The organism is Veillonella sp. CHU740, assembly GCF_003992055.1.
GTDB lineage: Bacteria > Bacillota > Negativicutes > Veillonellales > Veillonellaceae > F0422.
Genome location: NZ_RQVD01000010.1, coordinates 1 through 57,671, shown reverse-complemented (window position 1 = coordinate 57,671; position 57,671 = coordinate 1). Strand labels below are relative to the sequence as shown.

Annotated in this window: 46 protein-coding genes (1 of these 46 running past the window's edge); 6 read left to right on the top strand and 40 right to left on the bottom strand. The window is 40.4% G+C overall.

From position 1 onward, the window contains the following. From aroB to EO115_RS06460, 5 genes are all read left to right on the top strand, one after another. Window positions 1-574: the 3' portion of a 3-dehydroquinate synthase gene (gene aroB, locus EO115_RS06480; protein ID WP_126938147.1), read on the top strand. Its footprint begins 482 nt before the window's first position; the window shows 574 of its 1,056 coding nt (coding positions 483-1,056); the start codon falls outside the window, past its left edge; the stop codon is at window positions 572-574. 169 nt (window positions 575-743) lie between these two features. Continuing rightward, a complete protein-coding gene (gene aroA, locus EO115_RS06475; protein WP_126938146.1) occupies window positions 744-2,009 on the top strand; it encodes a 3-phosphoshikimate 1-carboxyvinyltransferase in 1,266 nt (421 codons plus the stop codon). A 121-nt stretch (window positions 2,010-2,130) separates the two neighbouring features. After that, complete coding sequence (gene aroC / locus EO115_RS06470) at window positions 2,131-3,255, top strand: chorismate synthase (RefSeq protein ID WP_126938145.1); 1,125 nt, start codon at window positions 2,131-2,133, stop codon at window positions 3,253-3,255. Beyond that, window positions 3,256-4,491, top strand: coding sequence for a shikimate kinase (locus tag EO115_RS06465; protein ID WP_126938144.1), 1,236 nt, complete (start codon window positions 3,256-3,258; stop codon window positions 4,489-4,491). A 266-nt stretch (window positions 4,492-4,757) separates the two neighbouring features. Continuing rightward, a complete protein-coding gene (locus EO115_RS06460; protein WP_126938143.1) occupies window positions 4,758-6,131 on the top strand; it encodes an amino acid permease in 1,374 nt (457 codons plus the stop codon). A gap of 994 nt (window positions 6,132-7,125) precedes the next feature. On the opposite strand, the gene uvrC is transcribed toward EO115_RS06460, so the two are convergent. The 38 genes from uvrC to EO115_RS06270 all read right to left on the bottom strand — a co-directional run bounded on the left by uvrC (window position 7,126) and on the right by EO115_RS06270 (window position 54,741). Next, on the bottom strand, window positions 7,126-8,943 hold the full coding sequence (gene uvrC, locus EO115_RS06455; protein WP_126938164.1) for an excinuclease ABC subunit UvrC: 1,818 nt from the start codon (window positions 8,941-8,943) through the stop codon (window positions 7,126-7,128). Between the two features lie 68 nt (window positions 8,944-9,011). After that, window positions 9,012-11,876, bottom strand: coding sequence for an excinuclease ABC subunit UvrA (uvrA, locus tag EO115_RS06450; RefSeq protein ID WP_126938142.1), 2,865 nt, complete (start codon window positions 11,874-11,876; stop codon window positions 9,012-9,014). 8 nt (window positions 11,877-11,884) lie between these two features. Then, window positions 11,885-13,993: an excinuclease ABC subunit UvrB gene (uvrB, locus tag EO115_RS06445; RefSeq protein WP_126938141.1), complete on the bottom strand. Its 2,109-nt coding sequence runs from the start codon at window positions 13,991-13,993 to the stop codon at window positions 11,885-11,887. Window positions 13,994-14,199: 206 nt separating this feature from the next. After that, the gene (locus EO115_RS06440) at window positions 14,200-14,598 is read right to left on the bottom strand and encodes a hypothetical protein (RefSeq protein WP_126938140.1); all 399 of its coding nucleotides are present in this window, start codon (window positions 14,596-14,598) and stop codon (window positions 14,200-14,202) included. Between the two features lie 6 nt (window positions 14,599-14,604). Then, window positions 14,605-15,525, bottom strand: coding sequence for a signal recognition particle-docking protein FtsY (gene ftsY / locus EO115_RS06435; RefSeq protein WP_126938139.1), 921 nt, complete (start codon window positions 15,523-15,525; stop codon window positions 14,605-14,607). Beyond that, complete coding sequence (gene smc, locus EO115_RS06430) at window positions 15,515-19,078, bottom strand: chromosome segregation protein SMC (protein ID WP_126938138.1); 3,564 nt, start codon at window positions 19,076-19,078, stop codon at window positions 15,515-15,517. Before smc ends, ftsY begins: the two co-directional genes overlap by 11 nt. A 162-nt stretch (window positions 19,079-19,240) precedes the next feature. Then, window positions 19,241-20,308 carry an elongator complex protein 3 gene (locus EO115_RS06425; protein ID WP_126938137.1) on the bottom strand — a complete coding sequence of 356 codons (1,068 nt, stop codon included), beginning with the start codon at window positions 20,306-20,308 and terminating at the stop codon, window positions 19,241-19,243. A gap of 119 nt (window positions 20,309-20,427) precedes the next feature. Next, window positions 20,428-21,162, bottom strand: coding sequence for a ribonuclease III (gene rnc, locus EO115_RS06420; RefSeq protein WP_371413263.1), 735 nt, complete (start codon window positions 21,160-21,162; stop codon window positions 20,428-20,430). Continuing rightward, the gene (gene fabF, locus EO115_RS06415; protein ID WP_126938162.1) at window positions 21,162-22,406 is read right to left on the bottom strand and encodes a beta-ketoacyl-ACP synthase II; all 1,245 of its coding nucleotides are present in this window, start codon (window positions 22,404-22,406) and stop codon (window positions 21,162-21,164) included. Before fabF ends, rnc begins: the two co-directional genes overlap by 1 nt. A gap of 24 nt (window positions 22,407-22,430) precedes the next feature. Then, window positions 22,431-23,387 carry a nitronate monooxygenase family protein gene (locus EO115_RS06410; protein ID WP_126938136.1) on the bottom strand — a complete coding sequence of 319 codons (957 nt, stop codon included), beginning with the start codon at window positions 23,385-23,387 and terminating at the stop codon, window positions 22,431-22,433. Window positions 23,388-23,457: 70 nt separating this feature from the next. Beyond that, window positions 23,458-23,688, bottom strand: coding sequence for an acyl carrier protein (locus tag EO115_RS06405; protein WP_009353552.1), 231 nt, complete (start codon window positions 23,686-23,688; stop codon window positions 23,458-23,460). Between the two features lie 44 nt (window positions 23,689-23,732). Next, window positions 23,733-24,476, bottom strand: coding sequence for a 3-oxoacyl-[acyl-carrier-protein] reductase (fabG, locus tag EO115_RS06400; RefSeq protein ID WP_126938135.1), 744 nt, complete (start codon window positions 24,474-24,476; stop codon window positions 23,733-23,735). 1 nt (window position 24,477) lies between these two features. Then, window positions 24,478-25,416: an ACP S-malonyltransferase gene (gene fabD / locus EO115_RS06395; protein ID WP_126938134.1), complete on the bottom strand. Its 939-nt coding sequence runs from the start codon at window positions 25,414-25,416 to the stop codon at window positions 24,478-24,480. 15 nt (window positions 25,417-25,431) lie between these two features. Next, window positions 25,432-26,376: an enoyl-[acyl-carrier-protein] reductase FabK gene (gene fabK, locus EO115_RS06390; protein ID WP_126938133.1), complete on the bottom strand. Its 945-nt coding sequence runs from the start codon at window positions 26,374-26,376 to the stop codon at window positions 25,432-25,434. 10 nt (window positions 26,377-26,386) lie between these two features. Continuing rightward, complete coding sequence (locus tag EO115_RS06385) at window positions 26,387-27,382, bottom strand: beta-ketoacyl-ACP synthase III (protein ID WP_126938132.1); 996 nt, start codon at window positions 27,380-27,382, stop codon at window positions 26,387-26,389. Then, complete coding sequence (plsX, locus tag EO115_RS06380; RefSeq protein ID WP_126938131.1) at window positions 27,366-28,394, bottom strand: phosphate acyltransferase PlsX; 1,029 nt, start codon at window positions 28,392-28,394, stop codon at window positions 27,366-27,368. The genes EO115_RS06385 and plsX overlap by 17 nt, the downstream gene beginning before the upstream one ends. 9 nt (window positions 28,395-28,403) lie before the next feature. After that, window positions 28,404-28,958 carry a transcription factor FapR gene (fapR, locus tag EO115_RS06375; RefSeq protein ID WP_126938130.1) on the bottom strand — a complete coding sequence of 185 codons (555 nt, stop codon included), beginning with the start codon at window positions 28,956-28,958 and terminating at the stop codon, window positions 28,404-28,406. A gap of 103 nt (window positions 28,959-29,061) precedes the next feature. Further along, window positions 29,062-30,210, bottom strand: a complete 1,149-nt coding sequence (locus EO115_RS06370) for a hypothetical protein (RefSeq protein ID WP_126938129.1) — start codon at window positions 30,208-30,210, stop codon at window positions 29,062-29,064. 183 nt (window positions 30,211-30,393) lie between these two features. Continuing rightward, on the bottom strand, window positions 30,394-32,640 hold the full coding sequence (locus EO115_RS06365) for a TonB-dependent receptor (RefSeq protein ID WP_126938128.1): 2,247 nt from the start codon (window positions 32,638-32,640) through the stop codon (window positions 30,394-30,396). A 225-nt stretch (window positions 32,641-32,865) separates the two neighbouring features. Beyond that, the gene (locus tag EO115_RS06360) at window positions 32,866-35,157 is read right to left on the bottom strand and encodes a TonB-dependent receptor (protein ID WP_240628980.1); all 2,292 of its coding nucleotides are present in this window, start codon (window positions 35,155-35,157) and stop codon (window positions 32,866-32,868) included. A gap of 312 nt (window positions 35,158-35,469) precedes the next feature. Continuing rightward, on the bottom strand, window positions 35,470-35,736 hold the full coding sequence (gene rpsO / locus EO115_RS06355) for a 30S ribosomal protein S15 (protein ID WP_009353572.1): 267 nt from the start codon (window positions 35,734-35,736) through the stop codon (window positions 35,470-35,472). Between the two features lie 126 nt (window positions 35,737-35,862). Continuing rightward, a complete protein-coding gene (locus EO115_RS06350; RefSeq protein ID WP_126938127.1) occupies window positions 35,863-36,654 on the bottom strand; it encodes an ABC transporter ATP-binding protein in 792 nt (263 codons plus the stop codon). A 14-nt stretch (window positions 36,655-36,668) separates the two neighbouring features. Next, window positions 36,669-37,568, bottom strand: coding sequence for an ABC transporter permease (locus EO115_RS06345; protein WP_126938126.1), 900 nt, complete (start codon window positions 37,566-37,568; stop codon window positions 36,669-36,671). Window positions 37,569-37,603: 35 nt separating this feature from the next. Next, window positions 37,604-38,569 carry an ABC transporter substrate-binding protein gene (locus EO115_RS06340; RefSeq protein ID WP_126938125.1) on the bottom strand — a complete coding sequence of 322 codons (966 nt, stop codon included), beginning with the start codon at window positions 38,567-38,569 and terminating at the stop codon, window positions 37,604-37,606. Window positions 38,570-38,809: 240 nt separating this feature from the next. Further along, window positions 38,810-40,177 carry a branched-chain amino acid transport system II carrier protein gene (brnQ, locus tag EO115_RS06335; protein WP_126938124.1) on the bottom strand — a complete coding sequence of 456 codons (1,368 nt, stop codon included), beginning with the start codon at window positions 40,175-40,177 and terminating at the stop codon, window positions 38,810-38,812. A 13-nt stretch (window positions 40,178-40,190) separates the two neighbouring features. Next, complete coding sequence (locus EO115_RS06330) at window positions 40,191-41,819, bottom strand: phosphoenolpyruvate carboxykinase (ATP) (protein WP_126938123.1); 1,629 nt, start codon at window positions 41,817-41,819, stop codon at window positions 40,191-40,193. A 230-nt stretch (window positions 41,820-42,049) separates the two neighbouring features. Further along, window positions 42,050-42,937: a UTP--glucose-1-phosphate uridylyltransferase GalU gene (galU, locus tag EO115_RS06325; RefSeq protein ID WP_126938122.1), complete on the bottom strand. Its 888-nt coding sequence runs from the start codon at window positions 42,935-42,937 to the stop codon at window positions 42,050-42,052. A gap of 13 nt (window positions 42,938-42,950) precedes the next feature. Beyond that, a complete protein-coding gene (locus EO115_RS06320) occupies window positions 42,951-44,513 on the bottom strand; it encodes an LPS-assembly protein LptD (protein WP_126938121.1) in 1,563 nt (520 codons plus the stop codon). Window positions 44,514-44,521: 8 nt separating this feature from the next. After that, window positions 44,522-45,637 carry a hypothetical protein gene (locus EO115_RS06315; RefSeq protein ID WP_126938120.1) on the bottom strand — a complete coding sequence of 372 codons (1,116 nt, stop codon included), beginning with the start codon at window positions 45,635-45,637 and terminating at the stop codon, window positions 44,522-44,524. Window positions 45,638-45,694: 57 nt separating this feature from the next. Beyond that, complete coding sequence (locus EO115_RS06310; RefSeq protein ID WP_126938119.1) at window positions 45,695-46,141, bottom strand: hypothetical protein; 447 nt, start codon at window positions 46,139-46,141, stop codon at window positions 45,695-45,697. A 117-nt stretch (window positions 46,142-46,258) separates the two neighbouring features. Next, window positions 46,259-47,266 carry a hydrogenase expression/formation protein HypE gene (gene hypE / locus EO115_RS06305; RefSeq protein ID WP_126938118.1) on the bottom strand — a complete coding sequence of 336 codons (1,008 nt, stop codon included), beginning with the start codon at window positions 47,264-47,266 and terminating at the stop codon, window positions 46,259-46,261. Next, window positions 47,267-48,385, bottom strand: a complete 1,119-nt coding sequence (gene hypD / locus EO115_RS06300) for a hydrogenase formation protein HypD (protein ID WP_126938117.1) — start codon at window positions 48,383-48,385, stop codon at window positions 47,267-47,269. Further along, window positions 48,342-48,596 (bottom strand): HypC/HybG/HupF family hydrogenase formation chaperone, encoded by a 255-nt coding sequence (locus tag EO115_RS06295; protein ID WP_126938116.1) that lies wholly within the window; start codon window positions 48,594-48,596, stop codon window positions 48,342-48,344. The genes hypD and EO115_RS06295 overlap by 44 nt, the downstream gene beginning before the upstream one ends. An 8-nt stretch (window positions 48,597-48,604) precedes the next feature. Continuing rightward, the gene (locus tag EO115_RS06290; protein WP_126938115.1) at window positions 48,605-51,019 is read right to left on the bottom strand and encodes a carbamoyltransferase HypF; all 2,415 of its coding nucleotides are present in this window, start codon (window positions 51,017-51,019) and stop codon (window positions 48,605-48,607) included. Between the two features lie 29 nt (window positions 51,020-51,048). Beyond that, entirely contained in the window at window positions 51,049-52,443 is a 1,395-nt protein-coding gene (gene scfB, locus EO115_RS06285) for a thioether cross-link-forming SCIFF peptide maturase (RefSeq protein WP_126938114.1), read from the bottom strand. Between the two features lie 295 nt (window positions 52,444-52,738). Continuing rightward, window positions 52,739-52,882 carry a six-cysteine ranthipeptide SCIFF gene (scfA, locus tag EO115_RS06280; protein WP_009353042.1) on the bottom strand — a complete coding sequence of 48 codons (144 nt, stop codon included), beginning with the start codon at window positions 52,880-52,882 and terminating at the stop codon, window positions 52,739-52,741. Between the two features lie 89 nt (window positions 52,883-52,971). Beyond that, window positions 52,972-54,012, bottom strand: a complete 1,041-nt coding sequence (locus EO115_RS06275; RefSeq protein ID WP_126938113.1) for a metal ABC transporter solute-binding protein, Zn/Mn family — start codon at window positions 54,010-54,012, stop codon at window positions 52,972-52,974. Window positions 54,013-54,138: 126 nt separating this feature from the next. Next, complete coding sequence (locus EO115_RS06270) at window positions 54,139-54,741, bottom strand: ECF transporter S component (protein WP_126938112.1); 603 nt, start codon at window positions 54,739-54,741, stop codon at window positions 54,139-54,141. Window positions 54,742-55,254: 513 nt separating this feature from the next. On the opposite strand from EO115_RS06270, the gene EO115_RS06265 reads away from it, so the two are divergent. After that, window positions 55,255-56,427: a class I SAM-dependent methyltransferase gene (locus EO115_RS06265; protein WP_126938111.1), complete on the top strand. Its 1,173-nt coding sequence runs from the start codon at window positions 55,255-55,257 to the stop codon at window positions 56,425-56,427. 111 nt (window positions 56,428-56,538) lie between these two features. On the opposite strand, the gene EO115_RS08485 is transcribed toward EO115_RS06265, so the two are convergent. After that, window positions 56,539-57,099: a site-specific integrase gene (locus tag EO115_RS08485; protein WP_240628978.1), complete on the bottom strand. Its 561-nt coding sequence runs from the start codon at window positions 57,097-57,099 to the stop codon at window positions 56,539-56,541. A gap of 11 nt (window positions 57,100-57,110) precedes the next feature. Further along, on the bottom strand, window positions 57,111-57,464 hold the full coding sequence (locus EO115_RS08480) for a hypothetical protein (RefSeq protein WP_240628976.1): 354 nt from the start codon (window positions 57,462-57,464) through the stop codon (window positions 57,111-57,113). Between the last annotated feature and the right edge of the window lie 207 nt (window positions 57,465-57,671).

The window sequence follows — 57,671 nt, the reverse complement described above, 5'->3', positions numbered from 1 at the left end:
CCTCGTTCTCTGCGATCCTGAAACACTTTCTACCTTACCTAAAGAGGAATGGATTAACGGATGTGGAGAAATCATCAAATATGGTTTCTTAGGTCATCCAGAGTTACTAGATCAACTTCAAGAACGCCCTCTCTTACAACATCCGGAAGATGTAGATACTATCATCGCTCAATGTGTACGCATCAAAGCTCATGTAGTGGAAGTAGATGAAAAAGAAAGCAGCCTTCGTGCGACGTTGAACTTAGGTCATACCTTTGGACATGGTATCGAGCACGGTAGTGCTTTCACCATTCCTCATGGCAATGCCGTTGCTTTGGGACTCCTCATCATGGCAAAAGGCGCTGTAGCCAACGAAGAGCTAGATCCTACCATCATTTCTTGTATTAAACAACTACTAATAGCCCATGAATTACCCACCACAACGACGATTTCAAAAGATCTTATCTTAGAAGAAGCTAGTCATGACAAAAAAGCCTCTGGCTCTTCCATTACCATCGTGGTTCCTACAGGGTATGGCACGTCGGTACTAAAACAAGTTACCTTCCAAGAACTTGCTACCTACTGCCATATGTAAGTATAGTACTCAATGTTTTATTATTAGAATACATAATTAAACTATTTTGATATACTCCCATTCTAGAATTACTATGTATGATATATCAAACAAATTATACTTACCTTTTATCGTTATCTTGTAATCATCACCTCAAGGTGACAGCACAACCATAACAGAAAGGATTCCTATGCAACATGTTTCTAATGTGCCCTTATGTGGCACAATCCCATCCATACCAGCTAAGGCCCACGCCCATCGGGCACTTATCTCAGCGGCCCTTGCCACGAGTCCTAGCTCAATTTTAATCTCCCACTCTTCCAAGGACATTGATGCTACCATGGATTCCTTGCGAGCCCTTGGTGCAACAATTACCTATGAAAATGGTGTGGCCCATGTCACTCCGGGCCCTTCCCCTTCTATAGGACAAGTATTACCTCACGAATCAGGTACAACCTTGCGTTTACTCTTGCCTGTGTCCGCTTCTATTTGTGACACTGTGGAGGTCGATGCCAAAGGGCGTCTACCAGAACGACCTTTAGAACCATTGCTCAGTGAAATGAAAGACCATGGCGTATCCTTTTCGCAAGAGGTCCCACCTTTCACTATGACAGGACGATTACAAGGTGGCATCTTCTCCATGACGGGGTCCGTAAGTTCTCAATTCTTCTCTAGTCTTCTTCTGGCAGCACCACAACTAGGACATACCACCGTGAATTGCACGAGTCCCTTACAATCGAAAGACTATGTGACATTAACGATAGAAACGATGAAAGACTTTGGTGTGCATGTTACAGAAACATTAACTGAAGACGGCCATCCAAGTTTCACTATCGAAGAGAACCAACACTTTCACGGCAATGAGCACTACCCGATTGAGGGAGATTGGTCTAATGGCGCCATTTGGTTGGTAGCAGCCGCTATGACAGGTCAATCTATCTCTGTCACTGGTTTACGTCCTGATTCTGTACAAGCAGATAAACGGATTCTTTCCATTTTAGAAAGTGCTGGTGTCACTTACACGTGGAATGATTCTACAGTCACAATTACGGGCAAAGCGCATCAACCAATCCATGTAAATTTAGAACAAATGCCAGATTTATTACCTATCCTATCTAGCTTAGCTTGCTCCATAAAAGGCGAATCATCTTTCATCAATGGGGCTCGACTTCGATTAAAAGAATCAGATCGTTTAGAAGCGGTGGCACAATTAGTCCGTGATTCTGGTGGTACAGTTCGCATCGAGGGAGATAATCTGCACATCAGAGGAACAGGTACTCTTACAGGGGGCACCGTAGACTGTGTGAACGACCATCGCCTCGTCATGGCTGGTGCATTAAACGCCCTCATCGCTACATCCCCTATGATTCTAAAAGATAGCGAAGCCATCAGTAAATCGTATCCCCATTTCTTTACAGATTGGAAACAATTGGGCGGAGACACACATAGCGTATAAGGGTCGTAGATGAGTTGCTATCCTATAACAAACGATGTATCTTCTAACAGTAGTATTCGTATCTATTAGTATGTAAAGGTTAATCATTACACTATATCTATCACACAAGTAAGGAGTAATTATGGCATCCTATTTCGGTCGTACTGTAAAAGTTTCCACCTTTGGAGCTTCTCACGGTCAAGCTATTGGCGGAGTTGTGGACGGACTTCCTTGCGGATTTCCTGTCAACCTAGAAGCCTTGCAAACATTCCTAAAACGACGGGCTCCCGGTCAACATCAATTACAAACTCAACGAAAAGAAGCAGATATCCCTCAGTTTCAAGCGGGTATCGTACAAGGCAGACTGAGTGGATCTCCTTTGGCTTTCACCATTCAAAATACATCACAACAAAGTGGTGATTACGATAATTTGCGAGATGTGCCACGCCCTTCCCATGCAGATTACACAGCGCGCATGCGCTATGGCGAATATGTAGATATGCGTGGGGGCGGCCATTTTTCTGCTCGCATTACAGCCCCTGTATGTGTAGCTGGTGGCATTGCTATACAACTATTAGAATCCATTGGCATTCACGTACGAGCTCACTTAGCACAAGTGGGCACTGTCCAAGATATACCTATCGATTATGCCAATCCCCCTATGGATAAACTCGCTAGTATCAGCACAGAAGTCATTCCTATGCTAGATCGTGTACAACGCCATGCAGCAGAGCAACTTGTATTGGAGTTAAAAACATCTGGCGATTCCACTGGCGGTATCGTTGAAGTATTTGCTACCGGTTTACCTGTTGGCATGGGGAATCCTAATTATGACGGCATAGAAAATCGCTTAGGGGCTACACTCTTTGGTATGCCCGCAGTGAAAGGCATCTCCTTCGGGTCTGGTTTCCCTGGTTGCACCTCTCGTGGCAGTGAGCAAAATGATCCGTTTATCATCACTGACGACGGGATTCGTACAGAGAAAAATAACAGCGGTGGTATCCAAGGTGGTATTACTAATGGTATGCCTCTCGTCATGCAGGTTGGTATTAAACCTACGCCATCCATCTACCATGAGCAATCTTCCGTCTCACTAAGTACGCATAGCCCTGAAGTGTTGCAGATTAAAGGCCGTCATGATCCTTGCGTAGCGCTACGTGCCGTACCTGTGGTAGAAGCCTTAACGTCTCTTGTACTCTTAGATTTTGTAATAGAGCATGATCCACATGCATTCCGTCATTTCAGTCATCGTACATTGGAGGTGTAAATGTTTGGATTATTAGGTCGTACCCTTGTCCATACCTACTCCCCCATGATTCATAAAGCCTTAGGAAATACATCCTATGACATATTTGAAATGGAACCAGACCAACTACAAGATTTTTTTAATCGTTCTGACTTACAAGGCTTAAATATTACTATTCCCTATAAAATCAATGCCTTACAGGCTTGTCATCACATCAGTGATATCGCAGAAGCAATTGGTTGTGTCAACACTATGGTGCGCCAAGCAGATGGTTCTTGGTATGGGACCAATACGGACTATGATGGCTTCCTAGCTACCTTAGATTGGTCTGGTATAGAAGTAATACATAAACATTGTTTAATTTTAGGTGATGGAGCCTCGTCCAATACAGTGCATGTGGCATTGGAAAGATTAGGCGCTGCCTCTATTACCCATATCAGCCGTCATCGGTTTCCTACATATGAACACATTGCACAATTTTATGAACGGGCACAGATAATTATCAACTGTACTCCAGTTGGTATGTATCCTCAGTGTCCTGACCAAAGCATTCGATTAGCTCCTTTCACTCACTTAGAAGGCGTTATCGACTTGGTGTACAATCCCCATCGCACAGGGATTGTATTAGAAGCAGAAACATTGGGTATCCCCCATGTGAATGGCCTCATCTTCTTATTAGCCCAAGCCATTGCGGCTAGCGCTCTATTTTTAGGTCGTACCTATGATGAAAGTATCCTTGTAGATCTATACAAACAGTTTCGACAAGCTCAAGAAAACATCGTCTTAATCGGTATGCCTGGAGCTGGTAAGAGTACCATTGGCGAAGCTTTAGCAAAGCTAACAGGGCGAACACTAGTAGACATAGACAATCGTATTACAGAGGAAGTCGGTTCCATAAGCGATTATATTTTGACTCACGGTGAGCCTGCATTCCGCACTATAGAAGCAAAGATTATTTCCGATGTAGGCAAACAAACAGGTCTCCTCATCTCTACAGGTGGCGGTGCTGTTACCATACCAGAAAACTTTGCTCCTCTACGGCAAAATGGACGTATCTACGAAATTTATCGTCCCTTAGAAGAACTGGATACAACAGGCCGCGTTCTCTCTTCTGGTGGCATAGAACGATTACAACAATTGTACAATGAACGAGCAGCACTGTATGCAACATTCCGACAAGTACAAGTTTTAAATAATGGAACCCCAGAAACGGTGGCGCAATGCATCCTAGATGACTTATATAAAAACTTAGTGTAACTTAGCATCTATACTTTATATATACCTTACGTGCATGTAAATATGTATTAGCCGCTAATTTTTATTCCTATATTGACATACATATAGAAAAGTAACATACAAAAGAACGACATCTATCGTATTAACCACTAATCTAGTAAGTGCATACATTTTGTCGTTCTTTTTTATCTAACCATAGTAATTCACTAGTATTAATTGACATTCTATAGAAAATAGTTTACTATTATCAAATATAAAAGTTTATATTGTATTAAGGAGGTTTTACTATGACGGACTCGCAACAAGAGTTAAAGCGTGGTCTTAAAAATCGCCACGTTCAATTATTAGCCATTGGTGGTGCCATCGGTACCGGTTTATTCCTTGGCTCTGGGCGATCTATTAGTTTAGCGGGCCCTTCCATCCTCCTCACGTATATGATTACAGGTATTATTTGCTTCTTCATCATGCGTGCATTGGGCGAGTTATTGCTTTCCAACTTAAATCACCATTCTTTCATCGACTTTGTAGAAGAATATTTAGGTGATCGGGCTGCCTTTATTACTGGTTGGACCTATTGGTTCTGTTGGCTTTCACTGGCCATGGCGGATTTAACAGCCGTCGGCTTGTACATGCAATACTGGATACCTTGGATGCCACAGTGGATACCGGCCCTCGTTGTGCTAGCAGTATTACTAGTTATGAATTTAACTGCCGTGAAGCACTTCGGTGAAATGGAGTTCTGGTTTGCTTTAATAAAAGTAATTGCCATTGTATCACTCATCATTATTGGTCTTATAATGATCCTCACAGGATTCACTACCAATGCAGGAGCAGCTGCCTTTGATAACCTTTGGAATTACGGTGGTTGGTTCCCAAATGGGACGATGGGCTTCATCTTATCTTTCCAAATGGTAGTATTTGCTTTCACAGGCATTGAATTGGTGGGCCTCACTGCTGGAGAAACGGAGAATCCAGAAAAAGTTATCCCTATGGCGATCAACAACATTCCATTGCGCATTATTTTATTCTATATTGGCTCTCTTGCAATTATTATGAGTATCTATCCATGGATTGCAGTAGACCCAAATTCTAGCCCATTTGTGGCTGTATTTAATGCGGTGGGAATTCTCGCTGCTGCTAGTATCGTGAACTTCGTTGTTCTAACATCCGCTGCGTCTGCTACGAACTCTGGCATCTTCTCCACGAGCCGTATGATCTACGCATTATCCAAACGTGGACATGCACCGAGTCGAATGCGCCGATTGACAAACCATGCCGTGCCGTATCAGGCAACACTATTCTCTGCTGCAGCCTTATTATTTACTGTAGTTTTGAACTATGTTATGCCTGAAAGTGTATTTATTATGATTACGTCCATCTCTACATTCTGTTTTATTTATATTTGGGCCATCATCGTTATATGCCACCTCAAATATCGTAAAACGAATCCAGAATTGGCAAAACAATCCACCTTTAGAATGCCACTGTACCCGTTCATGAATTACTTGATCCTAGCATTCTTTGTATTCATCTTGGTAGTGCTAGCATTACAAAGCGATACACGTATCGCCCTCATGTTTACACCGTTCTGGTTTATTCTACTATGGGCCTTCTACTCCATGTTAGGGCCTAACGAAGACGACGAAACAACAACAAAATAAACAATAAAGGTGTGACCAACCGTCACACCTTTATCTTTTCCACAAAATGTGGTATACTATACGTAACAAAAAGAAGGGCCACCAACGTGTCGAAGGCGTTAGGCTCATCTCTAAACACAAAAATAGATGCGCCTAACGTATTAAGGTCTAGGAAACCTTATGTCGTTAGGCGTTGTCATTACTTATATAAAGCAATGATATTAACTACTAATGTTAAAATAGAAACAATTAAGCTAATTTTTTCATATTTTTTCATAGTATCACCTCCTCCTATAATTAGGAAGAGATGAGCCCAACTCACGTTGGTAATCCTTCTATATTTTCATTATAGCATAATATATGCAAATCGTTATCTTTTAAAAGATATTTTTATAGAAATCAGACAATCTATCCATAAGGAACACAGCACTATCGTAGAACATCTTGTGGCGATTTCATTGCCAAAATAGCATATAACTAAAAGAGCACGACATATTCCGAAGCAAACCTAACCACTGTATCAGTTCGGGTCGGAATGTGTCGTGCTCTTCCCTTTGCACATTCTAGATAAATCACCACAAGATTTCATAACAAAACAAGTAACGCTCTTTTCCTCGGCGCCCCACCTGTGGATGAGTTCTTTCCGTGAGGCATCAAAATTAATCTATACAAGAAACGAGCAACAATTCCTTAAAATATACTACCAATGATAGCGCCTTTGTGGCGTTTCTTTATTACCTAAATACAACAAACACAAGAAGAGCACGGTGTGCCCAGAACAAACATTATGAAATACCGTTTGTGAGGGGTATACCGTGCTCTTCCCTTTACTAGCTTACATCCCAAACGCCAAAGACTTCATCGAGAAACAATCACCCTTTCCCTCGGCACCCCACACTGTGGATGAGTTATTTCCGTGGGGCATCAAAATTAAACTAAACAAGAAACGAGCAACATATTCCGGAGCAAACCTACCGTAGGATCAGTTTGTGGAGGAATGTGTTGCTCGTTTCCCCTAGCGTGAGTTTCGCCGAAAGAACTCATACACAGCAAGCGCCGCTTTTTTGTTCATTCCTTCAACGCTTTCCAATTCTTCCAACTCCGCTACTCGCATAGCATCTAAGTTTCCAAAATGCTTATACAGCGCTTTTCTTCGTTTTGGTCCTATACCCTCTACATGATCCAGAACAGATTCTAAGTTTCGCTTTCCACGCAATCTACGATGGTAGGTAATAGCAAAGCGATGGGCTTCGTCACGAATTTGCTGTAGTAGTTGTAATTCTGGCGTATGGTGTTCTAGAATAATACTTTCCGATTCTCCTTCTACGAATACTTCTTCGATTCGCTTCGCCAAGGATATGACCGGCACATCGGTAACACCCATAGCACGGATGACTGGCAAAGCCGCATTCAACTGACCTTTACCACCATCGATGATAATCAAATCTGGCATAGGCCAATCTTTTTCATTACCGTAGCGCCGTTCCATAATTTCTGCCATAGAGGCAAAATCATCAGGTTTTCCTTGTACTGTTTTCAGTTTGAATCGGCGATACTCTCGTTTCGCCGGCTTTCCACCTTCAAAGACAACCATGGATGCCACCGTTTCTGCCCCTTGCATATGAGAAATATCGTAACATTCCATACGCTCTGGCAATCGTGGCAAGTCGAGCACTTCTGCTAATTTTTTCACGGCCCCACCAGATTTATCGATAGTGTATTGCCATTGACGGCGACGTTCTGCTAAAAAGTTCTGCGCATTTTCCTCAGCCATCTTGATAAGGTCTTTTTTATAACCCCGTTGAGGTACAGATACATCCACCTGTTGCCCTTTCATAGAGGAGAACCATTCACTAAACAATTCACGATCCACACTATCCATAGGCAATAGCAATTCTTTAGGTATGAACGTAGACCCTCCATAATACTGTTTAATGAACTCCGTCATCACTAGCTCTGGACTATCCCCTTCATGTTGGACAAAGTAATTTTCTCGCCCCAATAAACGGCCACTGCGAATAAAAAACAATTGAATACATGCCATAGGTCCGTCAATGGCCATACCTAGTACATCCATATCGCCTCGCTGTGTGACCATGCGTTGCTTTTCTTGTACCTTTTGGATGCTCAATAGGTCATCTCGATACTTAGCAGCTAATTCAAACTCCAAGTCCTCTGAAGCTTGCTCCATCTTGGACGTAATCTCTTCGATGACTTGCACTTGTTTTCCTTCAAAAAGGGCTACAATATCATCGATATATTTACGATAGGATTCTACCGTTACATAGTTCATGCAAGGACCTTCGCAATAATGCATATGATATTGCAAACAAGGTCGTTCTACTTTCATACTTTTACAGGTGCGCAGTGGATAATAGGAGCGCAAGATGCGCAATACATGATGTACCGCTGTCACATCCGTGAAAGGTCCAAAATACTTCGCTCCGTCACGTTCTAAACGACGAGTCATAAAGAGACGTGGAAAGTCCTCTTGCACAGTTACTTTCACATAAGGATATGTTTTATCATCACGAAGCATAATATTATATTTCGGATGATGCTCCTTAATCAAAGTTGCCTCGAGAATAAGAGCTTCCATTTCTGTTTTCGTTTGGATCGTTTCCACATCCCAAGCACGGCGCATCATAGCCGTCACTTTCACAGATCGATTCACATCTTGCTGCACATAGGACCGCACTCGATTGCGCAAGTTGATAGCCTTTCCCACATAGATGATGCGTTGGTACTTGTCACGCCACAAGTAGACCCCTGGTGTAGTAGGCAGATGGCTTACCTTTTCCAAAATATAGGCTTGCTGTTCCGCATCCCCCATCATCATATCTTTCTGACTAGAAGGATTAAAGTTCACTTCTTCTGCTTGCAATTGTCTATCGATAGGATTCATGGTGTATCCTCAATAGTCAACGGATGTTGTTCCATATAGTTCCTAGTTTTCTCTAGCACAGGACCTAAGAATTTGCCCGTGTAGCTTTCAGGTAACGCGGCAATCTCCTCAGGTGTGCCTGTGCCTACAATAGTACCGCCACGGAAACCACCTTCTGGACCTAAATCGATAATATGGTCCGCCGTTTTGATCACATCCAAATTATGCTCGATTACTACCACTGTATCGCCACCATCGGTAAGCTTTTGCAATACTTCTAACAATTTCCGGATATCTTCTACATGTAATCCAGTAGTCGGCTCATCCAGGATATATAAGGTTTTCCCTGTACTACGACGAGCCAGCTCAGTGGCTAGTTTAACCCGTTGTGCTTCCCCACCAGACAAGGTAGTTGCCGCTTGTCCTAATCGAATATAGCCTAAGCCTACCTCTTGCAAAGTTACCAATTTACGGTGAATTTTAGGGATAGCACTAAAGAAATCTACCGCTTCATCAACGACCATGTCTAATACATCGGCAATGCTTTTACCTTTGTACTTCACTTCCATAGTCTCTCGATTGTATCGAGCCCCTTTACATACCTCACACGGTACATACACATCTGGCAAGAAATGCATTTCTATTTTGATGATACCATCACCACGACACGCTTCACAGCGACCGCCTTTGACGTTAAAGCTGAACCGCCCTGCTTTATAGCCACGAATCTTTGCTTCATTGGTTTGGCTGTATAACTCACGAATGGCATCGAAGACGCCTGTATAAGTGGCAGGATTAGAACGTGGTGTTCGTCCGATCGGGTTTTGGTCAATATTGATGATTTTATCTACGTATTCTAAGCCACGAATCTCCTTATGGGCTCCTACCTTATGATGACTTCTGTAGAGTGCATTGGCTACGCCTTTATATAAAATTTCGTTAATCAATGTAGATTTACCGGATCCACTCACACCGGTCACAACAGTAAATAAACCGATAGGGAATTTCACATTCACTTGTTGTAGGTTGTTCTCTTTAGCCCCACGAATCTCTAAACAAGCTTTTGTTGGTTTTCTCCGTTCTTTTGGTAATGGAATATACTTTTGACCACTTAAATATTGACCAGTAATGGATTCTTTCACAGCCATTACCTCTGGTACTGTACCTTGCGCCACGATTTGACCACCATGTTCACCTGCCGCAGGTCCAATATCTACCAAATAATCCGCCGCTAACATCGTATCTTCATCGTGTTCTACCACGAGTAATGTATTGCCTAAATCACGTAGGCCTTTCAATGTTTCAATTAACCGATCATTATCACGCTGATGTAGACCGATGGATGGTTCATCTAAGATGTATAAGACTCCAACGAGGCCCGAACCAATTTGTGTAGCTAATCGAATGCGTTGCGCTTCCCCACCAGATAAGGTACCGGCACTACGGTTCATCGTCAAATAATCTAAGCCCACATTGTTCAGGAATCCTAAACGAGCATTAATTTCCTTCAAAATTTGAGCACCAATGAAAGCCTCTCGTTCCGTCAACTGTAGATTACCAAAATAGTCCACCGCTTCACTAATTGTTAGCTGTGTCACTTCATCTATATTTTTTTCACCTACACGGATGGCAAGAGATTCCGGTTTTAAACGGGCTCCCTTACAAGCTGTACATGGTTTAATAGACATATAGGATTCAAACTCTTCCCGCATGCTATCTGTCGTAGCCTCTGCATGACGTCGTTTCACCATCGGCAAAATACCTTCATATTCGGTGTGGAATGTTTTGACCTCACCACGCATATTTTCATAATCGAAGATCACTTTCTCAGTGCTACCGTACATCACTTCTTTTTGTAAGGCTGTAGGTAGTTCCGAAAAATTAGCATCTAATGTATATCCATGAACTTTTAACAAGCCCTCTAACTGGCGCATGAACCACGCATTTGGGTTGGAGCTTAAAGGAGCTACTGCACCATCTGCAAAGGATACAGTCGGATCAGGAATCACCCGATCCTCATCTACCTCCATCGTGCTACCTAAACCCAAACAGGATGGGCAAGCCCCAAAGGGACTGTTGAAAGAAAACATACGAGGTTCAATTTCCGGCAATGAGATATGACCATTCGGACAGGAAAAATGAACACTAAATTGGTAGGCTGGGCCATCTACCTCTTGGATAATGACAAAGCCTTCCCCATGATGAATGGCCGTTTCTAAGGAGTCCGTCAAACGACTTTCTAAACCTTCTTTGATAACAAGACGGTCTACGACGATCTCAATGGTATGCTTTTTATTTTTATCTAAGGCAATGTCATCTTCAAAGGTATGTATCTCTCCATTGATGCGAACGCGAGCAAATCCATTTTTACGAATTTGTTCCAATACTTTTTCATGGCGACCTTTTTTACCCCGCACCACTGGTGCCATCACCATAATCTTAGTACGTTCCGGCAATTTCATGACTAAGTCTGTTATTTGCTCAATAGTCTGTTGGGCAATCTCTTCTCCACAAGTAGGGCAGTAAGCTCGACCAATACGAGCAAATAATAATCGCAAATAGTCATAAATTTCTGTCACCGTTCCCACCGTAGACCGAGGATTACGGCTCGTCGTTTTTTGGTCGATGGATATAGCCGGTGAAAGCCCCTCAATGTAATCTACATCAGGTTTATCCATTTGCCCCAAAAACTGGCGAGCATAGGCAGATAAGGACTCCACATATCTGCGCTGTCCTTCTGCATAAATCGTATCAAAGGCTAGGGATGATTTACCAGATCCACTTAATCCTGTTAATACGATGAATTGATTTCTTGGTAAAGCCACGTCAATGTTCTTCAAATTATGTTGACGGGCTCCTTTTATAATTAATTGATCTTTCAAAATAACTCCTATTCCTCATTCATATCTGACCAAATTTGGCGCAATCTACCTAGTTCATCACGCAACTCTGCAGCTCGTTCAAATTCTAATTGTTTTGCTGCTGCCTTCATGAGGCGTGTGGTCTCTTCAATGGCATTGAACACATCTTCTTTCGTTTCGTATTGCGAATTCGTTGAAAGTGACTGCACTGTTTCTGCCACCACTTCTGTCGGTGCTGTACTATCATACACCACAGAGCTATCTGTTCTTGGTTTGCGACCTTTTTTAGGTGCAGCAACTTCCCCTTCTACTTTGGTCAACTCAATTAAGTCTTTCACTTCCTTGCGCACTGTGCGTGGTGTAATACCATGCTCTGTGTTGTAGGACTCTTGCAAAGCACGACGACGTTCTGTTTCATCCATGGCACGTTGCATAGATCCCGTAATGCGGTCCGCATACATAATAACTTTCCCTTTTTCATTACGAGCCGCACGGCCTATGGTCTGAATCAAGGACGTATCACTGCGCAAGAAACCTTCCTTATCTGCATCTAAAATAGCCACTAAGGATACTTCTGGCATATCTAAGCCTTCCCGCAATAAGTTAATTCCCACGAGGACATCAAAGACACCAGCTCTCAAGTCACGAATAATATCAGCCCGCTCAATGGTCGCAATGTCTGAATGTAAATAGCGCACTCGAATGCCCATCTCTTTTAGGTAACTCGTTAAATCCTCTGCCATTTTCTTCGTTAATGTTGTTACCAACACCCGTTCATCCGACTTCGCACGTTCTTTGATTTCTCCTAAAAGATCATCCATCTGTCCTTTAATAGGTCGGATTTCGATGATTGGGTCTAATAAACCAGTAGGTCGAATGATCTGTTCTGCCACATTGGTCTGTACTTCCATTTCATAAGGACCTGGCGTAGCCGATACATAGACGATTTGATTAATTCTCTCCACAAATTCTTCAAATTTTAGCGGTCGGTTATCTGCCGCCGATGGCAAGCGGAATCCGTAGTCGATCAAATTATGCTTTCTAGCTTGGTCACCATTATACATGGCACGAATTTGTGGCAAGGTCACATGGGACTCATCGATAATAATTAGGAAATCATCTGTGAAATAGTCGATCAGAGTCATTGGAGCTTCTCCTGGTTGCCGGTTGGACAACAGACGGGAGTAGTTTTCAATGCCTGAGCAATAACCCATTTCCTGCATCATTTCAATGTCATATCGTGTTCGTTGCTCCAATCGTTGCGCTTCTAAGAGACGACCATTTTCATTAAAGTATGCCAAACGTTCAGCCAATTCTGTCTCGATGCGCCCAATGGCAAGGTCTAACTTTTCCTTCGTCGTTACATAGTGAGAAGCTGGATAAATAGCCACGTGTTTCCGTTCTACAATCACATCACCTGTAAGCACATCGATTTCCACTAAACGATCGATTTCATCGCCGAACATTTCTACACGAATGGCTCTTTCACTGGTGCCAGCTGGGAAAATTTCCAACGTATCCCCTTGTACCCGGAAAGTACCTCGTACAAAGTTCATATCATTACGTGTATATTGGATAGACACCAATTTACGTAGAATATCATCACGACTATATTCCTGACCTTGTCGCAAGGATACACAGAGGGTACTGTAGTCCTCTGGATCCCCTAAGCCGTATATACAGCTGACGGATGCGACGATGATTACATCTTTCCGCTCAAATAAGTTCATTGTCGCCGAGTGGCGCAACTTATCGATTTCTTCATTGATAGATGCATCTTTTTCAATGTATGTATCAGTAGAGGCAATGTACGCCTCTGGTTGGTAATAATCGTAATAGGACACGAAGTATTCCACTGCATTCTTAGGGAAAAAGCTTTTGAACTCACTAGCCAATTGAGCTGCTAATGTTTTATTGTGGGCAATGATCAAGGTCGGCTTTTGCACGGCCTCGATGAGTTTCGCCATCGTATATGTTTTTCCCGTGCCAGTAGCACCTAATAATACCTGTGCCCATTCCCCTCGTTCGATGCCCTCTGCCAAGGACTGGATGGCCTTTGGTTGGTCACCCATCGGTGAATAGGGGGCCTCTACTTGAAAAGGAATCCCTTCCTCAGGAAAATGATGCAATCCGCTCATAGTCACTCCTTATATTCTCTATCTGTAAACAAGTAACATTCACTTGTATCTATATCTAGTAACTTCTATATTATATCATGAATAGACTGAGTATTGTACTATATGTTCGATACAAATCAGATACAACAATCACTCTGTGAGACTATACTATATACAAAAAGAAAAGCTGAACCTAAGGTCCAACTTTTCACTATTGCTTATATAGTTTACCCTTTACCTCGAATGCGACGCAATTCTTCTTCTGTGATAGGCGTATCTCCTTGCAATATTTGTGTAGTAGTATCTTCGCCTTCTAACATCTCCAAAAAGATCGCGATGCCTTGGTCTGATAAATGATGACTTTCATCACTATGCTCAGATTCTAATGTATGTTGGATATTAGCTGCAATGGAATGTACATAGTCCCATTTCTCTTGGGTATACTGTTCAATACGTTGCGCAATTTCCTTCCAATTACTCAACAGTAATCTTGTAAGCGGTCGGTATAAATCACCGCCTACAAATTCCATAATATCTACAGCACATTCAATGCCATCTGCATCGACACCATAGCCATTCATCTCATTTTGATCAACCACATACTCATACAACTTCTTTCTTGTCATGGTCATTTATTCTCCCTTATCGAATAGGGCATTGGCAAATTCTTTTGCATTGAAAGGACGTAAATCATCCATTTTTTCACCTACACCAATCCAACGCACTGGAACACCTAACTCTTCTTTGATAGAGATAACGACACCACCTTTGGCTGTGCCATCTAATTTTGTCACCACAATACCCGTTACAGGAACTGCTTCACCAAATAGCTTCGCTTGGTTCACAGCATTTTGTCCTGTTGTGCCATCTAAGACTAATAACGTTTGATGTGGGGCACCAGGAATTTGTTTGTCCGCTACACGCCCAATTTTTTTCAATTCTTCCATCAGGTTAATTTTCGTATGCAAGCGACCAGCTGTGTCTACAATCACTAAATCAGCTTCTTTTGCAATAGCCGATGCACAGGCATCGAACACAACAGCTGCTGGGTCCGCACCTTCTTTATGCTTGACGATAGATACGCCCACGCGATCTGCCCAGATCGATAATTGTTCAGATGCAGCAGCACGGAATGTATCGCCTGCTGCAATAATCACTTTTTTTCCTTGCTCAGCATAATAATGAGCTAGCTTTGCGATTGTCGTCGTTTTACCAACACCATTCACACCTACTACCAAAATCACTTCAGGCTTATGTAGTTCTAAAGCTTCTTCTTGAGCACCTAGCATTTCCGTAATACGTTCTTCCATGAAAGGCATAACTTCCTTAGTGTTGTTAATAATCCCTTCTGTGACACCTCGACGAATTTCTTTCATCAAATATGTTGTCGTTTTAGGTCCCAAGTCACCAGTCAACATAGTAGCTTCTAAATCATCTAAAAAGTCATCATCAATTTCAGCATATCCAATGACGATAGTTTCCACTTTTTTTACAAAGTTATTTTTTGTCTTTTCTAAGCCTGCTTTCACACGGTCAAAAAAACTAAATGCCATAATCGTTATTCTCCTTTACATCATCAAATGCTACTGTTAATAAACGAGATACACCTCGCTCTACCATAGTTACCCCTTGTAAGACATGAGCCGATTCCATCGTCCGTTTTCGATGGGTTACTACGATGAACTGCGTAGCATCTCCTAAATTTTGCAAATACTGACTAAATCGTTCCACATTCGCATCATCTAGTGCGGCATCTACTTCGTCTAGCACACAGAATGGAGCTGGTCGATAATCTAGCAATGCAAATAGCAAGGCTATCACTGTCAATGCTCGTTCACCGCCAGACAATAAGCTCAATTGTTGCCGCTTCTTTCCTGGTGGCTGGATATAAAAGTCAATGCCACTTTCTAAAATTGACTCTGGATTCGATACTACAATTTGTGCAGTACCACCACCAAATAATTGAGAGAACACATGTTGGAATTTCTCACGAATGTCTGCAAGTACACCTTGCAATTGTTCAGACATAGCCCCATCAATTTCAGCAATAACTCCTTCTAATTGTTCTTTCGCAGTCACTAAATCATCTTTTTGCGCATGGTAGAACGTTAACTTTTCTACCGCTTCTTCATATTCGATAATAGCGTTTGGATTGACAGCTCCTAAGCTATCTATCCGCTGCAATAAGGTTATCTGCTGTTGTTTCCATTCATTGACAGATCCAGAAACATCTAATGTTTGCGCCTCTTGTTTAGTATACCCTAAAGCTCCCAATTGTTCCAATGCTTGTTCGCCTTGTAATTGGTATTTTGTTAAACCTTCTTGTAAGTCTACTAATTTCTTTTGCACAATTCGTTGACGTTGCTCTTTTTGATTTCGCTCATCTTGTAATTTAGATAATTGTAATTCCCATGCACGCACTTTTTCTTGTCCACCTTTACGAGATTCTGTAATAGTGGCTACTCGTTTTTCTAAGGCTTGTTTCTCTGCCTCTAATTCTAAGGCAGGGCCACCGCCTAATTGCACTACGTCTTCTTTTAATTGTGTAAGGCGTCGTTCCAAGCCGACAATAACTTGTAACTTCTCCTGTATATGTTGATCTAATAGAGCTAGTTCTTTTCTACTTTGTTCTAAAACCAATCTAGCTTGTTCCCATCGCAATCGTAACCCTTGTACTACTTCACTTTGGGAGCGATCTCGTTCTTCCAAGCTTTTCTCTTGTGCAACTAAAGCATTGACTTGTTCTTGATATCCTTCACGATTCTCCAACTGTAAAAGCTCATCGGATAATACATTTATATTCTCCGTTAATGTAGCCTGTGTTTCTTTAGCTTCCTGTAGTTCCTTTTTATAGGTCTGGACCATTCCATTCAAGCTAAGTTGTTCACCTTCTGTACGCTGTTGCTCCTGTTGTAAACTGCGCAATTGTAGAGCTTCCTGTTCATAGGTTTCTCGCAACTCTTTACCTATCGTAGTCAGTGCTTCACTCTCTTGTTCAAACGTTTCCAATTGTGAACTTAATTCTTGAAGTGTTTGCCGCAATGTATGAATATCTTTTTCTAGGGTCTCTTGCTCTTCTTTGCGAGATAAAATAGAAGCTTTTTTACGTTTAGTCGCACCACCCGTTAAAGCACCACCTGGCTGTAATTGCTCTCCTGTTAGAGTTACAATACGCAATTGTTGATGGTATTCTTTTTGTAATGCTAATCCGTGCTCCAAGGTATCTACAATTAAAGTACGACCTAGTAGTTGATTAAATACACCCGTAAATTGTGCATCAAAGTGAATACAATCAACACCTAATCCTAATACATGTGGAGATTGTAACGCCTTATGATCAAGGCGCTTTCCTTTCACCATATCCATAGGCAAAAACGTAACACGACCGCCTTGAGTACGTTTTAAATGTTGTACTGCTTCAGAAGCAATCTTCGCTGTATCCGTAATGACTTGATGAATGGCCCCCCCTAAGGCTGTTTCAATAGCCACTAAAAACTTTTCTTCCACTGTGAATACATCGCCTATAGCTCCACGAATGTGAAAAGACCATTGCTCTTTTGCCTGTAGAACATGTTTTGTTCCCTCTAAATAGCCTTCGTGTAGTTCTTCCCAACTATGAAGTAGTTCCAAGCGACCTTCTTTAGATTGCAATACTCGTTGCGTTTCCACTAACTTTTGATTTGTCTGGCGGCGACTAGTTTCCAAGTCCAGTAAAGATTGTCGAGTGTTTTCTAATTGCTCTTGTGCTTTCTGTACAATCGTTTCTTGGTCTTTCATAGCACTTTGTGCTACTTCTAGCCCCTGTGCTATATCTTGTAAGGTCTCCTGTAAACGCTGTGTATCTGCTTGTTTTTGTTGCTCTCTATCTTGTGCTCTTGTCAGCTGATGACGAGCTTCCTCTACTTCACGAACAATAGCAATGTGTCGTTCATGAGCATGCTGCTCTGCAGAACGCATAGTATCTAAATTGGCTTTTACTTCGCCCAGAGACTCTCGTATAGTTTGTAGGTTAGATTCGGCACTAGTTAGATCTAGACCAATCGCTTCTAGTTCACCTTCCTGTTCTTTCACAGATACTAGATCCCGTTCACGATGTTCCTCTTTCTCTGCAACTTCTTCTTTCCAAGCGCTCAGTTGAGCTTCTCCCTCCTGCAATTCAGCAGTCATATTTGCCTCTTTGAGTCGTGCGACCTCAATTTGACCCGTTAATTCTCCTAACTTACCTTGTAAGGTAGCATATTCCTCGTCCATACCTTGTTGGGTGTCGCGGAATTTTTGCAATTCCTCCTGTGTTACAGAATAACTACTTTGGATAGATTCTACACTAGCCTCTAACTCCTCTTGCTCACGTAGATAGGATAGGTTTTCATTCTCTTGCCTAGTAAATAACCGATCTGCCGTTTTATACTCATGAAAAGCAATAGCTCCATCATACTTACGTTTCTCTTGCGATAGTTGATTATACTTCCGTGTTGTATTGGCTTTTACTTCTAAATCTACTAATTGATCTCCCAGGGTACTCATCACATCATCCAAACGTTCCATATTACGTTCTGTACTATGGATACGGCGGATAGCATCTTCTTTATTCATTTTAAAGCGAGATATGCCAGCGACATCTTCAAATATGAGGCGCCGTTCTTCTGGCTTACTGTTTAAAATAGCATCAATGCGATTCTGACCTATAATAGCCATAGAATCTTTTCCTAAGCCTGTATCTGCCAATAGTAAATGTATATCTTTTAAACGGCAATTTCTTTTATTGATTTGAAATTCACTTTCACCATTGCGATACATACGACGGGTAATAACAATTTCTGCTAACTCTTGACCTAATGTGCCATCGCTATTATCAAAAATTAAGTTTACCTCTGCTGTATTATGAGGTCGTCTAGCTTCAGTTCCTGAGAAGATAATATCTTCTGCTTTTTGGCCACGCAAATGACGTACATTCGATTCGCCTAATACCCACCGAATCGCATCAGTGATATTACTTTTACCACTGCCATTAGGTCCCACAATCCCAGTCATGCCCGGAGAAAATGACACTACAGTTTTATCCGCAAAGGATTTAAATCCCTTCATCTCTAATCGTATTAATTGCATGACTGCTTCCTTTCTATGTATACATAGGTATGCTTTAAATTTATACAATAGAATATATTGTCCATACTATATCCTAAGCTGATACCTATTTCCCACCTCTCATCACATACTCTTTCTACAGAGTACTAGTCAATCCATTGTTATATGCCCGGTATCCTCTATTTAAAGAGGCAAGCTATATAGTATATGATCTATCATGACATGCAATACATTAGCAACAATATCTTCTTGCTTTTGTTTCCAAGTCCATTCTATCTGTTTATATTCCTGTCCAAAGTACTCTATATTTCTATTCTTCAACCCTCGTACTTTCGATGTGAAAGCCCGTGGATACTCCACTGTGATTCGATGTGCCACACCGAATATTTCTAGATGTTCTTCTATGGTTTGCTGGATAGCTTGAAGCCATTCATAATTGACTACCAATTCTCCAAAGGCAGGAGCATAAGGACCACCTACAATACCACGCCCAGCATCAAAATCTTCTGTACTTTGTAATCCCACACGTATAATCTGTACACCTTTACCTTCTAAATAGGATTTTAAAAAAGCACTATACGCCACCGCTTGTTCTATTGTTAATGGTACATAACTGCCTTGACGAACGCGATCAGCTAGTTCGGTATCTTCAATAACAATCACAGGATAAATGCGACATAAGTCAGCCTGCAATTGACCGGCTTTCACCGCCGTATTAACTAGTGTCATCCATGTTTCGCCAGGTAAACCTGGAAGTAATTGTATACCCAAGGTTATCTCTTGTTCACGTATCATCTTACACGCTTGTTCAACATCTTCTACCGTATGCCCTCGTTTAGATTCTACAAGCATAGACTCCTCTAATGTTTGTACCCCTAATTCAATGGTCCGTACACCACTCGCATAGAGTTCTTTCAATCGGTCTTCTCTGATAGCATCAGGCCGAGTAGACAAGCGTATTCCTTGAATTAATCCCTGTTGAAATGCTTCTTTAGCAGGTTCCAATAATGTATCTTGTACTTCTTGTGGTATAGCCGTAAAGCTTCCACCAAAGTAGGCCACTTCCCATTGTCCACTATATCCTTGTTCTGATACAGCTCTTTGTATGGAAGAACGAATGATTGCAGGCGTTACCATCTCTTGATGTCCAGATATACGTGGTTGATTACAAAATACACAAATATAGGGGCATCCAATATGAGGGATAAAAAATGGAAGTAATCTAGTTTTCTCTTTATTTACTTTCCTCATACATGCCTCCTCTACCAAGTGTAGTATCTATATATATACCTATCTATTGTACCATGAGAATACATTCTATCCTACCAGTAGAATAGAAAAAGGAGTGGTTTCCCACCCCTCAATCCTTATTATTGTATACGTTTTTCATAGGCTTCACGCGCTGCTGCTTGAGCCGCTGTTTTCTTATTGCGTCCAGAACCTATGCCGGATGGAACTCCATCGATAACAACTTCCATAGTAAAGAATTTATCGTGGTCTGGTCCCGTTTCCTCAATCACTCGGTACTGGATGACAGATTCACCCTTTTGTTGCACCAGCTCTTGAAGCATCGTTTTAAAATCTTTACCTACTTTTCCTGAAAGCGCCATTTGGATATATCCATGCAAATGACTCAATACGAACTGTTTTCCCACTTCATATCCACACTCTAAATAGATAGCCCCCAAGACTGCCTCAAAGGTATCCGCTAAGATAGAGTCACGATTCGCACCTCCACAGTGAAATTCTCCTTTACCTAAGCGTAAATAGGAGCCTAGTTGCAAGGTACGACTGCAACCTGCTAGTGATCCCTCACATACGGTGCAAGCTTTTAAACGGGTCAGTTCACCCTCAGTCATTTCTGGATATGTAACAAATAAATACTCTCCAATGATAAGATCTAATACAGCATCCCCTAAAAACTCTAATCGTTCATTATGATGCTCATGAGATAGCTTATGCTCATTGGCATACGAAGAATGTGTCAATGCTCGATTTAACACATCCATATTTTGTAATGGTAAATGTAAACTCGCAACAAACTCGTGAAGTAATCCTTCACGAGCCTGGCGAGATACTTTGTTATGCATAGAAGCTTTCACAATTATGCCTCATAACGACGAACAACGATAGTACCGTTGTGACCACCAAAGCCAAAGGAGTTAGAAAGTGCTACATCCACTTTCATATCACGTGCTCCATCAGATACATAATCTAAGTCTAATTCTGGATCTGGAGTGTCCAAGTTAATTGTTGGATGTACTTTACCAGTTTCAATAGCCATTGCCATAACAATTGCTTCGATGGCACCAGCAGCCCCTAATAAGTGACCTGTCATAGATTTTGTAGAGTTGACAGCTAATTTTTTAGCATGGTCCCCAAATAATTGTTTAATCGCCAATGTTTCATTCGCATCATTAATGGATGTAGATGTACCATGAGCATTGATATAATCTACTTGCTCAGGAGCAATACCTGCATCGTTCAATGCTAATTCCATACATTTACGAGCTTGTGTACCACCTGGTGCTGGAGAAGAAATATGATATGCATCACCATTCGTTCCATAACCAACTACTTCTGCGTAGATATGGGCACCGCGTGCTTTTGCATGTTCTAGCTCTTCTAATACAATGATACCAGAACCTTCACCCATTACAAATCCATCACGATCTGCTGCAAATGGACGAGACGCTTTTGTTGGCTCATCATTACGAGTAGACATAGCTTTCATAGATGCAAAGCCAGCTACTGCGGCAGGAGATACAGCTGCTTCTGTACCACCAGCAAACATCACATCTGCTTGACCATGAGCAATCATACGGAATGCTTCACCGATTGCATTAGTACCAGATGTACATGCAGTCACGACTGTTTCAACTGGTCCACGTAATCCCAATTGAATAGATACACGACCAGATACCATGTTAGCAATCATCATTGGTACTGCAAATGGACTCACACGACCTGGGCCTTTTTCAAATAATGTAACATATACATCGTGAATAGAGTCAATACCGCCAATACCAGTACCAACTACTGTTCCACAACGATCTAAATCTTCTTTGTCTAAATCTAAATCTGCATCTTTTTGTGCTAAGAATGCTGCTGCAATAGCAAATGCAGAAGAACGGTCCATACGGCGAGCTTCTTTTTTATCGATACCAAATTGTGTAGGGTCGAAATCTTTGATTTCACCTGCAATTCGAGTTGCATAATCACTTGCATCGAATCGAGTGATAGACCCGATACCAGATTCTCCACGTAATAAAGCATTGTAAAAGTCATCTTTACCGATTCCCACAGGTGTTACTGCACCTAAACCAGTAATAACAACACGTCTTTCCATCATTACACCTCTTTATAATCTCGTTTAATCAATGGATGCCGCTTCAGAAATGAGGCGCGCAAAAATGTCTTTAACAGGTAATATGGAATCTACTTTACGCATATTATTACCTGAGAATACCAAACCTGTTTCTACGTCACCTTGTTGGGCACGTGAAAGGGCTTTTATAATACAGAATTTGTGTGAACAATGCTTAAGGCATCGATGACATTCTGTTGGTGGCGGCACTGTGCCGTCTAATACTGTTTCTGCAAACTTATTGCGCAAGGCTTGTCCTGGAAGTCCTACTGGACTTTGGATTAAAACGATATCTTCTGGCGCGTCTGCACGGACGTACATTTTTTTCAACTCATCCGAAGCATTACACTCTACACTAGCTGCAAAACGGCTTCCCATTTGTACTCCGCTAGCACCTAATTTAATCATTTCAACAATATCTGCTCCATCAAGAACACCACCAGCTCCAATGACTGGAATATTCTTAACAGCCGCTACCACCTCTGGTACTAATTCACGAGAAGATCGATCTGTACCTAGATGGCCACCTGCTTCACAGCCTTCTACAATGACTGCAGAAGCTCCCAATCCTTCAGAAATACGCGCTAATTTAGGCGTAGATACGATAGGTACAATCGGCGTACCTGATTCGCGACCTAAGGCAAACATATCTCTGGAGAATCCAGCGCCAGCTACTACGAGGTCAATCCCCTCTTCAATGGCCGTTTTTACAAGGCCTAAAAACTCTGTAGCGGCTACCATTGCATTTATACCAATAATGCCCGTAGGCGATAATTTTCTTGCTAATTGTATTTCGTATCGTAATTCATCAAAAGGCATGCCAGATGCTGCAATCAGGCCGATACCACCTTCATTTGCAACGGCTGCAGCCAAGCGAGCTGTAGACAATCGGATTGCCATTCCACCTTGAATTACTGGTACTTTGGCTACCAATTTCCCTATTCTAAGTTCAGGGAGTTTCACTATAATTCCTCCTATGTGCAAAGCCACCAAGGGGGCGTAGCCCCCTAGAGTGGTGCATAAGTGCTAAGACTTATTTTGTAGAATCGATGTAATCAACTGTATCTTTTACAGTTTTGATTTTTTCAGCAACATCATCAGGGATTTCAATATTGAATTCCTCTTCAAATGCCATGATCAATTCAACGATGTCAAGAGAGTCAGCGCCCAAATCATCGATGAAAGTGGAATCGATAGCCACTTCGGATTCGTCAACGCCCAATTGTTCAACAACAATAGCTTTTACTTTGTCAAATGTGCTCATTACGTACACCTCCTTTCACGTAATCTATGTATAGAATCTTGCTTTTACATCACCATTCCGCCGTCTACATTGAGAACTTGGCCAGTAATATAACTTGCAAAGTCGGACGCTAAAAATGTTACCACACCAGCAATTTCTTCTGGTTGACCCATACGGCCTAGTGGCACAGTTGCTGCAATACCTTCTTTGATTTTTTCAGGTAATACATCTGTCATAGCTGTTTCAATAAATCCTGGTGCTATTGCATTCACAGTAATACCACGAGCAGCTAATTCTTTAGCACATGTTTTAGTGAAGCCAATCACCCCTGCTTTGGCAGCGGCGTAATTGGCCTGACCCACATTACCTGTCACACCAGATACAGATGTCATATTGATAATGCGACCAGCACGTTGTTTTACCATTAATTTAGCCACAGCTTTAGTCACTAAGTACACACCTTTTAAGTTGATGTTAAGCACTTCATCCCAATCAGAATCTTTCATGCGAATTAAAAGACCATCACGAGTGATACCTGCATTGTTTACGAGGATATCGATATGACCGAATGTAGCATGTGCTTCATCTACCATAGCTTGTACATCATCTGCATCGCCTACATTCGCTTTGATTTTAATCGCTTTACGGCCTAATGCTTCAATGGCTTCCACAGTTTCTTGTGCCACTGCTTCATTTCCAATAAAGTTAACGATAATATCAGCGCCAGCTTTTGCTAGTTCAATAGCAGCCGCTTGACCAATACCACGAGATGCGCCTGTTACTAAGGCTACTTTACCTGTTAAATTCATCTTATTCTCCTTGTAAGAATGCAATCGCCGCTGCTAAGGATGCTTCATCTTCAACATTTGCCAATTCCATTGCTTTGTTAATTTTTTTAGTGAAACCTGTCAATACTTTGCCAGGGCCTACTTCTACAAATCGAGTTACACCAAAGTCTACCATTGTAGCTACACAATCTTCCCAAAGTACTGGTGCTGCAGCCTGTGTTACTAATGCTTCTTTAATAGTAGCACCATCTTTTAGGATTTCTCCAGAAATATTTGCTACTACCGGAATTTGTGCATCTTTCACTTCAATCTTATCTAACTCTTCTTGTAAGCGTTTTGCAGCTGGTTCCATCAAACGACTATGGAAAGGCGCACTAACTGGTAACATAACAGCACGCTTAGCACCTGCTTCTTTCATTTTTTCAGCTGCCACTTCTACGGCTTTTGTAGCACCAGCAATTACAATTTGCCCTGGGCAGTTAAAGTTAACTGCTTGTACAGATCCTACCGTATCGTTCACTTCTCCGCAGATACGAACTACTTCTTCACGAGGTAATGCTAGAATCGCAGCCATTGCGCCTTCACCCAATGGCACAGCTTCTTGCATGTATTCACCACGTTTATGTACTACGTAGACAGCATCTTTAAAATCAAGAACACCTGCTGCTACTAAAGCACTATATTCACCAAGACTATGACCACCTACGATATCCGGTGTAAAGCCTTTTTCTTTTAAAATTTCATAACATGCTACACTAGCTGTTAAAATAGCCGGTTGTGTATTTGCTGTTTTTACTAATTCCGTATCTGGACCTTCAAAACATAATTGTGAAATGGAATACCCCAATGCTTCATCTGCTTGAGCAAAACGTTCTCTAACAATAGGGTATGCTTCATATAAATCTTTTAACATACCAACTTTTTGAGACCCTTGTCCAGGGAATACAAATGCTGTTTTCATAAGGTTTCCTCCTACTTATCGGATAACAGATTTAAGATTTAACATAACCTCTTCTGCTTCACGAACGATATCTTGAATGATTGTAGCGCAAGGTTTAATATCAGTTAACATACCTGCGATTTGTCCAATCATAACGGAACCATTTTTAGTTTCCCCTTCAATAGCCGCTTTTCTAAGTGTACCAGCACCTAGGTTTTCAAGAGCTTCTTTTGGTGCTCCGCTGAACTCAAGGGATTGATATTTACGAGCTAATAAGTTCTCAATAATACGAACTGGGTGACCTGTTGTCAAGCCTGTCATCACTGTAGAACGATCTTTTGCTTTCAATACAGCTTCTTTATAATTCTCATGGGCAATACATTCTTCAGATACTACGAAACGAGAACCCATTTGAACTGCACTAGCACCCAATGCTAAGGCTGCCGCCATACCGCGACCATCAGCAATACCACCAGCGGCAATAACAGGTACGTCCACTGCATCAACGATTTGAGGAATTAAACACATAGTCGTAATATCCCCTACGTGGCCACCAGATTCAGTACCTTCTGCAATGACTGCATCAATACCACCACGAAGCAAACGTTTTGCTAATAATACAGATGCCACTACAGGAATTACTTTTGTACCGATTTCTTTGAAAGCCGGTACCCATGTAGATGGATTACCTGCCCCAGTTGTAATCACCGGTACACGTTCTTCTAAAGCAACTTCCATAACTTCATTCACAAATGGAGACATCAACATAATGTTACATCCATATGGTTTGCTTGTGCGCTCTTTCAACTTATGGATTTCTGCACGGAATACATCTGGAGGCATATGACCTGCCCCAATAATTCCCAACCCGCCTGCTTCAGATACAGCAGCTGCTAATTCAGCTGTACCCAACCAAGCCATACCACCTTGAAGAACGGGATACTCTATCCCTAATAAATCACAAATATCAGTCTTAATCATCTTGTCCTCCTTAGCACCATTTCATTACTAGACTTGCCCAAGTTAATCCTGCACCAAATCCAGCAACGGCAAGATTATCACCCTTTTGTAATTTTCCTGCACGCACTGCTTCATCTAAAGCTATGGCAATGGATGCTGCTGATGTGTTTCCATACTTAGGTAAATTAATAAATACTTTATCTTCTGTCAAGCGCAAACGATCCGCTGCAGATGAAATAATACGAGTATTCGCTTGATGAGGGATAAAGAAATCTAACTCATCTAATTCCATATTTGCCATTTCTAGGGCTTTCAACACTGTTTTTCCCATTGTTTTCACAGCAAATTTATATACCTCTTGTCCATTCATGTGGACAAATGTCAAGCCTTCTTCACGACGCTCGTTTGTAGCTGGCAATGCAGTACCACCAGATGGAATGCATAAATGCATACCGCCTGTGCCATCCGCACCCATATCCATACCGAGCATACCATAGCCTTCTTCTACAGAAGACACGATGCATGCCCCTGCGCCATCACCAAATAGTACACAAGTATTGCGGTCTTCCCAGTTTACAACGCGAGATAATACCTCTACACCTACTACAAGGACATTCTTAAATAACCCTGCATTGATGTACGTGCTAGCTGTAATCATAGAGTATACATACCCAGAGCAAGCTGCGGACAAATCAAAGGCTGCCGCATTTTTGGCACCTAGGTTAGCCTGTACTAAGCACGCTGTAGAAGGGATTGCCATGTCACCTGTTAAGGTTGCCACGATGATACAATCCAAATCTTCTGCCGTCAAATTTGCCGCTTCTAAGGCTTTTTTTGCCGCTTCTGTAGCCATATCCGATGCATTTACACCTTCAGGAGCAATACGGCGTTCTTTAATACCTGTACGTTCTTGAATCCAAGCATCGCTGGTATCCACCATTTTTTCTAAATCGGCATTTGTTAATACTTTTTCTGGCACATAACTACCGGTACCAATAATTCCGACTGGCTTATTCAGCATTGTCATAAGTTAGGGTCCCTTCTTCTTGAATACTTGAGGAAATATGATCAATTAATTTCCGTTCCACTAAATCACCAGCAATTTTAATAGCTGTCATAATTTCTTTTGACTTTGAACTGCCGTGGCAAATAATAAATACACCATTTACCCCTAATAGTGGCGCTCCACCATTTTCTGTGTGATCTAGACGTTTTTTTATCTTTTTAAACACTGGAACAATTAATAGTGCCCCCAGTTTAGATATAATACTGCTTTGCTTGATACCTGCTTTCAGGATTTCTTGTACTACAGACACAAGTCCCTCTGCAAATTTAAGCACTACATTGCCTACAAAGCCGTCACATACTACAACATCCACCGTCCCTTTCGGAATATCACGGCCTTCCACATTTCCTTTGAAAGGAATTGTTTTTAACTGTTGTAATAGTGGATATGTTTCTAGAACAACTTCATTGCCTTTCGTAGACTCTTCCCCAATGTTGAGTAGGCCTACCGTAGGGTTTGCTTTTCCCAACAACAATTGTGCGTAATTATATCCCATAATGGCACCTTGTACCAAATGTTTTGGTTTACTGTTTGCATTCGCACCAGAATCTAGCATAATGGTTACACCATTCGCTGTTGGTAATGGTGTAGCAATACACGGTCTTTCGATTCCTTTGATGCGTCCCAACCCTAGCAAAGCTGCTGCTACTGCTGCTCCTGTACTGCCAGGTGCAATGACTGCATCACAAATATTGTCACGAACTAATTTTGTTGCCACTGCAATAGAAGCATCTTTCTTTTTGCGCAATGCAATACTTGGATGCTCATGCATTTCGATTACTTCACTAGCGTGATGTATAGCAATTCTAGGATTATCCAATTCACCAGTATCTTCTAATATTTCTTTTATTTTACTTTCATCACCGACAAGCACGACTTCCATATTTTTATATTCGTGCACAGCGGCAATAGAGCCTAATACTATTTCCAGAGGGGCAAAGTCGCCACCCATAGCATCTACTGCAATCTTCATGGTTCACCTTTATTCTATCACAGATTCCATAATGAATTTAGCGCGAAACACTTCTTTTATGTTATCTTTGATTGTTACTTTAATAAAGAACTTTTCTCCGCGTTGTCGCACTAACTCAGCTTTCGCCGCCAAATTAACATCACTCTTAACGAGGCTTTTATATTTGATATTGCCTACTCCAGCAATCACCGTAGGAACTCCTACAATCGCTCTTGCCAAAGAGTTAGCTTGAGCATACAGATATTGTGCTTCCACGTAACCAGAACGATCTAACATGTCCTTCGTAGTTCTAAGAACACTAATGCCATACTGTCCTACCGATAAATCGATGACATCGCCTACAATATCTGATCGATCAATATGATGTCGGTCGTCTGTGTGTTCCTGTGCCATCGCCTTAATCCGTTCACGCAATTCAGGAATTCCTAAGGCCAGTCGATCCAATCGTATGGTAGGAACACTAACACTGAAAAATGTGGCCAATTCCTCATCTGTCGTGAAGGGGCTAATATTCAGTTTTTCGCGCAATAACTGTTGCCGTTCTTCCTTCTTATTACGACTCATATAACCACCTTTTATTACCAAGTACTAATACTTCCATACAATTATACTCTAGATGACTTATACTACGCAAGCTTTTCTTGATTAAAACATGATTTTATTCTTCTTATTTGAGAAAGAGAAGTTTTCCTTCATTTCTTTTCACAATAATGAGTGGCGCCTTATGACTAGTGTTTTGGCGGTTATCCACAATTTTAATATAGCCTTTTACTGTATCTACATAAATTGGATTCTCATCTTCTTGGTAAATGATGCCAGCTGTTTCTTGGGTATCACCACCAATTAAAGTTTGAATATGACTGCCTGTGAACGTATATCCTTTTCCAGTCTTTCTTAGTAACTCTTCATGGTCCGCTCGGTGGCGTTTCGCACCTAGCCACTGGTTATGCCATGTTCCCTGATTCGCTAGTCGCAATACAACACCTGAGTTATACGGATTGTTTTCACTTTCAGCAAATTCATTTAAAGCTCCACCAGTCCATGTAGAATCAGCTGTTTCCAAATGCAAGTCAATGAACGACCCATGACGACCTGGATTAGGGTTCAATCCATAATTTTTATTTAACACACCTAAGTTGCCGGTCACTTGTACAGTTACTGGAGTGGTGGATACCGTACCCATCTCCAAAGAGGTCGCCGTATATGTGTCAGCTAATTGTCCAGTACCAATTCCAATGCTGCCCTCTTCTACTATAGCCGCATACACATCTGCCTGTTGAAACGGAACCGTTTCTATTGTAACAGGACCATCTAATGTAACATAACTATCTTTATTGGCCTGTACACCATTTCCAACGGCATGAATTACAGTAGGGCCGTGAACAACAACTTGTGTATCATACTTAGGGTCATCAATCTGTTTACGCCCAAAGCCTGCGTAGATGCCACTCATGTAATAATGAGCCATTTCATCCGCTTGGTCATAGGGGTGAGCATTACTTAATTCTACTTGCAATCCCTTGTGGACGGTTAACTTCGTACCGTCCAATACGTAAATACCCGTTACATTATGATGCTTCTGTTGTTCCGTGTCATAGCCTACACCATTCACCTTAATATGCAGTCCCTCTGGATAGTTGAGCACCTCATGGTATTTGCGCATTGCCAAAGCTCGCCCCGCTGTGTTCACCTCAATGCGCTCCGGTTGCGTCACAACCTGTTGAAAGTCTACCTCTACCGACGCTCCATATACAAATGGTACAGTGCTCAAACATGCCATAACAAGTCCTGCTAGTACATTTCGCTTATAATTCATACATACTCCCCTTACGAATCACTTAGAACTCTACTATGATTATCTTTATATCCTCTTTAGTATACCATTGGTAAGAGACATTGCCTATGGTAGCGCTATTCCAATTGGTCATACAACATCTAGTAGACAATAAAATGAGACGCCCCTCGTCGGAACGTCTCATGCTGTTAATATTATATTGTATTAGAATTTGAATTTCATACTTGCTGAGTAAGTGCGACCTGCTGTGGCTTCATCATCAAAGAAAATGCGATCAAATACATTTTGTACTCCAAGTTGGATTGTCGCTTCTTTGGATACTTTATAATTCACGGAGAGATTCGAGATAACATAACTATCTGCTGCTCCATACTGCCCTGTCACTTCGTCTAAAGATTGACGATGGCTAATATATTGTGTATCCCATAGAGCATTCCATTTAGCACTGTTATACTCAATCCCAGCATGGAAGATATGTTTTGGAATATCAAATATAGTTTCTTCATATGCTTTCGTATTGGTTTGTGAAATCACATTATGGTTGATACGTCCTGTTTGCCACGTATAATTTCCAAACACAGACCAAGCTGGAGACAATTGATGGCGAAGTTCTACTTCCACACCACGACGGGTTTCTGAATCTACATTGCTATACATCTTGTAATCAACCTTTTTATTAGGTTTATAATATGTTACATATTTCACTTTGTCCTTTGTTCTTACATAGAACCCTGTTATCCCCAATGTAGTCTTCGTATCCCAAGATTTTTTCAATCCAACTTCAAAAGTATCTGACTTTTCTGGATTTAAATCTGGGTTCGCTTTCACAGCACCACTATAACGATAAACTTGATTTAATGGCGGTGGATTAAAGGAGTGTCCATAGGATGCATATACATTTAAAGAGTCTGTTACATAATGTTCTACACCAACTTTAGGGCTCCACTCTGTATATTTACCTTCTCCATGTTGTACTGTATCATATTGTTTCTTAGCTTCATCATATGTAATATGCTGACCATCAAATTTTTTGAATTGATCCACACGAAGTCCCGTATACACAGCCCAATCATCATTTGGACGATATGTATCTTGTAAGAATAACGCTACATTCCGAGTAGCCCCTTTATTCACTTCATAAACCCCATCTGGATACGTCGTAGAATCATGAGAACTATGGTCTCGCCAATTGGTTAAGTCTCTGCGTTTTTGATCAAAACTTTCTTGTTTCCAGTTAAGGCCAGCCACGATGCTATGTTTCCCAATATTTTCCCATATTTTTTGAGCATCAAAATTAATTGTTTTTCCAGGATAGAAAGAGTCATCTCCTGGTCCACTATAGTCTGATGTAGTCGGATTGGCAGGACTAGAGAATCCATCTTTCTTACGGTCTAATACACTGAAGGAAGCCTGTATTTTATTAGCGTCATTTTTATATTGTAAACCATGAGAATGATATTCCCGTAATCCATCATACCCTAGATATCTATATGTTTTAAGTTCTACTCCCTCATTGTCATTTACTTTTACAATACCAGCAAATACAGGTTTCCCCTTTTCTGTAATTGTACTCATAGGATTCTTATACACATATGTGTTATTAGTATATAAATAAGAATATGTTAGGGATTCCTTATCTCTCAATTTCACAGTAGCATAAGCAGACAAGTTTTTATTATTGAAAGCTTTATCTCCACGACTACCTAATAAATAGTCACCATCCTTTGTTTGCGGAATAGGAGCATCTGGAGTAATTGTTTTATCACCTGCTTCTAACTCGTATGCGCCTCCTACGATAAAGAACCCTGGAAATCCACCTGTCCTACGTTGTTCTGCAGAAACGCCTACAGATACACGATCAGATACGCGCGCATCAAATCCTAATTCATTATTCCATGTGCCATGGGAGCTATGTCCTATTTGTCCATGCCAATGAATATCTTGTACAGATTCTTTAGGTGCTACTTGTTTTGTTTGAATGCTAATAACACCGGCTACACCTCTACCACCATAAAGTGAGGAACTAGCACCTCGCACCAATTCAATACGATCAATCGTATGTACTGGAATAGCTTCCCAATCTACGCCATTATTAAAAGTATTGTTCATTGGTACACCATTGAGCAATACTAATATATTAGTAGAACCAAAGCCACGAATTTGCAAACCACCATTCCCAACTTGACTTTTGTATACCCCTGGTAATAGTTGTAACGCATCTGCTACAGTATCCACCCGCTTGGCTTCAATATCTTTTTGTGTCACTACAGATACTGAGCTAGGTGTTTTAGCAATGTCTTCCATCGTCCGTGTAGCTGTCACTGTTACTGTTGGCAACATAACAGTTTCCTCTGCTGCAGAAGTATCCACTGCCTGTACCGCTTGACTCGTCATAGCAGACAAAATCATGGACAATAATACTAATTGTGCCTTACTTGTTTTTGTTTTCATACGTACGCCCCTTTACTATAAAAAATAAAATTCCCTATTTTATAGTATAGCACTGATTTTCGTCATTGAAAGTCATCATATAATGAATGTTAGTTATGTTTACACTTAATATTATGATATTCACCCTTTTCTATATCTTATACTTATGAACATATACCCTTTAAAAACTTATTATGAAAAATGAGACATTCATACAATGAACGTCTCATTTTATAGATTTCTATATTAGAATTTAAATTTCATACCTACATTGTATGTACGGCCACCTGTTGCTTCTCTAGCGTAATATTCACGATTGAATAGGTTTTGCACGCCGATTTGCAAAGTAGCTTCTTTGGATACTTTGTAATTTATAGAAGCATTTGTTAAGAAGTACGCATCTTCTGCCTCTGGCTCACCACCGGCAGTATCTTTACCTTGGCGGGCACTAACGTATTGCATATCCCACAAGGCATTCCACTTGCCACTATTGTATTCAAAACCACCATGGAATAGGTGTCTTGGAATCTCAAAGTTTTGTTCTTTTCCATCACTTTGATCTGTATTGGCCAACGCTTTGCTTTCTGTATATCCCATTTGCCATGTATAGTTTCCGAAGACAGACCATTTGTTAGACAGCTTGTGACGAAGTTCTAATTCTACACCACGGCGTGTTTCTGATCCTACATTGATATATTTTTTGTAATCCTCAGTGCCATCTGCTTTTTTAAATGTCACATATTGAATTTTATCCTTTGTATTTACATAAAAAGCGGCTACGTTTAATTTTGTACTTTCATTCCAAGATTTTTTCAAACCAAGTTCAAAGGTATCGGAATGTTCTGGATCTAACTCTGGATTTGCATAAATAGGAGTTTTAGATGTTTGACCAAAGCGGTACACTTGGTACAATGTTGGCGGTGCAAAGGAATGGCCATAGGATGCATAGACGTTGGTAGAATCATCAAGATATCTTTCTACGGACAACTTAGGACTCAACTCCGTGTAAGATCCATCATTATGATGTACGACATCGTAAGACTTTGTTTTCTTATTGTACTCCCCGTGGGACCCATCGTACTTTTTAAAATGATCTAAACGAAGTCCGGCATAAATAGCCCAATCATCGTTAGGGCGATACGTATCTTGTACAAAGGCTGCCATCGTGCGAGATGCCCCTGTATTGGTTTCGCTAACACCATTCGGGAACAGCGTGCTGTCCTTAGAGTTTTTATCACGCCAATGTTGCAAGGAAATTTTCTCTTGATCAAATTGCTCTTGTTTCCAGTTGAATCCCCCCACAATCTGATGTTTACCTTCTGGTTTCCATGCTTTTTGCACATCTAGATTGTACGCTTTGCCTGGATAGAAGGAGTGAGAACCTGATCCTTCATAATCTCCTGAAGTTGCTTTTGTTGGCACAGAATAGCCATCTTTCTTTTTATCTAAATAGCCCAAGGAAATCTGTAATTTGTTCGCTTCATTTTTATATTGCAAACTATGAGAATGATATTCTCGCTCTGCATCATGACCTAAGAAACTATTGCCATTAAGAGATACATATTTTTTATCACTAACCTTGATATCCCCTGTAAAAACGGTCTTTCCATTTACTGTAACCGCACTAATTGGATTGTGGTAAGAGTACTTATGATTAGCATAAGTATAGCGATAGGTTAACGTTTCTTTTTTACCTAAGTTCATCGTCACATACGCTGAAAGATTTTTATTATGGAGAGATTTATCTCCACGATTCCCTAACACATATTTACCACTTTTCAATAATTCCAACGGCATATCTGGTGTAATCGCTTTTACCTTACTAGTAATTGCTTTGCTTTTGTCTGTCACAAAAAATCCTGGGAACCCATTTGTACGACGCTCTTCTGCAGATACACCTATGGCTACCTGATCAGACACACGAGCATCAAATCCAAGTTCATTATTCCATGTACCATAGGTACCACCATTCACCTTACCGTGCCAACGAATCTCCTTGCGGTCAGCTTTTGGTGCCACTTGTTTCGTTTTGATGCTGATCACACCTGCAACACCCTTACCACCATATAAAGAGGAACTAGCGCCACGCACTAATTCAATACGATCAATAGAGTGTACAGGAATCACTTCCCAATCCACTTTATTATTGAAAGAATTATTCATCGGCACACCATCCACAAGCACGGAGATATTTTTAGAGTCAAATCCGCGAATTTGAATATCACCCGCAGAGGCTTGACTTTTATACACCCCTGGCAACAATTGTATAGCATCCGCCACCGTATCCACCTTGCGATTTTCAATATCCTTCGCTGTCACCACAGACACCGAACTAGGTGTTTTTGAAATATCTTGTAATGTTCTTGTAGCTGTTACCGTTACATCTGGCAAGATCACCGTTTCTTCCATATCTTGCGCATTCACTGCGTAGCTATTTTGCCCACTCATAGCTAATGCAATCATCGATAAGAACATAGTATAGGACACCTTACTCTTAACCATATACCCTAGTATATTATTTGGTCTTACTTGTTTCATCTGTACTTCCCTTCTTACTATAAAACAAACCTTAAGATTCCTTATTAGGATATCATCAATAGTTAACATTGTAAATCATTTCTTAGTCGATGTAGCTACTATATAACTACGACTATCAATCTATACACCTTAATGACCCCCTGTGAATGCTTATATCATAACACTCAATATAAGATTACTTATTTTATACTACTGATAGACAAAACTATCCAAAAAAAACTTACATATACTATAGCCCTACAATCTATATGTATCTGTCAGAAAGTTCTAAACAAAAAAAGCGGCCGAAGCCGCTTTTTGTTATACGTAAGATTATTTACGTAAGCCTAATTTTTCTAAGATCGCACGATAGCGTTCGATGTCTTTACGACGAAGGTAGTCAAGCATGTTACGACGTTGACCAACTAATTTTAAAAGACCACGACGGGAATGATGATCTTTTTTGTGCTCTTTTAAATGTTCTGTTAAGTATACAATGCGGTTTGTCAAAATCGCGATTTGTACTTCTGGGGATCCAGTGTCACCTTCGTGAACAGCGAATTCTTTAATAATAGCTGCTTTAGCTTCTGTAGTTAACATGTTTCATGTCCTCCTAAAAATTACATTTCCATAGGCCAAAGTAATGGGCGGAGACTCAATTACCTCGCCTAGGTTATTATACATCGCTAACTATATTACTATATTTCAGATAAAAAGTAAAGTAGTTTAACCTAGCATCATGCGATCGCTAAGGGTATTTTCACTAGCCACTTCAAAGCGTTCTAGTAAATCTTGGACGGTTAAGTTGGCTTTTTCTTCGCCTTTTACATCATAAATAATTTTGCCATTATCCATCATGATTAAGCGATTACCAAAGCGCAAAGCATCACGCATATTGTGAGTAATCATCAAAGTTGTTAAATGATGTTCTCTCACCAGTTCATCTGTTAGTTGTAATACTTTTTCAGCAGTTTTAGGGTCAAGCGCTGCTGTATGTTCATCTAACAATAATACTTCCGGCTTCAACATAGTAGCCATTAATAGTGTAATCGATTGACGTTGTCCACCACTGAGCAATCCCATGCTAGAGGATAAACGATTTTCTAACCCTAAGCCTAGACGCGCTAATTGTTGCTTAAATAATTCTCGTTCATTTTCTTTAAAAGCCCAGCTCAGTCCCATTTTCTTTCCACGGCGCAAGGCAAGAAGCATATTCTCCTCGATTTGCATATTCCCTGCTGTGCCCAACATAGGATCTTGGAAGACACGTCCAATGTATTTAGCTCGTTTGTATTCCGCCATATGTGTCACATCTACATCATTGATACGCAATATTCCTTCATCCACTGGAAATACTCCTGCAATAGAGTTTAACAATGTACTTTTACCGGCTCCATTACCGCCGATAACGGTAACGAAGTCACCATCTTCTAATCGTAAATCAATGCCACGAAGCGCAATTTTTTCATTCACAGTGCCTTTATGGAAAGCTTTCACTATTCCTTTTAATTCTAACATGTGCATATCCTCCCTTAACCACGACGAAATTTACCTTGCCATTTTGGTAAAGATAAAGCAAGGGCTACTAAAATAGCAGTGAATAATTTCAAATCATTTGGAGGCATACCTAGGTATAACACAGTAGCAATTACGATACGGTAAATAATAGAACCAAATACAACAGCCACTAAACTCAACACGAATGAGGAATTACCAAACAGTTTACGAACTATGGAAGAAGAGGTGAATAACACTTCTCCGATGATAACAGAGGCTAAGCCTATCACAATAGTTCCTACCCCCATACCAATATCCGCAAACCCTTGGGATTGCGCAATTAATGCACCAGACACTGCTACAAAGCCATTAGATAGCAATAGGCCAAGAACGATCATAGAATCTGTATTCACGCCTTGGGCACGAATCATTTGTGGATTCACACCAGTAGCACGAATGGATGTACCTAATTCAGTGCCAAAGAACCAGAACAGGAAGAGCCCTACTACTATCGTTACAGCTACACCGATAATAGTTAATGCCATTGCATTGGATATACCCACACCATGTATAACAGAGTAGACCGTATCCATACGCAAAAGCGAAATATTAGCTTTTCCCATGATATGCAAGTTTACAGAGTACAAGGCAATCATTGTTAAAATACCGGCTAATAATGCGGGAATTTTTAACTTTGTATGAATCCATCCTGTAACAGCACCGGCAATCATACCACCAATACCTGCTACGATCACTGTCACCCATGGATTGACACCCATCGTAATTAATACTGCAGAAATAGCGGCTCCCATAGGAAAACTACCTTCTACAGTTAAATCTGCTACGTCTAATATTCTGAAAGTAATAAATACACCCAATGCTAACAACGCCCATAATAGACCTTGCGCAATAGTGCTAATAATTAAGTTTGTCATATATCCTCCTACTTAGAGTTTCCCCTACTACTATACTACTGGTGTTTCAATTCTTCTGGAATTGAGATATGTAAGCGATCCGCTTCATCTTGATTAAACACAAATTTAATCGGTTTTTGCATTTCGATTGGCATACTATCAGGTGTACTTTCACCACGTAGCACACGTGCTGCCATATGACCTGTTTGAACACCTAATTTATAAAAGTCTACCGAATACGCTGCTAATCCACCTGTTTTTAACCATGTATCATCAGATGGAAATACTGGTAAATTCGCCGCACTAAAAATAGTGACTATATTCGCATAGGAAGAAGCAATAATATTATCTGTAGGGAAATATACTGCATCAACGCCCATAATCGCTAATTGGTTCGCTGCTTGTGGCACATCATTCACATTGGATACAGTAATTTCCACTAATTCCATACCATATTTTTCAGCTTCTTTTCGAAAACTCTCTGCTTGTAATTGTGAATTCACTTCACTTGATGAATAGATAGTACCGATTTTTTTTGCATTCGGTAACAATTGATGCACTAATTCCACTCGTTTTTCCATAGGCACCATGTCTGTTGTACCTGATACATTACCACCTGGATGTTCATCACTATCTACTAAACGAGCCGTTGTATAGCTAGTGACAGCCGTGCCTAACACCGGTATATCCTTTGTAGCATTCGCCATCGCCTGCACCGCCGGTGTAGCAATAGCCACTACTAAATCTGAATTCCGAGCCACAAATCGTTGCGCAATGGTGTTTAAATTTGATTGATCACCTTGAGCATTCTGATGGTCGATAATGACATTATCCTCAAAACCCTCTTCACGCAAACCGTCAACAATACCTTTATTCGCTGCATCTAATGCGGGATGTTCCGCCAATTGCAAGATGCCAACCCGATACATCTTGCCTCCTCCTGGTGCTTCTAGTGAAGATTCATGCCACAGCAAGACCCCCACCAGACAGACCACCAACAGGGCCAGTCCTTTTTTCCACATAAAAATCTCCTTTCTACTATACTACATGGTAGCATCGCGCCACCTCCTACAGTCTTTCTATGGGAAAGATATACAGATTATACCATATACGTATGTATTCGCAAATAGTCAAATTCCACTTTCTATAGAATTTAAAGTTCAGTCTATTATCATCTCTTAGGTTCACTACATAAAAAGCGACTAGATCAACATGACCTAGTCGCTAACAGTTATCAAACTATATTCTGTTTGCTATCTTAATTATTTAGCAAACATATCACTATCTGTTTTATTCGGAACAATCGCAATGTATACTAAACCAAGTACAAAGCCGATGATAGATGGTACAATCCATCCCATACCGATAGAAGCAAACGGAAGCATACCATAGTATGGTAACGCCCATTGTACAAATCCAGATGTATTAATAACTTCTGGAGCTGTAGCCATGGCATCTCCTAATGCCGCAAATAAAGCAAACGCTGTTGTCCAAGCATAGACTGCTCGTCTTCCTTTGAACATAGGTGCTGCAAAGGATAACAAGATGATAGTAATAGACAATGGATATAAGAACATCAACACAGGGATTGCCAATTCGATGATTTTTGTCAAACCTACATTAGCAATTAAGAAACCCACTGCAGTTGTCAAATACGCATAACCACGGTAACCTAATGTATTAGGGAACATTTCATCAAATGTTTCGCCACAAGCGCCAATCAAACCTACGCAAGTTTTCAAACATGCTAAAGTAACAATAATAGCCAATAAGATAGCCCCAGTATTACCAAAATAGTAAGCATTCATTTGTGCCATGGTAATACCACCATTTTTAGCAACACCCAATGTTGTCACACTAGTAGCACCACTGTAAGCCAAGAAACCATAAATTACAGCCATAATAGAACAAGCTACGAAACCAGCTTTTACAAGACCAATCGCAATATCTTTTGGTTCTGTTACACCCACACCTTGTAAGGCACGAATTACGATGATACCAAATGCTAAAGATGCCAATACATCAAGAGTATTATAGCCTTCTGTAAAGCCTTTGAAGAAAGCATGTGTTGCATATTCTCCTTGTGGTACAACCGCACTGTAATCTCCCATTGGCATAATTACTACTGTCAGCAATAAAATGCTTAAGAACACCAAGAATAAAGGTGTCAACACTTTACCAATGTAGGTCATTAGTTTACCAGGGTTCAAAGAGAACAAAATAGCTACAATGAAAAACACGGCAGAAAATACACCTAGTGCAAGATCGGGATTTATACCGCCAAGGAATGGCTCAAATCCTATGGTATAGGATACCGTACTTGTTCTTGGGATTGCGAATGCAGGACCAATCGTAATATACAATAATAACGTAAAAATTTTACCATATGTCGGATGTACACGACTTACTAAGTCTTGCAAACCATTACTACGAGATACACCCATGGCTACAATACCTAGGAATGGTAATCCTATAGCTGTAGCTAAAAAGCCTAATGTTGCAGGCCACAATGCATTACCTGCCTCTTGTCCTAAATGAACTGGAAAAATTAAATTTCCAGCGCCAAAGAACATACCGAATAACATGGTTCCAATAAATACTACAGCCCCCCAAGATAGCTTTTGATTCATAACTACTCTCCCCTTACATAAGAATTTTCAATACATCTAGCACTTCATTTGGCAATTCATCTTTTGTTCCTTTTAATTTTTCGATGTAATCATAGCGGAACTCAAATGCTTTATGCAAAATATGATGGTATTCACGAACTGTAAAGTCTGGTTCAAACCCTTCTACTTTTACATATTCTAAGTTTTCATATTTATAGAAAGGTTCAAAGTTAAGGCTACCCTCAACTAATCCCTCTAGCAAGCCTAATGTAACTTCTTTTGGAATCTTTTTATCCAAGAAGAATCCTGTATTCATGATGTAACAATCTACGCCAGATTGAGTAAATAGTTTTTTATAACTTTCATAATCTGTACGCAAAGAGTAGGTACGGAATGGGTTTGCATAGGGTTCAATAACCAATGCATTCGGATCTACATGGTCATCTAACTTTTCTGCTGTCGAACGACGCGTTGCTAATGTAGCCCCCATAGTCGCCGCTAAAATTGGATCATCAACCTTTAAAATTGGCGGCAATGTTTTATCTTTCATCAACCATACGATAGCATTCACTGGATCTTTCACAAAGTTCACACGATTATCAGTCCAGAATTGAGATTTGATGGCACGACCATTATTATTACGAACATCTTCTGCCAATACAACTTTATTGCCGTCTTCATCTAATGTAACACCCACGTTTTGTAATGTTAACAAATATTTGTTAGCAGGATGTTCCACTGGATAATCTTGCATTTTATCAAAATAAGTTGGTTCTAATGCAATAGAAGATAAATCTTCTGTATGAATGATATACGCATCATCATGCAGCACAGAAATATCGTAGCGCCCTTCATGTTGCTCATGAGTCAACGTAGATTTGCCAGATCCAGATAAACCAAACACGCCAATCGTATAGGATGAACCATCTTTTAAATTATATCGTTTCATACCGCCGTGGCATGCCACATAGCCATAGCGATTTGCCAAGGACCATCCCAATGTAAGAGTTCCCTTTTTATGCTCTCCAAAGTAGCGCATCCCCAAAATCATGGCACAATTATGAGCTGGATCAAAAATAGCCAGTCCACCCGGGTGTCCTTCTACTACATAATCTGGATCAGAATAAATAAAAATATCACCCTCTGGCAACTGTTTACTGTCTTTATAGAAAGCTTTTACCTCTTCATTAAAGAACTGAAAGTTAATAGCCCAAGAGTATAAAATAGAAGCATGTTCTTTGGGAATCATTAAATGTGCACGTGCTGTAAAAGCTTCATCTAATCCCACAATGGCCTGTGCAGAAATCCATTCCTTATGACGGCTATCATACACTGCTTCACGAGCAATATCACACAATTCTACTTCATTAATACCTTCATCGCCAATAATACGACGAGCTTTCGCATAGCGCCCAGTTGTTTTACCATTATTTGTGACTAACACTTTTGCATCTTGTGGTAACCCTTGCTCTTCCGCTCGATATACAGGCATATCTAATACAATGACACCTGGTTCCTTAGTAGCCAACTCATAGGCTTGAGCAATTGTCGTTATAGGTGTTACATTATTTCCATAAAAAGCAGTTTCAATGGTACTTCTTAACTTAGAAAATAGTGGATTCTCTTTAATTTCGGAATGTTTCCAGTTTAATCTTGTTGACATATGTAGTCCTCATCAATTCTAACTTATTATACTTATGTTTATTCCTATATTCTAACATTTAATTAAATATTTCACAATATGAGGTCAATCATATACCTCCTAACAATCCAGTAAATATAAGTACTTATGATATTTATCACAACAAACCCTTAACATGTGCTGAATAGTTATGCAAAAACGGATGCTATAAGGTTCTCACCTCATAACATCCGTTCTGAAAACGCATCCATTTATGATGTATGATTCATAATAAAATCAATATCTAAATCTTCTAAATAGCTTTTGAAAGCCTCGGCCAACTGCGGATTTCGCAATCCATATTCTACAGTTGCTTTTAAATAGCCTAGCCGATCTCCTATATCATAGCGCACTCCTTCATAGGAATAGGCTAACACTCTAGAGGAAAGTCTGGCAATCGCATCGGTCAGTTGAATTTCATTGCCTGCACCTTGCGGTGTCTTCTCTAACTCATCAAAAATTTCTGGCGTTAATATATAGCGCCCTAACACAGCTAAGTTAGATGGAGCATATTCAAAAGATGGCTTTTCTACAAGACCGGCAACTTCATACACATTCGATTCAATTTCCTGTCCCGATACAATCCCATAGGAACTCACCTTTTCTGGTGCTACAAACTGTGTACCTAGAATTGTCACACCATCATGGGCATAGTGACAATCGATGAGTTGTTGCAAACATGGTCGCTGTGGATTATACACCACATCATCGCCTAATAGTACTGCGAACGGTTCATCTCCAATAAATGTTTTGGCACAATAAATCGCATCACCCAACCCACGAGCTGTTTTTTGCCGAATGTAATGAACTTTTATATTCGCCAAATTACGTACCATTTCTAAATGTTGTTGCTTCCCTTGCTGTTGCAATAACTGTTCTAATTCTACGCTAGTATCAAAATGATCTTCGATCGCTCGTTTATTACGACCTGTAATAATCAGGATATCTTCAATACCTGAATCTATGGCTTCTTGCACAATGTATTGAATCGTAGGTGTATCTACGATAGGCAACATCTCTTTGGGCTGTGCCTTTGTAGCAGGTAAAAAACGCGTACCAAATCCTGCTGCAGGAATAACCGCTTTTCTAACCTTTTTCATAGTATCCTCTCACTTAAAAGTCTTTAGCCACTAATGTATACTCCCACTTCTTTTGTTTCGTTCTATATGTTAAAGAACCTTCAAAAGAATGTAAGTCTCTATGCCAAGATATATCTACATATCGCAATTGATGGGTGAGCAAATCTTGTTGTACATTGATGCTGAAGCGATCTAATTTCGTCGCTTGTACACTAACACCATAATAAAAATCATGTTTTACATCTACTTTATCAAAGGAGTATGGGGAATCCAATGTTTCCGATGTATTATTTTGATGGTATCCAGCCCAAGCTTTCACGCGATCATTAATGGTAGTTTTTGCTCCGATTCCCCAATATGGCATCGTTCTTGTCAATCCGTTATAGCCATAATAATCTCGTTGATATCCTACAAATGCAGTGACATCTGTGGATGGTAACACATGCCATGGATCATGAGATACTTCTCCATATACTTTATGATGAGATCCTTTAATATCACCTTCATACCATCGTCCCATACTCAATCCACCACGTATTGTCAACGGCGAATGACCAATGTGGTACGCATGCGTATCAATAGATAACTCAGGTTTTTTCTCAACCCAAACTTTTTCTGCATTCAATGTAGATGACTCACGAGTATAGGCCAAGATCGCCTCACCCCAAGGGAGTGACTTTTCATATCCAAAGGATGGTTTAAATCCTACTTTAGAACCTACCGTATATCCCAAAAATACGTCAGACGTATTTGATAGAGGGTACTCAATATTACCTCTTAATACAAATCCATCTGTAGAGTTATAGCTTGGTCTTGGAATGATAGAGAATACATTCAATTGACCTTTTTTGTCTTTTCGCAAAGAAACTTTATATCGTTTCAAAGATAAAATTTTCGTATTTTTAATATACAAAGCTGCATTATGTATAATGGCTTTATCTTCTGGGTAGATATCAATGGAGTCGCCTTCTACACGATAATCTGGAGCCCCTTTAAAGGCAATGGCATGTTTAGTTGTAATCCAACCTTTTTCAATGTGACCATGTGTCCCATCAAACTCCGCTGTCTTCGCTTTCACCCAATAGGGATCTGCATAGCCAAACACATCTTTTGTCTGTGCCTGCCCGTTGCTTGCATTATAAGAAATAAAGGCCCCTTGCAAATCTTTTTTTAGACCTTGTTCTTCTAAGAAGTGGTACCCTTCTTTACTTTCGTATCGTTGGGTTTGCACATTCCCTTCAACCTTTGGAGTCAGCAACTGCTGAGTACCACGCTCTACTTCTACAGTTCCTTTAGCCCATACTTTTCCTGTCGTTCCATTATAATACATTTTATCAGCATCAATGCGTACAGGCTGAGAGCTTTCCTCCACTGGCATTACGGTCTCGCCTTTTTTTGCAGGCTTTATTTGCAAAACAGGAGTTAGTTTTGTATCTGTACTAGCTTGTACGCCCCCTGTGATAGAAGGTGCTACATAAGATATTTCCTTATTCTGAGATGATACCTCTGGTAGCGGCATCGTATTAGTTTGGGCATACCCATGTGTACAGGCCAGAACTGCTAATACGGTCATAGCCGTTACTGAATATTGTTTCATAGTATCTCCTAATCCTTTTCGCGTTTCACAATAACGACAGGTTTTTCTATCAATGAATCATCTGGCACTACTTGCGTCGCTTCTTCTTTGGTTGGTTTCACTGTCTCTTTTGTTTGCTTTGCTTCTTCTGTAGTAGGCGCCTTTGCAACACTGCTAGTTGCTTCTACAGTAGATTTAGGCTGTGCCACTGATACTGGTTGTACCGCTGCACTTGTATCTACACCACGCACTTCAATGCCGGAAATAGTCACTGTCGACTCCGGTTGTACGTACACAAGTGTTCCTTCTGGTAAATCAATAGACTTGCCTTTTACAAAGAATCCACCTACAAGTCCTACTGGTCCCAATACAACAGCACCAGCAACAGAAGCACCTGCCGCTTTCAGTTCATCTTTCGTTTTTGCTTTGGCTTCTTCCCCTTGAAGAGCTGTAAAGATAGTACCATCAATTCCTTGTAACTGATCAAACACAATATTTAACTTAGCATTGCGTCCAAAAGAACGAGCTTTTGTAATCTCTGTAATATGGCCAGTACCAGGAGTTCCTTTCGGAACCAATAACACTTCACCATCCATAATATCTTCCGCTAATTTAACGTGTACAATATCATCTTTTGCATTTTTCTTAGAAGAAATTGGTTCTGTCAATGTCAAGGTAAATACTTGATCCGCAGCGATAGTCCCTTGTTTAGTTGCCAATGTAACTTGACTGCCAAAAATAGACTGTTTTAATTTTTGGACACGACTTTGCAAGGAACCTTTATTTTCCATTCCACTTACACTGCGTTCCATTTGTCCGATACGTTCTACTAAGGATCCATTGTGAACTTCATCATAGTACATCCACTCTAACGCGTTAACTTCTTGGTGTAATGTAACTTGTTTACCTTGTCCTTCTACAGTATTGAACAAATGGTCCACTTGGCCTGTAATGCTACCTTGTTGTTTCATTCCATACACAGTGTCTTGCAATTGATGCACACGATCTGTCAAAGCCCCCAATTGTACTTTACCATACACTGTCGTCTCCAAAGTTTCTGTTTTTTCCAAAACTGTGTCTGGTGCTGCCCATACACTAGTTGTCAAAAGAGCCAACATAGCTCCCAATACAGCAGAACGTTTCATAGTATCTCCTCATCTCTAATAACACATAGATAGCACGGGATGTCCCGTGCTAACATATTAAATCTTCAAATCTATAATCGCTGATACCCCAACGCCTTGAATACGATTTGCACCTAACGGGTTTTTGCTATCAATTGGTACCAAACCCTTTACTCGAGCAACAGATTTAAAGCTAGCTTCCATTTGAGCTACCGCTTCTACTCTCTCTACTTCACTACTAGGGCCTGTGACTTGTGCCGCTCCAATATGAGCTCCTTGACCAAGACTTACAATAGGTACTACCTTAGTTGAGTATGTAGTACTCAAATTATTTTGTTTTAAAAGAGTATTTAAATACCCGTCAATAGAACTACCATAACGATCTACTACAAATCCAGTTCCACCAACTTTTAATACTGTGCCTAATACTTTGCCAAAATTAAATGCCTGTGCTTGTTGCACGCCAACTACGCCTACAGAGGCAAATGAGAATGCTACCATAGCAGCTACGATTTGTTTTTTCATCGCAATATCCTCCTTTTACTTTTCATTGTATCAAAAAATAAATTTTTATTCCATATAAGTATATCTCATGACTATGATTTTTTCATGAAATATCCAAGGATATGATACAAAAGTATATTAACAGATTCTAGGGACTTGATCTTCACCTAGCATATCTAGCAGTCGAATACCACCTACAGCTGTTTGCAGTCCTACTTTTCCAGCATTGCCATTCACCACATCGCCGATGATCACCGCATCACGACCTTCTGTGAAAGTCTGCATCATCTGCACTACATCATCAGCTACGTCGGCACTTACAATAGCAATCATCTTTCCTTCATTCGCTAAGTATAGTGGGTCGTATCCTAACACTTGACATACGGCTTGCACTTCCTCGCGAACAGGAATGGCCGATTCTTGTAAACGAATTCCCTTTTGAGCAGAGTTTGCAATCTCTTGTAGTGTAGTAGCCAAACCGCCACGAGTAGGATCTCTAAAGAAAGCAATATCTTTACCAAAGGTTTCTAACAACTTATGAGCCATTTTATGTAAAGGTGCACAATCTGTTTGTATTGTATCTGGCAGATCTAATCCATACCGAGTTCCCATCACCGCAATGGCATGGTCACCTAAGGTGCCTGAAATGATGACTTTCATACCACTTTCAATATAGGAAGTGCCTAACTGTACATAATCCGGTACAATACCTACGCCAGCAGTATTCATGTAGATGCCGTCAACGGAACCTTTTTCTACTACCTTAGTGTCTCCTGTGACAATAGAAACACCAGATAGTTGTGCCATCTCCGACATGGTTTGTAGCACTGTTTCTAACGTAGAAATAGGTAAACCCTCTTCTAAAATAAGACCACAGGACAAATACTGAGGCACAGCACCCATCATAGCTAAGTCATTCACCGTACCGCATACTGCTAACTTACCAATGTTGCCACCAGGGAAAATATGTGGTGTCACTACATAGGAATCTGTACTCATAGCCATACGACCCGTTGTGACTGGAAATACAGCACCATCATGCAATTCATTTAATATTGGATTCGAAAAATATTTCACAATATATTGGTCCACCAGTTCATGGCTAAATTTACCGCCATTACCGTGGACTAAGCGAATACGTTCCATTTATTCCTCCCAGGTCATTCCACCACTGGAAAAACCATATTTATACCAAGCTGAGCAACTACCTTCTACCGATACCATGCAAGCCCCCACTGGATGCTCTGGCGTACAAAGTTTGCCAAATAAAGGACATGCATCAGGATGAATCATCCCTTGGATAACAGATCCACATTGGCAGCCTTTCGGTCCATCACTAGTTGTAAATGTTCCCAAAGGTAGTTGTACCAATGCATCATAGGCGGACCATTCTCCACGCAATTTCAAACCCGATGCTGGCAATACACCGATACCACGCCAACCATCATCAGACGGCTCGTACAAAGTATCCATTAATTGTTGTGCTACGGAATTTCCCGTTTTCGCCACCACGGACCGATACGTATTTCCTACATAAAACTTCTTTTCTTTACGTTGTTCTAAGAGATTTACAATAGCTGCTAAAATTTCCACACCATCAAAGCCAGCAATACAACTTGGCATATGATATTCATCAGCTAAGAATTGATACGGCTGTTCCCCTATAATAACACTTACGTGACCAGGCAATAAGAACCCATCAATTTGATGGTCTGGATTACTTAATAAAGCACGTAATGCAGGGGGCACCAATTTATGAGAAATCAAGAAAAATACATTCTTTAAGCCCTTAGCATGTACTGCCTGAATGGTGGCTGCAATGACAGCAATGGTCGTTTCAAAGCCGATGCCCAAGAAAATAATCTTTTTATCTGGATATTGTTCACTTAATCCAAGCACTTCCATGGGGCTATAAATAATTTCAATATGAGCTCCATTTTCTTTCGACTGCCATAAATTACCTGTTGTACCAGGAATCTTCAGCATATCTCCAAAGGTAGCGATTACTACATCCTCTCGAGCCGCATACGCTAAGGCTTGATCCATATATTGTTGGTCTGTCACACACACAGGACATCCAGGACCGCTGATCAATTCTATGCCTTTCGGCAACATTTGACGGATGCCTTCTCGAAAAATAGCCACTGTATGGGTCCCGCAGACTTCCATGAAGCGTACAGTTTCCTCTGGATTATGTAATTCGTGAATGCGCTCTAGTAAACTAGCTGCGACTTTCGATTTTTCCGTTAAAGTAATCTTGTTCAAGTTCTTCTAATTCGCGGAATGCCTCAAGGGTCAAACGCGCTTCCTCCTCATCTACAATTTGTACGGCACAGCCCGCATGGACTAATAACCAATCTCCAATTTTTGCTTCCGGCACCAATAACAGACTACACTCTCGTTGCACCCCTGTTAATTCCACGGTACCGATGGATTCATTAATATGCACCAATTGTGCTGGTACTGCTAAACACATAGTATCTCCTATCTATTCATATAACTTCCTAACCATAATTGCCCTAAAGCGATACCACCATCATTCATCGGGCTTTGGGTAGGCACGTGGACTGTGTATTCCCCTAATTCTTGCATCACTCCTTCTAGGAGAATGCGATTTTGGAATACTCCTCCACACAAGACAATGTGTGAAATGTGTCGTTCTTCACAACATTGTTTCGCCATCTGTCCTATATAATATATCAAAGTTCTGTGAAAGTTCGCTGAGATTTTTGCTACACTTTCACCATCTTTTAATTGTTCTATCACAGACCGTACTAAACTCATCGTATCTAATACAGTTCCGTCCAGCTTCATGTCTAGGATAGTACCCTTCTCTGAAAATGCCAGTTGCTCTAACTCGATAGCAAGCTGCGCATCATAGAGATGTTCATGACCTAAACCTAGCAAGGATGCTACTGTATCAAATAAACGACCACCGCTAGAAGACTGTACCATCTGCATATGCGGCATCATTTTCTCTAATAGTTCCCATCCCTTAGGCAGTGTTTTCTTCCACTGTTCTATCACTGTGGGGGATCCTGATGGATAGAGCTCATTCACATACCATAACGCTTGGCGCCACGGTTCTCGTACAGCTACTTCACCACCTGGCAGAGGGGAATAGCTCAAATGTGCCATTCGTTCCATATATTCTTTGTGGCAATATAAAAACTCACCGCCCCATAATGTGCCATCCGTTCCATATCCTGTACCATCAAAACAAATACCTAAAACAGGTTCTGTTACATTGCGCTCTGCCAGTACCGCTGCCACATGGGCATGATGATGCTGCACTTCTATGACAGGCACGTTATGCTCCTCTGCATAGGCTCTACCACACTGCGATGTGTAATAATTCGGGTGGGCATCCACGATGACCTGTGTAGGCTGTAATTGAAATAACTCTTCATAGCGTTTCGTCGTACTCCACAATAAATCTTGTACTCGCTTATGTTCCATATCCCCCATATAGGGACTTAGGATGGCATGAGAACCGCGATTCATACCGAAAGAGGCTTTCATGTCGGCGCCCATAGCTAACATGGTGGATCTCTTCTCTAATGCTACTACAGGAATGGACAAAGGGACGTATCCTCGGCTACGACGAATCATTATTGGCTTATCATGCACCACTTGTACCACCGAATCGTCCACTGGGGAGATAATCTCTCGATTGTGAGTCAATATATAGTCGGCTATCCCCTGTAATTCTTCCAATGCCTGGGCATCATCATACAGCACAGGATCTCCACTGCGGTTGGCACTGGTCATGACCCACAAAGCATCAGAAGGCACTAAGCTATAGTGATACGGTGCATAGGGTAAAAGAATACCTAACGTTGCCATACCCGGGGCTACACTAGGGGCTACAGGCACTATCTGTGACGTCACGTCCATAGCAGCCTTTTGAGTACATGCATTACGACATTCCTGATTAGAAACATGTTTTTTCTGATTTACATCAGTCATCTCTTTAAGAACCCTATCACACTCAGAAGTGGCACATGTTTCTAAATGCATAGTATTCGTATTATACGTCTTTATCTTTTGCAACAACACTATCGGCCTTACTGGGCTCAACAACAGTTTTTCTTCCTTTTCAGATATATGCACATACTGTTTTGCCGTTTCCAAAGACCCTGCCATGATCGCTAAAGGTTTTCTAGGTCGCCCTTTTCGCTGGCGCAAGGTTTGTACCGCTGTTTCTTGTAACGCATCACAGACCAAATGATATCCCCCAACACCTTTTACGGCTACAACAGAGCCATGTTGTATATGCTCTTTAGCTTGCTCTATGGCCTCATGTCCACTAGCGAACACCGTTCCATCTGCACCTCGTAATGTAAACATGGGGCCACACTGCTCGCAAGCATTTGGCTCTGCATGATACCGTCGACCTTCGAGGTCCTCATATTCCTTCTGACAGTCTTCGCACATAGGGAATACTTTCATAGATGTTGTGTCACGGTCATAGGGTGTACTTTCAATAATCGTATACCGAGGACCGCAATTTGTACAATTCGTAAACCCATAGTGAAAGCGTCGGTTCTCAGGATCTTGTATATCTTTCAAGCACGCCTCGCAAGGCGCCATATCAGCGCCAATAAAGGCATTCCCTTTCACACCTTGCGAAAGAATGATGGTAAAATCATCCAAATCCTGTAATTCTGTCGGTTCCATTTGTAAGGTATCGATACGTCCATGCATAGGTAACTCAGATTGCAATCGCTCTATAAATAGTTGACAATCTGCATCTACACCTTGTATGTGTATTTCCACACCGCTCGTGTCATTTCTCACTGTGCCCACAATTCCTAATTCATGGGCTAGTTTAGACACAAAGGGGCGGAATCCTATGCCCTGTACAATGCCTGTAACATGTATGGTGTATGCCTTCATAGAACCCGCCTCCCTTCAGTTATATAATTTTAGTGATTTTCTTGTCGGATCCCAGCTGCATCTAGCTCAGCTTGAATCATGATAGCACATTCAATACGTTTTTTCTGTAATTTACATCCCAATTCGTACGGTGTGCTAAGGTCTCCACCTAATGTTTCATTATTCGCATGGCAACCGCCGGAGCAGAAGAATTTTGCCCAACAGTTGGCACAGGTTTCTTTCGTAAATACGTGAGTATTTCTAAACTGCGTTGGTATGTCGTAGTTTTTCAAACCATCGAAAACAGTACCAATCACATAGCCATCTTTACCTACGTATTGGTGACATGGGTAAATATCTCCATTTGGTACGACAGCCATATATTCATGACCAGCGCCGCATCCACGCAAACGTTTTGCCATACATGGTCCACGGTATAAATCCATACGGAAGTGGAAGAAATTAAATTTCTCACCCCAACCAGCTAGTTGACGTTCTAAATATAGGTCTGCCAATTTTTCATATTCTTTTTCGATGATCGGCATATCCTCAGGGCGTAACACATAAGCCCCATCTTCGCCAACCACTGGTTCCATAGACAAATGTTCAAAACCTAAATCAGACATAGCTTCTACGTCTTTACAGAAGTCCAAGTTATTATGCGTATAAGTGCCACGCACATAGTATTCACGGCCATCACGTTGTTTAACAGCATTGACTAAGTTCTTCGCTACTGTATTGTAAGTGTCTTTACCACCAGAGCTTGGGCGCATGCTATTATGCACATCTTCACGACCATCTAGGGAAAGTACTAAGCTCATGTCATGTTCATTCACATAGTCAATTTTATCTTGTGTCAATAACATGCCGTTGGTAGTCAATGTTAATTTAAAGATTTTACCATATTCTTCTTGAATGGATTCAATATATTCTACGGTTTGTTTCACAACATCCCAGTTTAATAATGGTTCACCACCAAAGAAGTCAATTTCACAATGTTGACGTGGACCGCTCATGGAAATCAAGAAATCTACAGCACGTTTCGCTACATCAAAGCTCATTAATTCACGTTTTACTCCGCCGTAGTCACCTTGGCTGGCAAAACAATATTTACAAGCTAAGTTGCAATCATGCGCAATATTTAAACAAAGAGCTTTTACAATTGGCTTTTCGTCCACCACAAGTTTGAACTCTGCGGACATAGGCGCAAAAAGCATTTCCTCTTTGATCAGTTCGTCTAACTCATCCATAATTTCATCTAGTTCTGCTGCATCTTCTGTCGCATCTAATGCACTATGTACAGCCTCACGGTTTGTGCCGTTATAGATATCTAATACACGATCGATGAGCTCATCGATGACATGAATTATACCACTATTCACATCCAGTAGAAAGAACTTATCTTTCATTTTAAATTTATGAATCATCGGTTGTAATTCTAACATTCATACCTCCATTAACTTACTAAAGTCTAAAGTTTATTATATCACTTTATACCCATAACGTATAGAAAGCTATCAATATAGAGTATACTTTTTCTAAAATTATAGTATGCAAAAAATTATACTTTTAAAGTACATATGTTATAATTTAGACAAGCTAAAGATATAAAGGGTTAGCATACATAATCCCCCTAGATGGTCTAGATCTAGGGGGATTTTTCTAGTATAATCCGAGAAATACTATAAAGCAAAAAAGCTGCCAAACGATACGTTCGACAGCTTTTTGCTAATCTAATGATTATTTTTGTTTGCACACTTGGTTGCCTACTGTACAGCTAGTTTTGCAAGCAGATTGGCAAGATGTTTGACATTCACCACAGCCGCCTGTTTTAGCAGTTTTTTGTAGGGATTCAGTGTTAATTGTACGAATACGTTTAGACATCTTCATTCCTCCTAAGCACAAACTTACTATACTATAGTATCATTTAATGCCAATGTAAGCAAGATAAATCACTTACATGGTCAGAATAATTATTGTCCTAATGCTTCTTGTAACACTTTAAGGTTTTCTTCCATAATGTCTAAATATGTTACGCCTTTTTTGTTTTGTTCTTCAGTTAAACCTTCTGCTGGGTTTAATACATACACTTTTACACCAGTTTCAGCAGCGATAGCATTAGCCAATTTAGGGCTTACTAATTCTTCACTGAAAATAGCTTTTACATTATGTTCTTTGATGAAGGAAACAATGTCTGCCATACGTTCAGGTGTTGGTTCCGCATCAGGGGATACGCCCATAATACCTAGTTGTTCAAAGCCGTATGCTTTCGCTAAGTAACCAAATGCCATATGGCTAACTACTAAATGTTTGTCATGTTGTTTGTTACCAAACTCTTCATATTTACCATGTAAAGCTTGTAATTTTTCTTTGTATGCTTTACCGTTAGCTTCATAGTATTTCGCATTAGCAGGGTCAGCTTTAGAGAATGCTTCTACCACTGCATCAACTTCTTTTGCTACGTTCATTGGATCTAACCAAACATGTGGGTCAAACTCGCCATGCTCATGTTCGTGTTCATGTTTATCTTCTGCTTGCGCTTTATCATGGTCGTCTTTGTCTTCCTTGTGGTCCTTATCATGATCGTGATCTTTATCATGGTCATGATCATGCTCGTCTTCATCTTCATCTGGAGCTGGTAATAATGTTACAGATTTAGATAATTCAACAGGTTGTGCTTTTTGCAACACATCTGGAGCTAAAATCTTTTCTGTTGGCTCTAGACCAGCACCACTATATAAGAACACTTTAGCTGTACCGATTTCTTTTAAATCTTGTGCAGTCGGGTCCCAATCATGAGGCTCCGCTCCTGGAGGTACTAATAAAGTTACATCTACTTTATCTCCCCCCACTTGTTTCGCCACATCGTACACAGGGAACACCGTTGTAACAACTTTCATTTTATCAGATGAAGCAGCTTGTTTTGTGTCGCTTCCACATCCTGCAATACCAACCGCAGTAGCCACTACTGTAGCTCCTAGCACAAAATAGGTCAATCGTTTTTTCCAATTCATGAGTATACTCCTTCCCAATATAAAAAAACAAGAAGTGACCAGGTTTATTTAATCACTTCTTGATTATATACGATTTTAAAAATCCGTGCTTGAATGCATGAGCAGTCTATACACTCAATATCATTATCATTTAAATTTTCTAATAACCGCAATTGCCACCGGAGTTACAACTGCCACTGCTAATAAGGCTTCTGGAATGCCATGAGACCACACAATAGCCATGACTGCTTTCAGTACAGTTTCTTCTGGAATATGAGTAGCTTTAGCAAATTCTACCCCATAAATAGCATAAATTCCAGACATAACTAAAATTGTATTTGTTGCTGTTCCTAAAAATGCAGCTAAACCAATACGAATCGCTTTTACCTTAATTGGTAAATATAGATATACTAATGCAGCTACTAAGCCAATGAGCATTCTAGGCAATACAGAGATGATTGGATTCATAAATGCAAAGGATAATACATTAGGCGCTATATATGCTTGCACCATACTATAGGCACCGAATAAAAATCCTACTGCCATACCTACCTTAGGACCTTCCACAACACCACCTAAAATAGTTGGGATATGTAGAATCGTCGCACTGATTGGTGGAATCGGCACAAATCCCCATCCTGTCATACCTAGGACAATCGTAATTCCCGCCAATAGACCAATGATCGTCAATTGACGTACCGTAAACTTTTGTGCTGACCGTGTTTGTAATACTGCTGATTCTTTTTCCATGTTTTCCTCCGTTCTTATTCCCTCAGGATATAAGTCGAACCAATAAATAAAAAATAGGAACTTAGTTCTGTTCATAGTGATACAGACTATGTAGTTTAGTTCCTCGTATAGAGTAGTACAAAATAGCATCTATGTCAATTATATATTGTGATTTTAATTACAAAAAAAATGAAATATTCAATAAAATTTCAATGAATTAATTATTATATCATATATCAACTATTAATTTATAATAAGATCCTTAAATCTATCTGTACAATACATTTTTTATGTATATAATGTATTTTCTGTATAAATGGTATATAATAGCTTCATTAGGTTTACCTATTCATATTAAATACATATGATTACGAAAGAAGCCCACAAAATCAGCGACTATTTCTTTTAAACTTATATATATTTGATATATAAACCTATACTTTGTAATATGTGTGATTAGCTAAATGATTAAAATACATTCCTAACCGCTGCATATACTGTATATTGTGCATAACAACAAGAAAGGACTTACTTATGTTTTCTAAACTCTTTGATACTTTTTTAGTACACTATTTGGAACGTTTCAATGATCATTGTTTTGTTGTAAAAGTTGGCGATAAAAAATATACAATTGGGGAAGGAAATCCCGAATTTACAATTATTGTCAATAAAGATATCCCTAAAAAAGATATATTAGTATCCGCCGAATTGGCACTAGGCGAAGCATACATGCGCAAAGATATAGAAATTGAAGGAGATTTATTCAAAGCTCTTTGCGTCGTATTAGGTCATGTTAACAAAGACTCTATTAACAAAAAAGTGCTTAGTTCCCTATTTAATATGGGACTTAGAAAGAAAGACCAAAAGCAACAAGTATCTTCCCATTATGATTTAGGAAATGATTTCTATAGTTTATGGCTTGACGAAACTATGAGTTATTCTTGCGCCTATTTCAAAGAGGAAAACGACAGCCTTAAAGATGCACAATATCAAAAAGTGCATCATATTCTTGATAAGTTACACTTACAAGAAGGTATGACACTCCTTGATATTGGTTGCGGCTGGGGCTTCCTACTCATTGAAGCCGCTCTAAAATATGGAGTCAAAGGCTATGGCTGTACATTGTCTGAGGAGCAATGGAAAAAAGGTCAAGAACGAATTAAACAATTTGGTCTTGAAGGTCAAGTGGAAATCGATCTAATAGACTATCGCGATGTAGCTGCCTCTGGCCGTCAGTTCGATCGCATGGTAAGTGTAGGCATGTTAGAACATGTAGGTCGCCCTAATTTACCTATATACATGGAAGATGCATCTTCCATGCTAAAAGAAGGAGGCTTATTTTTACTTCATTACATCAGTGATCCAGCAGAAAAAGAAACCAGTGCATGGATTCGTAAATATATCTTTCCAGGTGGATCCTTGCCTTCCCTAAGAGAAATCATTGGTCTTGCCTACGAATATGATATGAATGTTCTGGATGTGGAAAATTTACGTTTTCACTATTACAAAACATTGATGCATTGGTACAATAATTTTCAAGGTGTTCGTGACCAAGTAGAACAAGTACGGGGTACTGAATTTGTACGCATGTGGGATTTATACCTATGTGGTTGTGCCGCTGGTTTCTATATTGGCAACATGGATTTACATCAAATTCTGATGACAAAATCCATTAACAATACATTACCATTAACACGTTGGTACTAAATCATATATTATAGCCTTTAATACTATAGGGCTGTCACTGTATATGTAGGATTTACTACATGTGAGTGACAGCCCTTCATCGTGCCAAAAGAGCCATCCTATGGAAATAGTTTACGCCAGTCCCGCCATCGATCGCATGACCAAATCAATATCTCGATTTTCCAGTTCTTGAATGATATGGATATACGTTTTCTGCGTTGTAGTCATACTGGCATGACCTAACCGTCTAGCAACGCTGGCAATGGACACCCCTGCAAAGAGCAACAACGATGCATGGGTATGACGTAATCCGTGAACAGAAATAACGGGAATCCCTAGGTCCTTGCAATATCTCTCTAGTCTATCATTTACCGTCGAATTATATACAGACCCTTTTACAAAAATTGGTTTATCCTCTGGCAAATCTCTGATTAATTCAGAAAATTTAATAATCGTTTGCCAATCCAATTGAATCTTTCGCACAGAAGACTTATTCTTCGTAGGTAAAAATCCACCATTCCCTTTGTAGTCCCAGGTTTTATTCACAATTAATGATTGATGTGGAAAATCAAAGTCTTTCGGCGTCAATGCTAAAGCCTCTGAAAAACGCATACCTGTCTTGGCAATAATAAAAATAAACCAGTCCCAATTAATATTCGGCGTAAGATGTAAATGCACTAGCAACGTATGCAACTCGAATTGATTCAGATACTTAATCTTCTTTTCTCGAGGCGCCTTTCCCTTAATGATTGCTTTACGTGTTGGTCTCGATCAATGAACCCTTCATCTACTGCATCCAATACAGCGGCTTTCAATTGATGGTGAAAGTCCATCGTGGTTTGTCGTTCATGATACACTGCATAGTCGTTCAATAATTGTTGATAGGTAATTCGATTTAACTCTGAAAGTCGTAACTCAGGTACTAACTTTTGCAACCATACTAAAGTAATCTCATACTTTTTCATAGTCACCTCTCGAATAGCCCCTTCCTTATAAATCCGAATCCACCGTTCATAATACTTATAAAATAATTCCGATCCTTCCTTAGCCTTTACCATATTCGCACCTCTTCAGTTACATGACAACATAGAAATGGCTCTTATACATATCTTACTCACATATTTCAGAAAAAGTATATACGGAGTTATATAATATGTATCTATCTTGTAATGTGAAAGTTTGGGGAATACTTACGCTGATGAAGGGTGATGAGGTTGTCGAAGTCTTCTAATATTTTTGTTATAGCTAATTGCTCTTCCATATTT

Bases quoted from the DNA above. Each gene is read 5' to 3' on its own strand.
- aroA (WP_126938146.1), top strand. From the start codon at position 744: ATGCAACATGTTTCTAATGTGCCCTTATGTGGCACAATCCCATCCATA.
- aroC (WP_126938145.1), top strand. From the start codon at position 2,131: ATGGCATCCTATTTCGGTCGTACTGTAAAAGTTTCCACCTTTGGAGCT.
- EO115_RS06465 (WP_126938144.1), top strand. From the start codon at position 3,256: ATGTTTGGATTATTAGGTCGTACCCTTGTCCATACCTACTCCCCCATG.
- EO115_RS06460 (WP_126938143.1), top strand. From the start codon at position 4,758: ATGACGGACTCGCAACAAGAGTTAAAGCGTGGTCTTAAAAATCGCCAC.
- uvrC (WP_126938164.1), bottom strand. From the start codon at position 8,943: ATGGGGGATGCGGAACAGCAAGCCTATATTTTGGAAAAGGTAAGCCAT.
- uvrB (WP_126938141.1), bottom strand. From the start codon at position 13,993: ATGAGCGGATTGCATCATTTTCCTGAGGAAGGGATTCCTTTTCAAGTA.
- EO115_RS06440 (WP_126938140.1), bottom strand. From the start codon at position 14,598: ATGACAAGAAAGAAGTTGTATGAGTATGTGGTTGATCAAAATGAGATG.
- ftsY (WP_126938139.1), bottom strand. From the start codon at position 15,525: ATGGCATTTAGTTTTTTTGACCGTGTGAAAGCAGGCTTAGAAAAGACA.
- smc (WP_126938138.1), bottom strand. From the start codon at position 19,078: ATGCAATTAATACGATTAGAGATGAAGGGATTTAAATCCTTTGCGGAT.
- EO115_RS06425 (WP_126938137.1), bottom strand. From the start codon at position 20,308: ATGAGGAAAGTAAATAAAGAGAAAACTAGATTACTTCCATTTTTTATC.
- fabF (WP_126938162.1), bottom strand. From the start codon at position 22,406: ATGGAAAGACGTGTTGTTATTACTGGTTTAGGTGCAGTAACACCTGTG.
- EO115_RS06405 (WP_009353552.1), bottom strand. From the start codon at position 23,688: ATGAGCACATTTGACAAAGTAAAAGCTATTGTTGTTGAACAATTGGGC.
- fabG (WP_126938135.1), bottom strand. From the start codon at position 24,476: ATGAATTTAACAGGTAAAGTAGCCTTAGTAACAGGCGCATCTCGTGGT.
- fabD (WP_126938134.1), bottom strand. From the start codon at position 25,416: ATGAAAACAGCATTTGTATTCCCTGGACAAGGGTCTCAAAAAGTTGGT.
- fabK (WP_126938133.1), bottom strand. From the start codon at position 26,376: ATGATTAAGACTGATATTTGTGATTTATTAGGGATAGAGTATCCCGTT.
- EO115_RS06385 (WP_126938132.1), bottom strand. From the start codon at position 27,382: ATGACAATGCTGAATAAGCCAGTCGGAATTATTGGTACCGGTAGTTAT.
- plsX (WP_126938131.1), bottom strand. From the start codon at position 28,394: ATGAAGATTGCAGTAGATGCTATGGGTGGCGACTTTGCCCCTCTGGAA.
- fapR (WP_126938130.1), bottom strand. From the start codon at position 28,958: ATGAGTCGTAATAAGAAGGAAGAACGGCAACAGTTATTGCGCGAAAAA.
- EO115_RS06370 (WP_126938129.1), bottom strand. From the start codon at position 30,210: ATGAATTATAAGCGAAATGTACTAGCAGGACTTGTTATGGCATGTTTG.
- EO115_RS06365 (WP_126938128.1), bottom strand. From the start codon at position 32,640: ATGAAAACAAAAACAAGTAAGGCACAATTAGTATTATTGTCCATGATT.
- EO115_RS06360 (WP_240628980.1), bottom strand. From the start codon at position 35,157: ATGAAACAAGTAAGACCAAATAATATACTAGGGTATATGGTTAAGAGT.
- rpsO (WP_009353572.1), bottom strand. From the start codon at position 35,736: ATGTTAACTACAGAAGCTAAAGCAGCTATTATTAAAGAATTCGCTGTT.
- EO115_RS06350 (WP_126938127.1), bottom strand. From the start codon at position 36,654: ATGTTAGAATTAAAAGGAATAGTGAAAGCTTTCCATAAAGGCACTGTG.
- EO115_RS06345 (WP_126938126.1), bottom strand. From the start codon at position 37,568: ATGACAAACTTAATTATTAGCACTATTGCGCAAGGTCTATTATGGGCG.
- EO115_RS06340 (WP_126938125.1), bottom strand. From the start codon at position 38,569: ATGTGGAAAAAAGGACTGGCCCTGTTGGTGGTCTGTCTGGTGGGGGTC.
- brnQ (WP_126938124.1), bottom strand. From the start codon at position 40,177: ATGAATCAAAAGCTATCTTGGGGGGCTGTAGTATTTATTGGAACCATG.
- EO115_RS06330 (WP_126938123.1), bottom strand. From the start codon at position 41,819: ATGTCAACAAGATTAAACTGGAAACATTCCGAAATTAAAGAGAATCCA.
- galU (WP_126938122.1), bottom strand. From the start codon at position 42,937: ATGAAAAAGGTTAGAAAAGCGGTTATTCCTGCAGCAGGATTTGGTACG.
- EO115_RS06320 (WP_126938121.1), bottom strand. From the start codon at position 44,513: ATGAAACAATATTCAGTAACGGCTATGACCGTATTAGCAGTTCTGGCC.
- EO115_RS06315 (WP_126938120.1), bottom strand. From the start codon at position 45,637: ATGAAACGTTCTGCTGTATTGGGAGCTATGTTGGCTCTTTTGACAACT.
- EO115_RS06310 (WP_126938119.1), bottom strand. From the start codon at position 46,141: ATGAAAAAACAAATCGTAGCTGCTATGGTAGCATTCTCATTTGCCTCT.
- hypE (WP_126938118.1), bottom strand. From the start codon at position 47,266: ATGGAACGTATTCGCTTAGTCCACGGTAATGGCGGTAAATTTAGCCAT.
- EO115_RS06295 (WP_126938116.1), bottom strand. From the start codon at position 48,596: ATGTGTTTAGCAGTACCAGCACAATTGGTGCATATTAATGAATCCATC.
- EO115_RS06290 (WP_126938115.1), bottom strand. From the start codon at position 51,019: ATGAAGGCATACACCATACATGTTACAGGCATTGTACAGGGCATAGGA.
- scfB (WP_126938114.1), bottom strand. From the start codon at position 52,443: ATGTTAGAATTACAACCGATGATTCATAAATTTAAAATGAAAGATAAG.
- scfA (WP_009353042.1), bottom strand. From the start codon at position 52,882: ATGTCTAAACGTATTCGTACAATTAACACTGAATCCCTACAAAAAACT.
- EO115_RS06275 (WP_126938113.1), bottom strand. From the start codon at position 54,012: ATGAATTGGAAAAAACGATTGACCTATTTTGTGCTAGGAGCTACAGTA.
- EO115_RS06270 (WP_126938112.1), bottom strand. From the start codon at position 54,741: ATGGAAAAAGAATCAGCAGTATTACAAACACGGTCAGCACAAAAGTTT.
- EO115_RS06265 (WP_126938111.1), top strand. From the start codon at position 55,255: ATGTTTTCTAAACTCTTTGATACTTTTTTAGTACACTATTTGGAACGT.
- EO115_RS08480 (WP_240628976.1), bottom strand. From the start codon at position 57,464: ATGGTAAAGGCTAAGGAAGGATCGGAATTATTTTATAAGTATTATGAA.